General features: G+C 53.3%; 48 protein-coding genes, 3 tRNA genes and 1 riboswitch (2 of these 52 cut by a window edge). Of the genes, 29 read left to right on the forward strand and 22 right to left on the reverse strand.

Annotation, left to right across the window (positions count from 1 at the left end):
* Together NTH01S_RS00220 and NTH01S_RS00225 are read left to right on the forward strand one after the other, a co-directional pair.
* On the forward strand, positions 1–375 hold the final stretch of the coding sequence (locus NTH01S_RS00220) for an efflux transporter outer membrane subunit (protein WP_068167605.1). It extends 1,098 nt beyond the left edge of the window; the window shows 375 of its 1,473 coding nt (coding positions 1,099–1,473); the start codon falls outside the window, past its left edge; the stop codon is at positions 373–375.
* Positions 376–402: 27 nt separating this feature from the next.
* Entirely contained in the window at positions 403–765 is a 363-nt protein-coding gene (locus tag NTH01S_RS00225) for a hypothetical protein (protein ID WP_370664287.1), read from the forward strand.
* A gap of 93 nt (positions 766–858) precedes the next feature.
* On the opposite strand, the gene NTH01S_RS00230 is transcribed toward NTH01S_RS00225, so the two are convergent.
* Positions 859–1,764: a LysR family transcriptional regulator gene (locus NTH01S_RS00230; RefSeq protein WP_068167607.1), complete on the reverse strand. Its 906-nt coding sequence runs from the start codon at positions 1,762–1,764 to the stop codon at positions 859–861.
* A 123-nt stretch (positions 1,765–1,887) separates the two neighbouring features.
* Here NTH01S_RS00230 and NTH01S_RS00235 point away from each other — a divergent pair, with 123 nt between their 5' ends.
* From NTH01S_RS00235 to NTH01S_RS00245, 3 genes are read left to right on the forward strand one after another with little or no spacing between them, the layout of a single operon-like run.
* Positions 1,888–2,283 (forward strand): (R)-mandelonitrile lyase, encoded by a 396-nt coding sequence (locus NTH01S_RS00235; protein ID WP_068167609.1) that lies wholly within the window; start codon positions 1,888–1,890, stop codon positions 2,281–2,283.
* 24 nt (positions 2,284–2,307) lie between these two features.
* Positions 2,308–3,051 (forward strand): SDR family oxidoreductase, encoded by a 744-nt coding sequence (locus tag NTH01S_RS00240; protein ID WP_068167611.1) that lies wholly within the window; start codon positions 2,308–2,310, stop codon positions 3,049–3,051.
* A 15-nt stretch (positions 3,052–3,066) separates the two neighbouring features.
* Positions 3,067–3,294, forward strand: a complete 228-nt coding sequence (locus tag NTH01S_RS00245) for a tautomerase family protein (protein ID WP_068167613.1) — start codon at positions 3,067–3,069, stop codon at positions 3,292–3,294.
* A 40-nt stretch (positions 3,295–3,334) separates the two neighbouring features.
* Here NTH01S_RS00245 and ribH read toward each other — a convergent pair whose 3' ends face one another.
* From ribH to ribD, 4 genes are read right to left on the reverse strand one after another with little or no spacing between them, the layout of a single operon-like run.
* On the reverse strand, positions 3,335–3,814 hold the full coding sequence (gene ribH, locus NTH01S_RS00250; protein WP_068167615.1) for a 6,7-dimethyl-8-ribityllumazine synthase: 480 nt from the start codon (positions 3,812–3,814) through the stop codon (positions 3,335–3,337).
* Entirely contained in the window at positions 3,811–5,064 is a 1,254-nt protein-coding gene (locus tag NTH01S_RS00255) for a bifunctional 3,4-dihydroxy-2-butanone-4-phosphate synthase/GTP cyclohydrolase II (protein WP_068167618.1), read from the reverse strand. The genes ribH and NTH01S_RS00255 overlap by 4 nt, the downstream gene beginning before the upstream one ends.
* Entirely contained in the window at positions 5,061–5,699 is a 639-nt protein-coding gene (locus NTH01S_RS00260) for a riboflavin synthase (protein WP_068167620.1), read from the reverse strand. The genes NTH01S_RS00255 and NTH01S_RS00260 overlap by 4 nt, the downstream gene beginning before the upstream one ends.
* Positions 5,684–6,724: a bifunctional diaminohydroxyphosphoribosylaminopyrimidine deaminase/5-amino-6-(5-phosphoribosylamino)uracil reductase RibD gene (gene ribD / locus NTH01S_RS00265; protein WP_068167622.1), complete on the reverse strand. Its 1,041-nt coding sequence runs from the start codon at positions 6,722–6,724 to the stop codon at positions 5,684–5,686. The genes NTH01S_RS00260 and ribD overlap by 16 nt, the downstream gene beginning before the upstream one ends.
* Before the next feature lie 146 nt (positions 6,725–6,870).
* A riboswitch (FMN riboswitch) is annotated at positions 6,871–7,029 on the reverse strand.
* A gap of 204 nt (positions 7,030–7,233) precedes the next feature.
* Between ribD and NTH01S_RS00270 the strand changes: the two genes are divergently transcribed.
* Positions 7,234–8,679 carry a cryptochrome/photolyase family protein gene (locus NTH01S_RS00270; protein WP_068168100.1) on the forward strand — a complete coding sequence of 482 codons (1,446 nt, stop codon included), beginning with the start codon at positions 7,234–7,236 and terminating at the stop codon, positions 8,677–8,679.
* Positions 8,680–8,890: 211 nt separating this feature from the next.
* On the opposite strand, the gene NTH01S_RS00275 is transcribed toward NTH01S_RS00270, so the two are convergent.
* From NTH01S_RS00275 to NTH01S_RS00285, 3 genes are read right to left on the reverse strand one after another with little or no spacing between them, the layout of a single operon-like run.
* A complete protein-coding gene (locus NTH01S_RS00275; protein WP_068167623.1) occupies positions 8,891–9,076 on the reverse strand; it encodes a Trm112 family protein in 186 nt (61 codons plus the stop codon).
* Between the two features lie 3 nt (positions 9,077–9,079).
* A complete protein-coding gene (locus NTH01S_RS00280) occupies positions 9,080–9,772 on the reverse strand; it encodes an LON peptidase substrate-binding domain-containing protein (protein WP_068167624.1) in 693 nt (230 codons plus the stop codon).
* Positions 9,772–10,713: a tetratricopeptide repeat protein gene (locus NTH01S_RS00285; protein WP_068167626.1), complete on the reverse strand. Its 942-nt coding sequence runs from the start codon at positions 10,711–10,713 to the stop codon at positions 9,772–9,774. Before NTH01S_RS00285 ends, NTH01S_RS00280 begins: the two co-directional genes overlap by 1 nt.
* A gap of 154 nt (positions 10,714–10,867) precedes the next feature.
* Here NTH01S_RS00285 and NTH01S_RS00290 point away from each other — a divergent pair.
* Together NTH01S_RS00290 and NTH01S_RS00295 are read left to right on the forward strand one after the other, a co-directional pair.
* Positions 10,868–10,942 (forward strand) — tRNA-Gly (locus NTH01S_RS00290).
* A gap of 127 nt (positions 10,943–11,069) precedes the next feature.
* Positions 11,070–11,144 (forward strand) — tRNA-Gly (locus NTH01S_RS00295).
* A gap of 101 nt (positions 11,145–11,245) precedes the next feature.
* On the opposite strand, the gene ppa is transcribed toward NTH01S_RS00295, so the two are convergent.
* A complete protein-coding gene (gene ppa, locus NTH01S_RS00300; RefSeq protein WP_068167628.1) occupies positions 11,246–11,767 on the reverse strand; it encodes an inorganic diphosphatase in 522 nt (173 codons plus the stop codon).
* A gap of 168 nt (positions 11,768–11,935) precedes the next feature.
* On the opposite strand from ppa, the gene NTH01S_RS00305 reads away from it, so the two are divergent.
* The 4 genes from NTH01S_RS00305 to NTH01S_RS00320 all read left to right on the forward strand — a co-directional run bounded on the left by NTH01S_RS00305 (position 11,936) and on the right by NTH01S_RS00320 (position 15,260).
* Positions 11,936–12,009: transfer RNA gene (locus NTH01S_RS00305), tRNA-Ile, on the forward strand.
* A gap of 76 nt (positions 12,010–12,085) precedes the next feature.
* Positions 12,086–13,765, forward strand: coding sequence for an energy-dependent translational throttle protein EttA (gene ettA, locus NTH01S_RS00310; RefSeq protein ID WP_068167630.1), 1,680 nt, complete (start codon positions 12,086–12,088; stop codon positions 13,763–13,765).
* A gap of 76 nt (positions 13,766–13,841) precedes the next feature.
* Positions 13,842–14,351: a GNAT family N-acetyltransferase gene (locus tag NTH01S_RS00315; protein WP_068167632.1), complete on the forward strand. Its 510-nt coding sequence runs from the start codon at positions 13,842–13,844 to the stop codon at positions 14,349–14,351.
* Between the two features lie 66 nt (positions 14,352–14,417).
* Positions 14,418–15,260, forward strand: coding sequence for a PhzF family phenazine biosynthesis protein (locus NTH01S_RS00320; RefSeq protein ID WP_068167635.1), 843 nt, complete (start codon positions 14,418–14,420; stop codon positions 15,258–15,260).
* A 49-nt stretch (positions 15,261–15,309) separates the two neighbouring features.
* Here the strand turns inward: NTH01S_RS00320 and NTH01S_RS00325 are convergent, their stop codons facing one another.
* Positions 15,310–15,903, reverse strand: a complete 594-nt coding sequence (locus tag NTH01S_RS00325) for an MlaC/ttg2D family ABC transporter substrate-binding protein (protein WP_068167636.1) — start codon at positions 15,901–15,903, stop codon at positions 15,310–15,312.
* Between the two features lie 36 nt (positions 15,904–15,939).
* On the reverse strand, positions 15,940–16,746 hold the full coding sequence (locus NTH01S_RS00330; protein ID WP_068167638.1) for an MlaA family lipoprotein: 807 nt from the start codon (positions 16,744–16,746) through the stop codon (positions 15,940–15,942).
* A 323-nt stretch (positions 16,747–17,069) separates the two neighbouring features.
* On the opposite strand from NTH01S_RS00330, the gene NTH01S_RS00335 reads away from it, so the two are divergent.
* Positions 17,070–18,230: an aldose epimerase family protein gene (locus NTH01S_RS00335; protein ID WP_068167641.1), complete on the forward strand. Its 1,161-nt coding sequence runs from the start codon at positions 17,070–17,072 to the stop codon at positions 18,228–18,230.
* 62 nt (positions 18,231–18,292) lie between these two features.
* On the opposite strand, the gene NTH01S_RS00340 is transcribed toward NTH01S_RS00335, so the two are convergent.
* The 3 genes from NTH01S_RS00340 to NTH01S_RS00350 all read right to left on the reverse strand — a co-directional run bounded on the left by NTH01S_RS00340 (position 18,293) and on the right by NTH01S_RS00350 (position 20,804).
* Positions 18,293–18,631, reverse strand: coding sequence for a hypothetical protein (locus tag NTH01S_RS00340; RefSeq protein ID WP_068168103.1), 339 nt, complete (start codon positions 18,629–18,631; stop codon positions 18,293–18,295).
* Between the two features lie 206 nt (positions 18,632–18,837).
* Positions 18,838–19,599, reverse strand: a complete 762-nt coding sequence (gene cysE / locus NTH01S_RS00345) for a serine O-acetyltransferase (protein ID WP_068167643.1) — start codon at positions 19,597–19,599, stop codon at positions 18,838–18,840.
* Entirely contained in the window at positions 19,596–20,804 is a 1,209-nt protein-coding gene (locus NTH01S_RS00350; protein WP_068167646.1) for a UbiH/UbiF/VisC/COQ6 family ubiquinone biosynthesis hydroxylase, read from the reverse strand. The genes cysE and NTH01S_RS00350 overlap by 4 nt, the downstream gene beginning before the upstream one ends.
* 367 nt (positions 20,805–21,171) lie before the next feature.
* Between NTH01S_RS00350 and glnK the strand changes: the two genes are divergently transcribed.
* Positions 21,172–21,510 carry a P-II family nitrogen regulator gene (gene glnK / locus NTH01S_RS00355; RefSeq protein ID WP_068167647.1) on the forward strand — a complete coding sequence of 113 codons (339 nt, stop codon included), beginning with the start codon at positions 21,172–21,174 and terminating at the stop codon, positions 21,508–21,510.
* A 35-nt stretch (positions 21,511–21,545) separates the two neighbouring features.
* The gene (locus NTH01S_RS00360; protein ID WP_068167649.1) at positions 21,546–22,151 is read left to right on the forward strand and encodes a hypothetical protein; all 606 of its coding nucleotides are present in this window, start codon (positions 21,546–21,548) and stop codon (positions 22,149–22,151) included.
* A gap of 65 nt (positions 22,152–22,216) precedes the next feature.
* Here NTH01S_RS00360 and NTH01S_RS00365 read toward each other — a convergent pair whose 3' ends face one another.
* Both NTH01S_RS00365 and NTH01S_RS00370 read right to left on the reverse strand, forming a co-directional pair.
* Complete coding sequence (locus NTH01S_RS00365; RefSeq protein WP_068167651.1) at positions 22,217–23,131, reverse strand: retroviral-like aspartic protease family protein; 915 nt, start codon at positions 23,129–23,131, stop codon at positions 22,217–22,219.
* A complete protein-coding gene (locus NTH01S_RS00370; RefSeq protein WP_068167653.1) occupies positions 23,128–24,090 on the reverse strand; it encodes a tyrosine recombinase XerC in 963 nt (320 codons plus the stop codon). Before NTH01S_RS00370 ends, NTH01S_RS00365 begins: the two co-directional genes overlap by 4 nt.
* Positions 24,091–24,131: 41 nt before the next feature.
* Between NTH01S_RS00370 and NTH01S_RS00375 the strand changes: the two genes are divergently transcribed.
* From NTH01S_RS00375 to NTH01S_RS00385, 3 genes are read left to right on the forward strand one after another with little or no spacing between them, the layout of a single operon-like run.
* Positions 24,132–26,372: a primosomal protein N' gene (locus NTH01S_RS00375; protein WP_068167657.1), complete on the forward strand. Its 2,241-nt coding sequence runs from the start codon at positions 24,132–24,134 to the stop codon at positions 26,370–26,372.
* A 59-nt stretch (positions 26,373–26,431) separates the two neighbouring features.
* Positions 26,432–26,962: a hypothetical protein gene (locus tag NTH01S_RS00380; RefSeq protein ID WP_068167660.1), complete on the forward strand. Its 531-nt coding sequence runs from the start codon at positions 26,432–26,434 to the stop codon at positions 26,960–26,962.
* A gap of 48 nt (positions 26,963–27,010) precedes the next feature.
* Positions 27,011–27,736, forward strand: a complete 726-nt coding sequence (locus tag NTH01S_RS00385) for a fascin domain-containing protein (protein WP_068167661.1) — start codon at positions 27,011–27,013, stop codon at positions 27,734–27,736.
* A 19-nt stretch (positions 27,737–27,755) separates the two neighbouring features.
* On the opposite strand, the gene NTH01S_RS00390 is transcribed toward NTH01S_RS00385, so the two are convergent.
* Both NTH01S_RS00390 and NTH01S_RS00395 read right to left on the reverse strand, forming a co-directional pair.
* Positions 27,756–29,444 carry an alginate export family protein gene (locus tag NTH01S_RS00390; RefSeq protein WP_084366784.1) on the reverse strand — a complete coding sequence of 563 codons (1,689 nt, stop codon included), beginning with the start codon at positions 29,442–29,444 and terminating at the stop codon, positions 27,756–27,758.
* A gap of 112 nt (positions 29,445–29,556) precedes the next feature.
* Positions 29,557–30,147 carry an IMPACT family protein gene (locus NTH01S_RS00395; RefSeq protein WP_068167664.1) on the reverse strand — a complete coding sequence of 197 codons (591 nt, stop codon included), beginning with the start codon at positions 30,145–30,147 and terminating at the stop codon, positions 29,557–29,559.
* 86 nt (positions 30,148–30,233) lie between these two features.
* On the opposite strand from NTH01S_RS00395, the gene NTH01S_RS00400 reads away from it, so the two are divergent.
* Both NTH01S_RS00400 and NTH01S_RS00405 read left to right on the forward strand, forming a co-directional pair.
* A complete protein-coding gene (locus NTH01S_RS00400) occupies positions 30,234–32,819 on the forward strand; it encodes an MMPL family transporter (RefSeq protein ID WP_068167666.1) in 2,586 nt (861 codons plus the stop codon).
* A 152-nt stretch (positions 32,820–32,971) separates the two neighbouring features.
* Complete coding sequence (locus NTH01S_RS00405) at positions 32,972–36,256, forward strand: TonB-dependent receptor domain-containing protein (protein WP_245642010.1); 3,285 nt, start codon at positions 32,972–32,974, stop codon at positions 36,254–36,256.
* 67 nt (positions 36,257–36,323) lie between these two features.
* On the opposite strand, the gene NTH01S_RS00410 is transcribed toward NTH01S_RS00405, so the two are convergent.
* Entirely contained in the window at positions 36,324–37,055 is a 732-nt protein-coding gene (locus NTH01S_RS00410) for a Crp/Fnr family transcriptional regulator (RefSeq protein WP_084366786.1), read from the reverse strand.
* 275 nt (positions 37,056–37,330) lie between these two features.
* On the opposite strand from NTH01S_RS00410, the gene NTH01S_RS00420 reads away from it, so the two are divergent.
* The 6 genes from NTH01S_RS00420 (at position 37,331) to NTH01S_RS00445 (ending at position 47,875) form a co-directional block, all read left to right on the forward strand.
* Positions 37,331–38,044: an OmpW/AlkL family protein gene (locus NTH01S_RS00420; protein WP_370664288.1), complete on the forward strand. Its 714-nt coding sequence runs from the start codon at positions 37,331–37,333 to the stop codon at positions 38,042–38,044.
* A gap of 275 nt (positions 38,045–38,319) precedes the next feature.
* Positions 38,320–39,462, forward strand: coding sequence for an efflux RND transporter periplasmic adaptor subunit (locus NTH01S_RS00425; RefSeq protein ID WP_068167673.1), 1,143 nt, complete (start codon positions 38,320–38,322; stop codon positions 39,460–39,462).
* A gap of 18 nt (positions 39,463–39,480) precedes the next feature.
* Entirely contained in the window at positions 39,481–42,594 is a 3,114-nt protein-coding gene (locus NTH01S_RS00430; RefSeq protein ID WP_068167675.1) for an efflux RND transporter permease subunit, read from the forward strand.
* Entirely contained in the window at positions 42,591–44,117 is a 1,527-nt protein-coding gene (locus NTH01S_RS00435; protein WP_245642014.1) for an efflux transporter outer membrane subunit, read from the forward strand. The genes NTH01S_RS00430 and NTH01S_RS00435 overlap by 4 nt, the downstream gene beginning before the upstream one ends.
* A gap of 213 nt (positions 44,118–44,330) precedes the next feature.
* Complete coding sequence (mgtA, locus tag NTH01S_RS00440; protein WP_084366824.1) at positions 44,331–47,117, forward strand: magnesium-translocating P-type ATPase; 2,787 nt, start codon at positions 44,331–44,333, stop codon at positions 47,115–47,117.
* 29 nt (positions 47,118–47,146) lie between these two features.
* Entirely contained in the window at positions 47,147–47,875 is a 729-nt protein-coding gene (locus NTH01S_RS00445) for an MgtC/SapB family protein (protein WP_068167679.1), read from the forward strand.
* Here the strand turns inward: NTH01S_RS00445 and NTH01S_RS00450 are convergent.
* Positions 47,858–48,763, reverse strand: coding sequence for a diacylglycerol/lipid kinase family protein (locus tag NTH01S_RS00450; protein ID WP_068167681.1), 906 nt, complete (start codon positions 48,761–48,763; stop codon positions 47,858–47,860). The genes NTH01S_RS00445 and NTH01S_RS00450 overlap by 18 nt on opposite strands.
* Before the next feature lie 182 nt (positions 48,764–48,945).
* On the opposite strand from NTH01S_RS00450, the gene NTH01S_RS00455 reads away from it, so the two are divergent.
* From NTH01S_RS00455 to NTH01S_RS00465, 3 genes are all read left to right on the forward strand, one after another.
* On the forward strand, positions 48,946–49,854 hold the full coding sequence (locus NTH01S_RS00455) for a UDP-2,3-diacylglucosamine diphosphatase (protein ID WP_068167683.1): 909 nt from the start codon (positions 48,946–48,948) through the stop codon (positions 49,852–49,854).
* Positions 49,851–50,897 (forward strand): glycosyltransferase family 4 protein, encoded by a 1,047-nt coding sequence (locus NTH01S_RS00460; RefSeq protein ID WP_267288019.1) that lies wholly within the window; start codon positions 49,851–49,853, stop codon positions 50,895–50,897. Before NTH01S_RS00455 ends, NTH01S_RS00460 begins: the two co-directional genes overlap by 4 nt.
* 123 nt (positions 50,898–51,020) lie before the next feature.
* Entirely contained in the window at positions 51,021–51,605 is a 585-nt protein-coding gene (locus NTH01S_RS00465; protein WP_157070806.1) for a CPBP family glutamic-type intramembrane protease, read from the forward strand.
* Positions 51,606–51,644: 39 nt separating this feature from the next.
* Here NTH01S_RS00465 and NTH01S_RS00470 read toward each other — a convergent pair whose 3' ends face one another.
* Together NTH01S_RS00470 and NTH01S_RS00475 are read right to left on the reverse strand one after the other, a co-directional pair.
* A complete protein-coding gene (locus NTH01S_RS00470; RefSeq protein ID WP_068167687.1) occupies positions 51,645–53,975 on the reverse strand; it encodes a DUF3772 domain-containing protein in 2,331 nt (776 codons plus the stop codon).
* Positions 53,976–53,992: 17 nt separating this feature from the next.
* A protein-coding gene (locus NTH01S_RS00475; protein WP_068167690.1) for an ATP-dependent DNA helicase crosses the window boundary here: on the reverse strand, positions 53,993–56,897 show its 3' portion. 38 nt of this gene lie beyond the right edge of the window; only the last 2,905 of its 2,943 coding nucleotides appear in the window; its start codon lies beyond the right edge, outside the window — the gene reads right to left on this strand; it ends in the stop codon at positions 53,993–53,995.

Here is a 56,897-nt window from a genome sequence, read left to right on the forward strand (position 1 = left end):
GCTAAGGCGCGCGCCTTGCAGTCTGCGGCGCAGTATCAGAAGGCGGTACAATCGGCCTTCCGTGAAGTGTCTGATGCATTAACAGCACGCGAGACTTATACGGCGCAAGAAAAGCATTTGGCAGGTTTGGTTCAGCAGTCTCAAACAGCATATGACTTGGCTATGATGCGCTATCATGCTGGGATTGATAGCTATTTGACGGCTTTGGAGCAGCAACGGACCTTGTACCAAGCGCAGCAAAATCATATTGCGGTGCAGGCTGCACGGTTTGCGAATTTGGTAACGGTTTACCGCGCTCTAGGGGGTGGCTGGAGTGCGAAAACGGTTTCGCCTAAGGTAGCCTCATCTGCTCAGGCGGAGAAGGCAGGGCGCTGAGCCTGCATCTGATGATTGGAGAACCCTTTGCGTAGAGTCACTTTTCTTCCTTTAGTTGCTGTTACGGGCTTTTGTGCTGTTGCGGCGTGTGGTGTGGCTCATGCGCAAAGTGCTGATGATGACGGGCCGAGTAAGCCGAGCATGCATGACGTGTATCGGAGTTCATCATTACCGAAGAACCACGCGGATTTCAGCCGTTTCACGTATCGTCCTCCCGGCGATAAAGTGATTGAACAGCCAGACGCTTTTCGTCTTTTGTTTCGTACGAAAGATGGCAAGCCAGATGGTTGGGCAGAGCGCCGTGGTGATTCGGTGATTTATTATGATCAGAGCGGCAAGGTCATTCGGGTACAGGCTTTGCCTGTGCAGATTGTGCCTTCGAACGAGTAATCATGATGGCGTGATACAGGGGCGTTTTCGACACTTGTATCACGCGTTGGTGAGATATTGTCATCTCTTAGAGATGGGGCGGGGGGTACGCTGTCAGGCGCTTTCGTCCGTCCAGCGCATGGCTTGAAGAAAGGCAGCGAATGCGGGGGAGTGCTGCTTGCGGCTAGGGTAGTAGAGATAGTACCCATCATATTCAGGACACCATTCGGCAAGGACTTCCACAAGTTGACCGCTTTTTAAATAGGGCTCAGCAATGGTGCGAGGAACATATCCAAGGCCGAGATCGTCAAGAGCGCCTGATAAGACCAAAAATGTTGTATTGAAGGTGGCTTGTCCGTTCACTTTTAAAGAAAAATCTCGCCCTTGGGGTGTTTGAAACTCCCATCGGAAATGTCCACCTGCAGTTTTCATATGCATATTGATGCATTTATGGTCACTGAGGTCATGTGGGGTGGAGGGAATACCGTGTTTCTCAAAATAGGCCGGGGTACCAACGACGCAAAAGCGCCATTTTGGGCTGATGCATGTGGCGATCATATCTTTTTCTAAGGACGCGCCAATACGTACCCCAGCGTCAAAACGTTCAGCGACGATATCAACCAGTGCATAATCCATGCTGAATTCGACGTTGATTTCAGGGTATTTTGTTAAAAATGCGCGGAGTTTTGGGCGGAAAACGGTTTCAATAGCGGCATCGACACATGTGATGCGAATAGAGCCAGACGGTGTTTTGCTGAGGGATGTAATGGCCTCGATCTCTGTATTGACCTGCTCAAATAAGGGAGAGAGGCGGCGTTGTAGCTGCTCACCAGCTTCTGTGGGAGCGACGGCGCGTGTCGTGCGGGATAATAGCCGGAGTTGGAGGCGTTCTTCCAGTGCGCGTATTGTATGGCTCAGTGCCGATGGGGTGACACCGAGTTCTGCCGCAGCTTTGGTGAAACTGCGCTTGTGGGCCACCATGAGAAATGCTGTGATGTCATGAAGGGGTGTGCGTGCCATTGATGAATATATTTCACAAATTCATGTATTTTATAAGCGCTAATCTTTTGCCTATGGCGTGTTTACAGTCTTGCTAGGACACGACTCAGCGTATCGCTGAAGTACCATAGCAGGAATAATCTCATGGATATTTTTAGAGCAGGACATAAGCCTTCCATGCGTGGGCCGGCAGAGTGGTTTACCGGCACCGTGCGTGTGGACCCATTATTCAATCCAACTGCGCCAGAGCGTGTTCAAGGCGCTAATGTGACGTTTGAGCCCGGGGCACGGACGGCGTGGCATACGCATCCACTGGGGCAAACACTGGTCGTGACGTCAGGTGTTGGGCGCGTGCAGCGTTGGGGTGGTCCTGTTGAGGAAATACGCCCGGGAGATGTGGTGTGGTTCGCGCCGGGAGAAAAACATTGGCACGGCGCGGCACAGGAAACAGCGATGACGCATCTTGCGATTCAGGAAGTGGAGAATGGCAAGGTTGTGGATTGGTTAGAGCATGTCTCAGACCAACAATATGCAGGTTAATGTTAGGGCGAGTGGGGTAGTATTATGATTAAAGATAAAGTGGTCATTATCACCGGTGCGTCTTCTGGTATTGGCGAAGCGACGGCACTTTTGCTGGCACAGCAAGGTGCGAAGGTTGTGCTTGGCGCACGTAGAGAAGAGCGCTTGGAGAAGATTGCGGAGCAGATTTGGCAAGGTGGTGGAGAGGTCGTGTATACCGGGTTAGATGTGGTTAATCCGGCAGATAATGCGGCCATTGTGGAACTGGCGAAAAAGACTTTTGGCCGGGTGGACGTGATCTTTTTGAACGCCGGTGTGATGCCGACGGCACCTGTCTCTGCTTTGAAGGTGGAGGAATGGAATAACGCCGTGGATGTGAATATCAAAGGCGTTCTGAATGGTGTGGCGGCAGTCATGCCCGTTTTTGCTGAGCAGAAATCGGGTCAGATTATCGCGACGTCTTCTGTTGCAGGGCTGAAAGCGTATCCGGGTGCTGCCATTTATGGCGGTACGAAATGGTTCGTTCGTAATTTTATGGAAGTGTTGCGGATGGAATCCGCGGCAGAAGGGACGAATATTCGTACGTCCACGATCTATCCGGCTGCAATTAGCACCGAGCTTCTAGGCGGTATTACGCATGAGAAGGCGGCGGAGGCTATGCAGGGTTTGTATAAGCAATATGCCATTACGCCGGATCGCATTGCGCGCGTTGTCTCGGTTGCGATTGATACGCCAGAAGATACAACGATTAATGAATTTACGGTTGGGCCTGCGTCTCAGCCTTGGTGATAGCGAGGAGCCTGTATGCCGCATATTGTTGTAAAGTTATGGCCGGGGAAATCAGAGCAGCAAAAGCAGGAATTGGCTGATGCGTTGTCTCAGGATGTAGTGCGTATTTTAGGCAGTAGTGAAGGGTCTGTTTCGGTTGGGATTGAGGAAGTCTCGCCGGATGATTGGCGTGATCAGGTTTATGGCCCGGAGATCGACGCGAAGCAGGCGACGCTATACAAAAAGCCCGGTTATTCTATGTGATACGAGTGGCAGGCTTAGAATGAGCCTGCCATTTTTGTGTTTAGGCGGATGCAGGGATATTGCGCAGGAAGGCTACGCTTTCGACGCAGGCTGCCGCGGCTTCACGCCCTTTATTCTCAGCATCTTTGCGTGAGCGGGCGATGGCTTGTTCTTCGGTGTAGGTGGTGAGGATACCGAAGGCGATAGGGGTTTCGGTGTTGAGTTGCGCTTGCATGATGCCCATGGTTGCGCCGAGGGAAATAAACTCGAAATGTGCGGTATCGCCCTTAATCACGCAGCCGAGGCAGATGACGCCTTCATAGCGGCCTGATTTCGCAAGGCGCTGTGCTAGAAGGGGGAGTTCGAAGGCGCCTGGTGCGTCATAGACATCGACATCGGTGATGTCGCGTTCACCAAGCCATTCGAGTGCACCATTTTTCAGGCCACCGGTAATATCGGTGTTGAAACGGCTAACGACCAGAGCGAGACGTGGTGCCGGTGTGAGCTTCAGGTCTGGGGCAACGGGGATGGACTTGCTCATGATGTTTGTTCCTGAAGAAAATGCCCCATACGGGTGCGTTTGGTGGAGAGATAGGCGCGGTTAAACGGGTTTGACGCGATTTCGAGCCGTTCCCGTGCGACGACGTTGAAGCCGAAGCGCATAAGGTTGGATTCTTTATCCGGGTTATTGGTCAGGAGGCGCAGTTTCTCCACACCGAGATGCCGTAGAATATCGGCGGCGGCGTCCCACTCACGAGCATCAGCAGGGAGGCCGAGAGCTTCGTTCGCGTCCACTGTGTCCATGCCTTGGTCCTGCAAAGCATAAGCACGGATTTTGTTGGCGAGGCCAATGCCGCGCCCTTCATGGCCACGCAGATAGAGCAATACGCCGGATTCTGAGGCGGAAATACGCTCGAGTGCTTCGCGAAGTTGTGCGCCACAGTCGCAGCGTAAGGAGCCGAGGGCATCGCCGGTCACGCATTCGGAGTGCAAGCGGACGAGCGGTGTGCCTTGGGTAGGGTCCCCTTTGACGAGGGCAACATGCTCAACGCCATCCACGGCGCGGAAGGCATGAATGCGCAGATCATGTCCACCAAAGAGGCTGGGCAGCGCTGAGGATGCGATGGCTTCTGCTGGTGGTGGAATGGGGGTTGTGATGGGCGTTGTGTCAGAGACGGCATCGCGCCCGTTGACCCGGCACCAGTCTTGTAGTTCGGCAATGCTGATGAGGGGCAGGCCGTGTTTTGCGGCATAGCGGCGGAGTTCTGGCAGGCGCATCATGCTGCCGTCATCGGCCATGATTTCGCAGATTACCCCGGCAGGGTGCAGTCCCGCTAAGCGCGCGAGGTCAATAGAGCCTTCGGTATGGCCATTCCGTGCGATGACCCCTTGGGGGTGGGCGCGGAGGGGGAAGATATGACCGGGGGAGATGAGATCTGCTGCCACGGCATCTGGATGCGCGGCAACCACGATGGTTCGGGCGCGGTCTGCGGCGGAAATGCCTGTGGTGACGCCGGTGGCTGCTTCGATGGAGACGGTGAAGGCCGTGCCGCGTGGGTCACGGTTCTTCTCAACCATAGGGGGCAGGTTCAGGCGGTCTGCGTGCTCTGTTTCCAGTGGGAGGCAGATGAGGCCGCGTGCTTCCTTGACCATGAAGTTAATGGCTTCAGGTGTGGCGAACTGGGCGGCCATGACGAGGTCACCCTCATTCTCCCGGTTTTCATCATCCACCATGACGACCATACCGCCGCGGCGATAGGCTTCAATGGCGGCTTTGAGGTGTGGGGTCATGACTGTGTTCCTCCGGCATGTGGGGAGAAGCGCACGAGGTTTTCAACGTATTTGGCCAGCACATCGACCTCAACATTCATCTTCGCATTGGGGGAGAGGCTTGAGAGGTTCGTATGTTCCCATGTGTGCGGGATGATGGTGAGGCTGATTTCAAAGCCGCTTTGCTCGTTATGGGTGATGCCATCATATAGGGCGTTAACGGTGAGGCTGATGCCATCAAAGGTGATAGAACCTTTTTCCACGACATAACGGCGCAGATCTTGCGGAACGAAGACGCGCAGGACGTGAGAATCTCCGGCATGGGAATGGCTTGTGAGTGTGGCGACGCCGTCCACATGGCCTTGCACGATATGACCAGAGAGGCGGGTGCTGGCCGCGACGGCACGTTCCAGATTGACCCGTGCGCCGACGGTGAGTGCGCCAAGAGGGGTACGGGAGAGGGTCTCACCGCTGAGGTGGAAGGAGGCAATACCCGCATGATCGAAGGATTGAACGGTCAAACAGACGCCGTTGACGGCAATGCTTTCCCCTAATTCGAGGTCTGTGATGTGGGTTTCCACAGTGAGATCCATGGCGGAATCACGGAGGGAGACGGCACGGACAGTGCCCAGACGTTCGATTATTCCGGAGAACATGTTTTTTCCCTCAACAGGCGCAGGGGGCTTAGGCCGTGGGGGCCGTGCTGCGTTGTTATGTCGATACGGTCAGCCGTATTGGTTTTGTGAATGGTGAGCCAGTCATCCCAAAGATTGAGCTCTGAGACGGCTTTCAAGAGGGCTGGGCCACCTTCTACCATAGCCCAATTGACGCCATGTTCTGCCAAAAGAGCAGGAACATTGGCGAGGTTGTCGCTCACGAGAACGGTAAAGCCTGCTTCGGCCATGCGTGCACGCCATAAAGTAGGCATACGGCCAAAGGGACCGCCGCTACGGTCACAAACAACGATAATGCGTGGGCCTCGCCCCATATGGTCGGGGACGTGCCGCACGGTGAAAGAGGGGTCATCCGTCAAGACTGTGCCGATGCCTGTAATGATGGCATCCGTTGCGCGGCGCAGGCGGTGTGCGAGGGTGAGTGATGCTGCGGATGTGAAGGTCTTTTGCCCTTTTGGGGGAACCATCGAGCCAGCGTCATTCAGAGCTTGCTTGATGCTGATCCATGGGCGCTGATTCAGGACGCGTTGTTGAAACGGTATGATGAGCGCGGCGCAGTCTTCTGCGAGGTCAGCCAGTTCCGCATGGTTAGATAAGAAGGTGACGTTGCGGTTGCCGGGGGCTTCGCGCAGGCGTGAGGCACCGCCGGATGCTTTGGGGTTGGGGTCTGCCGCGCCAATCCAGATGTCTTGAACGGATGTGTTGAGGAGCGCTTCACTGCATGGCGGTGTGCGCCCGGTATGGTTACACGGTTCAAGTGTGACGAGCGCCGTATGGACTTGATCGAGGACGCCTTTTTGATGAGCCTCGTTGATAGCCATGATTTCTGCGTGTGGAGCGCCGACTTTGGGGTGTGTGCCAGTGGCGAGGACCGCACCGTTTTTATCGAGCAATGCGCAGCCGACGGAAGGGTTCGGAGCGGTTGCTCCAAGGGTGTCCGTGGCTTGTGTAATCAGCGCATGGAACACTGGCCGGATATGCGCCGGTGACAGCGTTAGAGCAGACATGTTGGTCGCATTGGTCAAGGCGTGTCACTTACATCCCGGTTGGGTATTCCAGATCGGAACACTCCCAAGGCACACGCCGCACAGAGCCGGGGTGTGACGTTTGGACACAGGACGACTGTGTAAACGTCTGACCACCGGGGCCGTTACTGCGTTCTCTCTCATCCGGACTATGACCGTCGGCTCCGGAGTCACACCGGATCTGCTGGACCCCCAACCGTTGATGGGCCGGGGCGCTCGCGGGCTTTGTGGTGCCGAAGCCTCACATTACCGCCGGTGGGGAGTTACACCCCGCCCTGAGAACGTTTGTTCAATACGATATTTATGGGGAGAGAAATTGGTTTTTGCAAGAGGTAATCGTGGGTGGTAAGCATGTTTTGCGTTTTATTTGTGTTTAATTTTTTTATCACTAAATATAAATTTGTTATTATTAGAAATAACAAATTAAAATAGTAATTTTTAGCCCTTTTAAATCATAAGATAAAAGCGGTTGATCATCTATGGGAGATAAAATGTCTGCACGTTGTGGAGGGGTGAATCCTGTCATTGTGTGGTTTCGGCATGATGTGCGTCTGGATGATCATCCTGCTTTGATGGCGGCTGTGGCCACGGGTTGCCCAGTGCTGTGTGTGTATATTTTAGATCAAACATTGGACCATGTTGCAGCGAGAGGAGCGGCATATCGTTGGTGGCTCCAAGGTGCTTTAGCGTCTTTACGTGCGCAGTTGCAGCGTTATGGCGGTACATTGCTGACTTTGGTGGGTGATGCGCAGGATGTGTTGCCGCGTCTGGTGTCTGATGTGGGGGCTGTCAGTGTTTTTGCGCATCATCGCATTTTAGAAGCGGAACAGGCGCAGGATCAGCACTTGGTTGATGGTTTGGCGCGTCGTGGCGTTGGGTTTCAGTTGGAATGGGGAAGTGTTTTGCGGCACCCCCATGATATTTTGACAAAAGAGCGCCGAGCGTATCGGGTTTATACGGCGTTTTGGAAGGTTCTTCAGGCGATAGGGGCAGAAACACCGCTTGCTGTGCCTCAAAACATAACCTTTGCACCGGTGCCGGATGATCTTCTCGCAGGGAAACGTTTGGATGAGGCGTCGTTGCGGTCTGTTGCGCCGGATTGGGCTGCGGGGTTCCGTGCAAGCTGGCGTGTTGATTTGGATGCCGGGCAGCAGGCTCTGGAACTGTTTTTGGATGATCTTTGTGGGGCGTATGACGCATCACGGGATTACATGGCGGAGGAGGGGACGTCACGCCTGTCGCCTTATCTAGCGAGCGGCATGCTTTCGCCTAGGCGTTTGTGGGATGTTGTGATGCGCCGTGGTGAGGGTAGCAAGGGCGCGCAGGTTTTTCTGTCTGAATTAGGGTGGCGTGAATTTGCGCAGTACACGCTCTTTCATACGCCGTCCCTACCGTATGAGAATGTAAACCAAAAATTCCACGCTATGCCCTGGCGGAACGCTGTGCAGGATTTAAAGGCATGGCAGATGGGGCAAACGGGTGTGCCGATTGTGGACGCGGCGATGAGGCAGCTCTGGCACACGGGCTGGATGCATAATCGGGCGCGTATGATTGTGGGGTCATTTTTGACCAAGCATTTGCTGATGGATTGGCGCGAAGGTGAGGCGTGGTTCCGCGATACGTTGGTGGATTATGATCCGGCGAGTAATGCGATGAACTGGCAGTGGGTCGCGGGTACGGGCATTGATGCTGCGCCGTTTTTTCGGATTTTCAATCCGACGCTTCAGGCGGAGAAGTTTGACTCCGAGGGGGTTTATATTCGGCGTTGGGTGCCAGAATTAGGGGCATTATCAGGCAAGGCTTTGCGGGAACCGTGGAATGCTTCAGCAACGGTATTACGGTCTGCGGGAGTGGAGTTGGGGCGGACTTACCCTCGGCCGATCGTGGGTTTGCCTGAGGGGCGGGACAGGGCTTTGGGAGCGTTGAAAGCCTTGTAATGCGGTTATGGTGATTGGGTGCAGTGATATTGCGTGGGCGTTGTTTTTTGAGTGGCTGTGATGTCGTGTGTGGCTTGGGGGAAGATATTGCTGCTTTGTCGTATGGTCGTATGACCATACGCAAGGAAGGCGTTTCAAGGCGATTATGAGCGAAGAAGGAGGTTGTCTCTGCTTTGCTCTGGTTGTTGCATTGTGGTGGCGGAGTCAGACTTTACGGTGTGTCCTCTAACGGTCGCGCTTCATCGGGCAGCATGATGGGGATGCCGTCTTTGATGGGGTAGGCGCAGCGTGCCTTGGGGCTGATCAATTCTTGCGCGGCGCTGTCATAGATGAGTTGTCCCTTTGTGAGGGGGCAAACAAGGACGGATAGAAGGCGTGGGTCAAGTTCAGATGTCATGGGTTATTCCATGCCCTGTCGTAGCAGGGTCAGCAAGAGTTCAGCGCGATCTGCGGGGCGTGTGGCTTCAAGGAGAAGCTGTTTTTCATCGTCCTCAAAGGGAATGAGCATGGGCAGTACGATGAGAAGAGAATGATCGTCTAATTCATCGAGTAAGGTCCAGTCTGTGCGTAGGTCCCGTGCGGCGAGGTAGCTTTTTAATGTTGTGAGAAGTTTTTCCCGGCTGACGGCGGCGATTGGGGCATCCATCATGTCTTCAACATAGGCCGAGACGTCGATGGAGCCTTCACGCCAGCATTGTTCTGTCAGTGTATCGCGCAGTAATCGAAAGCGGGCGACGCCGTGTAATACGATCATGAATGTGCCGTCTGGTTGTTCGGCAAATTCCATGACGCGCCCTACGGCTCCTACCTTGTGTAGGGGCGGGTGATCTAAGAGGGCATCGTCTTCATCGTCATCCAAAGGTTGGATGATGCCGATGAGACGATTTTTGGCCAATGCGTCTTCAAGCATGGCGATGTAGCGTGGCTCAAAGACTTGTAGAGGTAAGCGGCCGCCGGGGAGGAGGACTGCACCGGGCAGGACGAACAGCCCCAAACGTGGGGGCATGTCCGCCAAGGTGAGTTCATTCAGCGGTGTTACGCGCCGCGGAATCTCAGGGAGTGTGATGAGGTTATTGAAATCGCGTGGTGTCATTAGGAAAACAGCACTGCGGAAAGCTTGCGGCGTGCGGCGAGGGTGTCTGGGTCTGTGTGTCCCCATGCTTCAAAAAACCGGAGGAGTTCTGCGCGTGCGGCACCATCGTTCCAGTCACGATCTGTGCGGATGATGGAGAGTAGCGTCTCGGCGGCATCCGCGCGGTGACCAGCAGCATTGAGGGCTGCGGCTAATTCCATGCGAAGGTTGAAATCTTCAGGGGCGGTGATTGCTTTTTGGCGGAGTTCATCAAGCTGTGGTGCTGCTTGAGCGCCTTCTTTATGGAGGGCTAAGGCAGAGCGTGCGCCTGTGATTTCTGGGTGTGTGTCCAGTTTTGATGGGATTTGGCTAGAGGCGTCTTCGGCGGCTTCGGTTTCGCCTAAGGCAATGAGGGCGCGAATCATCCCGCCCCATGCGTCTGGGTTTTCGGATTCGGTTTCGAGTACGGCGCCAAAAAGGCCAGCAGCTTCGGCGGGGAGGTTTTCTAACAGTGCTTTCTTGCCAGCAGACAGCATTTCAGCAGCAGGCATTGCGCCGCCGCTTTCTTTTAAAACAGTTTCGACAAAGCGTCGGACGGCTGTTTCAGATTGTGCGCCTTGTACCGCGTCCAACACTTGGCCTTTCCAAAAGGCAACAACCAGTGGGATGGATTGGAGGGGAAGACCCATTTGGCTTAATTGTGCGGCGAGGCTTTGATTGGCTTCAATGTCGAGTTTGACGAGGCGGACGCGCCCTTGTGCTGCTTGCACGACCTTTTCGAGGACTGGCGTAAACTGCCGGCAAGGTCCGCACCAGGGTGCCCAGAAATCGACGAGGATGGGGAGTTCATTACTGGCTTCAATGACGTCTGCCATGAAGTTTTTCTGGTCTGTGTCGATAATGATTTTGGCGGCAGCGTTTGCGGTGGCTTGGCCGATGAGGGGTTCATTGAAGTTGCTCATGGTCGGTCTTTCTATGGTGTCGCTGTGGTTTTGTCTTTCAGAAGAAGATCGGACGATGCTGCGTGATACGCAAGAGGGTAAGAAAAACGGAGGTGGGTGTATTTTTCCTCTTGCGGGGGAGGGTGAAATGCTTCATAAGCCTGTCCAACGGAGTGCGGGTGTAGCTCAGGGGTAGAGCACAACCTTGCCAAGGTTGGGGTCGTGGGTTCGAATCCCATCACCCGCTCCAGTTATGAAAAAGGCGCCATCAGGCGCCTTTTTTCGTTTCTAGCGCATAAATTCAAAAATATCATGAAGAGTTCATTTTTCCTCTTGCGGGGGAGGGTGAAATGCTTCATAAGCCCGTCCAACGGAGTGCGGGTGTAGCTCAGGGGTAGAGCACAACCTTGCCAAGGTTGGGGTCGTGGGTTCGAATCCCATCACCCGCTCCAGTTATGAAAGAGGCGCCACTAGGCGCCTTTTTTCGTTTCTACGCTATGAGCAGAAACAGTTTTCCTGCCCGGAAGCATTCCCGAGCAGGAAAGAAAGCGTTTTACTTCGCAGCTGCGATTGCGCTTTCGATAGAAGTGTAGGCTTCTTCCTTTGTTGCCCAACCGGTTACTTTAACCCACTTGCCGGGTTCAAGATCTTTGTAGCGTTCAAAGAAATGCGTGATGGCCTGACGGGTGATTTCTGGCAGATCGTCGATGGATGTGACGTCTTTGTACTGTGTATGCACCTTGTCGTGCGGAACGCAGATGATTTTTTCATCAACGCCGCTTTCATCTTCCATCTTCAACATGCCGATGGGGCGTGCACGGATGACCGCGCCCGGAACGATAGCGGCTGGTGCGAGGACCAATGCGTCAGACGGGTCGCCATCGGCGGCGAGCGTGCCGGGGATGAAGCCATAAGCAGCAGGGTACGCCATTGGCGTGAAGATAATACGATCTACGATCAATGCACCGCTGTCTTTATCGACTTCGTATTTGACCTGAGAGCCCTGCGGAATCTCGATAACCACGTTGATGTCACGTGGTGCGTCTTTACCGGTTGGGATCTTGCTGATGTCCATGAAAGGCACCTTGTCAGTCTGTGAATGGAACCGAGTGTGATCTTACTGGGCTGTTTTCACTCTGCCCACCCCCTCTCTTCTCTTTGCTTAGAAGAATAAATGTGTGGTTTTTCTCGACTAAGCACTTGCAAAAAAGTTTCAGGTGCGCGATTTGCTTGAACCAACCGCGCGCCTGTAGCTCAATTGGTTAGAGCCGTCCGCTCATAACGGATTGGTTGGGGGTTCAAGTCCCTCCGGGCGCACGGTGTTTCTTTTGACGCGCATCTACCATGCGCTGCTCAGCTTCTCACTCCACCTTCTCGATTTGGGAGACCTGCCATGGCCGCCTACCAATATGTCTACGTCATGAAGGATCTGACCAAGGCCTATCCCGGTGGCCGAGAGGTCTTCAAGGGCATTACGCTCTCCTTCCTTCCGGGTGTAAAAATCGGCGTTCTCGGTGTGAACGGTGCCGGTAAGTCGACCCTGTTGAAGGTTATCGCAGGTATTGAAAAAGAATTCGGTGGTGAAGCTTGGGCCGCTGAGGGCGTTAAGATCGGTTACTTGGAGCAAGAGCCGAAGCTTGATGAAAGCCTGACAGTTGGTGAAAACGTTGCTCTGGGCTTTGGTGAACTGAAGCAAGCTGTTGATCGCTTTAACGCGATTTCAATGCAGTTTGCTGAGCCAATGTCTGATGATGAGATGACGGCGCTGCTGGCTGAGCAAGCTGAGTTGCAAGAAAAGATTGATGCGGGTGATGGCTGGGAGCTGGACCGCAAGCTAGAGATCGCGCTGGACGCGCTGCGCTGCCCGCCGGCTGATAGCTCTGTGGAGAAGTTGTCGGGTGGTGAGCGCCGCCGTGTTGCGCTGTGCCGTCTGCTGCTTGAAAAGCCAGACATGCTGCTGCTTGACGAACCGACCAACCATTTGGACGCAGAGAGTGTGTCTTGGCTGGAAAAGACGCTGCGTGATTATCAAGGCACCGTGATGGTCATTACCCATGATCGTTACTTCCTTGATAACGTGACGAACTGGATTCTTGAGCTGGAACGTGGTCGTGGCTATCCGTTTGAGGGTAACTATTCTTCTTGGTTGGAGCAAAAGCAGAAGCGTCTGGCCCAGGAAGAGAAGGAAGAAAGTGCCCGCCAGCGCGCTCTTATTGCGGAGCGTGAGTGGATTTCGGCTTCTCCGAAGGCACGTCAGGCGAAGAGCAAGGCGCGTATTACCCGTTATGAAGACATGCTGGCGGCAAATGCTGAGCGTGCAGGTGGTACGGCAGACATCGTGATTACGCCGGGTCCGCGTTTGGGTGGTACAGTTATTGAAGCTGAGAACCTGCGTAAGGGCTTTGGTGATCGTCTCCTGATTGATGGCTTGAACTTTAAGCTGCCGCCGGGCGGTATTGTTGGTGTGATTGGTCCGAACGGTGCAGGTAAATCCACGCTGTTTAAGATGATTACGGGTCAAGATCAGGCCGATGAAGGCTCTTTGAAAGTCGGTGAAACCGTAAAGCTCGGTTATGTCGATCAGTCCCGTGATACGTTGGATGACAATAAGACCGTATGGGAAGAAATTTCTGGCGGCACGGATGTGATTCATCTGGGCAAGCGTACGGTGCCGTCACGTGCGTATGTGGGTGCGTTTAACTTCAAGGGTTCAGATCAACAAAAGCGTGTTGGTGTGTTGTCCGGTGGTGAGCGTAACCGCGTGCATCTGGCTAAGATGCTCAAGCAAGACAGCAATGTCATTCTGCTTGACGAACCGACCAACGATCTTGACGTAGATACGCTGCGTGCACTTGAAGATGCACTGGCGGAATTTGCAGGTTGCGCTGTGGTCATCTCCCATGATCGTTGGTTCCTTGACCGTTTGGCAACGCATATTCTGGCTTTTGAGGGTGACAGCCACGTTGAGTGGTTTGAAGGTAACTTCCAAGCATATGAAGAAGATAAGCGACGCCGTCTGGGCGCTGACGCGACGGAGCCTAGCCGTATTAAGTACCGACCAGTTGCACGCTAAGTGGTTTAGGTGATTTGATAGCCGGTGGGGTTTCTCCACCGGCTTTTTTTTGGCCTATTGTGTTGAGGGCAGCGCGTTGCTTGGTCGTGAAATACGGACCATACGCCTCGTACTGACGCCGATTACGTGGCGTGATCTTGAGGATATGGTTGATCTGAAAGGGAATGCAGGCGCGTTTGGGCGGATGCTGGGCGGCGTGCGGGACCGTCTTCAGGCAGAGCGGGAAATGGCAGAGGATATTACGCTCTGGGCGCGCCGTGGTGTCGGGATTTTTGCGATCCGTGAAGAGGGGCGCTTTGTTGGCATCACGGGGGTACATGAGCGGCCTGATGGGCGTGGTCTTGGTTTGCGTTTTGCGCTGTATCCGTGGGCGGGGGGCCGTGGGTTAGGGCGAGAGGCGGCGGGTGCTGCGCTGCGGTTCGTGCTGGATGTTGGTGAGACGCATGTTGTGGCGGTCGCGCGCGAGGATAATTGGCCCTCCCGCGTGGTGTTGGGCAGTATTGGTATGCATCATGTTGAGACGTTTGAACGTGATGGTTATACGATGCTGCTGTATGAGGTGAGGGTGCCGTCCTCACACGAGTGAGGCACTTGTTTCGTTGCGAATTCATAATACTATGAATGGGTATATTTGAAGTCGTGGGCGATCATAATGGAACTGACATTCTTACAAGTTGATGTTTTTGCGGGGGCTGCATTCAAGGGAAATCCCTTGGCGGTAGTCGTCGGTGCGGATGCGCTGTCTGACGCGGAGATGGCGCAGATTGCGAATTGGACAAATTTGAGTGAGACAACATTTTTGCTCAAGCCGATCAGCGCGGATGCTGATTACCGTGTACGGATTTTCACACCGGATAGAGAGTTGCCTTTTGCGGGGCATCCGACATTAGGCACGGCGCATGTTTGGCGTGCTTTAGGCGGCGTTCCTAAGGGTGAGATGGTGGTGCAGGAATGCGGTGTTGGTTTGGTAACGCTGCGTGAAGTGGAGGGGAAGTTTTCTTTCGCCGCGCCGCCATGCCAGCGTACGGGGCCTGTTGATGCTGAAGACCTCGCGCGGGTTGTGCGTGCTTTGAAGATTACGGAAAACGATATTGTGGCGGCGCAATGGACGGATAATGGTCCGGGCTGGCTGTCGGTTTTGTTGCGGGATCGGGCTTCTGTGCTGGCGTTACGTCCTGATTGGAGTGTGTGGGGTGATTTGAAGGTTGGCGTGGTTGGGCCTTGGGATGCGCAGCAGGATGGATCGGATGCTCAATTTGAGGTGCGTGCATTTTTCAGCAGTGGCGATTTTTGTGTTGAAGACCCCGTGACGGGAAGTCTGAATGCAGGCTTGGCGCAGTGGTTGATTGGTAGTGGAATTGCGCCAGCAACATATGTTGCGCGTCAAGGGACGGCTTTGAACCGTGTGGGCTGTGTGTCTGTGGAACAGTGTGGAGACAACACATGGATTGGCGGTGAGGTTGTGACACGCATTCGCGGGGTGATCACGGTATAAGAGGTATAAAAAAGGCCCCAGTTTTTACTGGGGCCTTTTGTGGTGCACCTTAATGGTGATGTGCCAGTTGATGCTCAAGAGCAGTATTTAGGGCATCAACATCGCCGCCGTGGCGGGAAAGGTAGGAGCTGTAATCGCCGCGTTGGTTCATGCGGAGGCTGGCGCCTTCACCGAACATGTCCACCACCTTGGGTGGGTTGCCGGAGATGATCAATTGCATGTTCACCTCTGGCTGCCCCGGACGGTCAATGAGAGCTCGGACACGCTCCCCATCTGGCGTGGAGGTCGAGCCTACGATGTGGAAGCTTACGCCCTGATAATTACCGACCTGATCTGTGATAGTATTCACCAGAACTTGGTCAAACAGAGAGATATATTTTTGCTGCTGTGCTGGCGTTGCAGTGTGCCAGTAGCGGCCCAAGCAGTAGCGGCCAATGCCCTCAATATCGAGGTTTTGCTGCAAAAGAGGCAGGACTTGCTGTTTTTTTGCATCAAGGGACTGACCGGAATTGACGATTCCGACCAGTTTTGTGCCAAAATTATTCACAAAATCCGTTGCCGGGCTTGCAGATGCAGCGCCCGTGCTCAGTGCTGTAGCAGCAACGAGACCCAGAAGAGTGCGGCGTGAAAACGTGTTTAACATAGTGATTATCCTCGGTTTTTGGGTCAGAGAGGTCAATCAATGGTACCAGTCGGGCGTGGTGGCGCGGTGATCCGCGTTCAGCGTGTCCACTTGGCTTTGGCGGTTTTGTTGCCATGCGCTGCGGATATAAGAATAGGGGTCTAAGCTGTCTTGTTCAACATGATCTATTTGATCCGTACTCTCTGCCAGTCCATCCATTGTGCCAAGAATATTGTACGCCCAGTTAAAGGTTAAAAGGCCATAACCTCTGGGGACGTAATTAATTGGGGAGAGACCTTGGCTGATGGCGTAACCGCCAGCATCACGGAAGCTGGATGGACCGACCAGTGGGATAAAGAGATACGGACCACTTGAGACGCCCCAATTGGCTAACGTCATGCCAGGGTCGGTCTCATGCTGAGGGTAGCCCACGAGGCTTGCGACATCAAAAAGCCCAGCAACGCCAGCGCTCATATTGATGGCAAAACGCATGAAAGAGTCGCCTGCGCGGCGGGGTTTGCCGGCGCCGACATCTGAGAAGAACACGGCAGGTTCGCGCCATGTTTGATTCAGATTGTCGATGCTGTGACGGACGGGGGCAGGCACGGCCCAGATCCATGCTTTGCTCACGGGGCGAAGGGCTTTGTGATAGGCCCACATCTGAGCATCATACATTTTGCGGTTTACGGGTTCGTAAGGGTCATTGGCCGCTTTATAATCTGCAAGGTCATCCGGATCGGTTGGAGGCGGATTGCGCAGGGAGCTACAGGCTGTCAGAGAGAGCAAAGCCAGCGTTCCTACCGCCCACCGTTTGGTGGTGGAGAATGAAGGCTTCCCGACAAACCGAAACCGTCGAATGTTCATAAACCAATCCTCGAATACCTTGCTGCAGCGGTGCTCACAAAGACTTTACCGCATGGCGGGAGGCAATGTGTGGCGCCTGAAAGACGCCCGGAATATCCAGCGAGAACGATGCGCAGACAATCTTTAATTCCGCAGTTAACTGCGGATAAAAGCTCTTTTAGAGTATCTGACATGATTCTGCACCCCTCCGCGTTTTCTTGATTTTTAATGCGCAAGCGCCGCATGGTTAGCGGTTCATCGCGGAAAAAGATGCGTTTCGGGCTTTGACGCGATGGAGAATTTTAGAGCACTGTTGCGTGAACTCAACACGGGGGATAGCGTTTATGCCCGCTTTCAATTTGCGCAAGGTGTCTCTTTTGGCTTCAGCCGGTTTGTTCGCCGTATGTGCCGGACAAGCTGTCGCAGCGCCGACGGTGACATCTGCTCCATGGGGTACGACACCCAATGGAAAAGCTGTTAAGATATTCACACTGAAAAATGACCATAATGTGACGGTGCGGGTCATTACGTATGGTGGTATTATTCAGTCAGTTGAGACGCCAGACCGCAATGGTCATGTGCAGGATGTGGTGCTCGGCTTTGGGACGCTAAAAGGCTACACTGTTGATAGTGCTAAGGGTGGCCTGTTCTTTGGTGCAGTGATTGGTCGTTATGCGAACCGTTTGGCCAAGGGTAACTTTCCTGTTGAAGGCAAAGAGTACCATACGGATGTGACGGCACCACCCAATGCGCTGCATGGTGGTAAGCGCGGTTTTGACAAGCAAGTTTGGACATTCGAAAAAAGTGGTGTGAATGCGGACGGTGCGTATGTCACGTTGAAGCTGGTGAGCCCGAATGGGGATCAGGGCTTCCCGGGTACGCTGACCACGCATCTGACCTATACGTTAAGCAATGATGATGCGTTAAGCCTGCATTATGTTGCGACGACGGATGCACCAACGGTTCTGAACCTGACCAACCATTCTTACTGGAATTTGAATGGTGAAGGCAGTGGCAGCATTGAGCCGGAAGTACTTCAGATTAATGCGGATTCTTTCACACCGACCGATGCAACGTCGATTCCGACTGGTCAGGTAGCGCCTGTTGTGGGAACGCCATTCGACTTTACGAAGCCGACTGTTATTGGTGATCGTTTGCGGAGCAATGACCCGCAGATGATGTATGCGCGTGGCTATGACATTAACTGGGTCGTGAATGGTGCATATGGTCAGGCACCACGTTTGGCTGGTAAAGTGTATGATCCACGTTCAGGCCGCAGCATGGAAGTCTTGACCAGCCAGCCGGGTCTGCAAGTGTATACGTCGAACTCACTGGATGGCGGATATGCAGGTATTTCTGGGCATGCTTACCGTCAGGGTGATGCGGTAGCGTTTGAAGCTGAGCACTATCCAGATAGCCCAAACCACCCTTCTTTCCCGACGACAGAGCTGAAGCCGGGTCAGACATTTGACTACACGACGACGTTTAAGTTCTCGAACAAGTAACATATGAAAAGAGCGGCTTTTATTAAACCGCTCTTTTTTATTTTATGTTTGTTGAATATAGATTAGCGAATGCGTCGGCCTTCTTGTACGCCGTAGAAAATGAAGTGCATAAATAAATCGCCTTCATAAGCAGCGAGGTCAGGGTTTGCTGCACGATAAGCGTTCGGGTTAAAAAAGCGATTGGGTGACCGCAGTTCACGGTGGCCAGTTTCACGGTAATGCGTTGCTGCATCAATGCCAGAAGCGGCAACATCGGGGTACTCACGTTCATACCATACGCGGTCAAACACGCAGGCCATATCAAGAACGAATGGACCTTTTTCTGATGCTGGCGGCGCCGCGACGGGGGCTTCAGTAGGCTCCGAAATAAGAGAGGCCTCGTTCTTTTTTTCGTCTGACATAACCTGCTTTGTCTCCGGTTCGGTTTTTTTATTCCGTTGCCGCTGCCGAGAAGCGGATTTCTTGGGTAAAGGTTGTGTCATGTCGGCTCGTGCTATTAGGTTTTAACTGTGAAGACCTTTTTAAAACATTGACGATTTTTAGGGGGGTTGTCCAGAAAGCTTTGTTTATATTGTGTGTCGAAGTGATGGTTTATAGGATATTTTTATTAAACATTTTTGTTCGGGTTAGAATTTGGCTGAATAATACGAGCAGGATTACCAACGGCGGTGGTGTTTTCTGGGACATCACTCAGTACAACGGAGGCCGCTCCGATACGTGCGCGGGATCCAATGGTAATGCGCCCCAGTATTTTGGCTCCAGCTCCGATCAGCGCCCCTTCGCGGATGATGGGGTGTCTGTTGCCACTGAGTTTTCCAGTGCCACCGAGGGTGACATCCTGGAAGAGGGCGACATCGTTTTCAATGATGCATGTTTCACCTATGACAATGCCGGTGCCGTGATCAAGGCTGAGGCGCTGTCCGATCCGTGCGGCTGGATGTATGTCGATGGCGAAGAGTTCGTTGCAGCGGCTTTGTAGGTGATAGGCAAGGTGCCGACGGTTATGGTGCCATAAATAATGTGCGACACGGTGCGCTTGCAGGGCTTGCCATCCTTTGAAGAAGAGAAAAGGGGTGACGAGGTCCGTGCAGGCGGGGTCGCGTTCTTGAATGGCGAGAATGTCAGCAGCCGCAGCTTCGGCGATGGTTGGGGCGTCGGTGAAGATGCTGCTAATGAGGCGTGTGATGGACGTGGCTGGGATGGCGCGGTCTGCCAGCTTTGTGCCGAGGAGTGAGGCAAGAGCAGAGGGGAAGCTTGGGTGATCCCCTATATTCGTGGCGTAGACGTCTTGGATCAGGGGATCATGGCAGCTGCAGGCTTGTGCCTGCATAGTGTGCCAGAGTGTGGTGAGATTTGGCTGCTGTATCATAGGCCCATCGCTCGTCGGACGAAAGCTTTGCGTAAGGAAGGCACGCGGTGTACGCCGGCAATGCCGATGTCACGAACGCGGCGGAGGAGCGGGTTATCGTTGCTAAAGAGGCGCTCTAACACATCCGTTGCGGCAAACATGGCCATATTCGCAGGGCGTGTTCTGCGTTGATAGTGCTGGAGAAGTGTGCGTTTACCAAGGTCTTGTTGATTTTGATGCGCAGTGATCAATAGATCGGCTAAGGCGATGACGTCTTTGAAGCCGATATTGAGGCCCTGTCCGGCTATGGGGTGGATGCCGTGTGCGGCATCGCCCGCGAGAGCGAGGCGGTGGCTGATATAGGTCCGTGCGTATTGTGCGCTGAGTGGATACAGCCAGCGGCGCCCGATCGGAGTAATCGTGCCGAGATCTTCATCGCCCATGCGTGCTTTGATTTCACGTGCGAAGACATCATCTGGCAGGGCGTGGCATCGTTGAGCGCGGCCTTCCCCTTCAGCCCATACGATGGCGGAACGGTGGGGGTGTTCTGCTGTGCCGGGCATGGGTAAGCGTGCGAACGGTCCTTGGGGTAAGAAATGTTCGAGGGCAACGCCATGGTGAGGTTGCTCATGTGCGATTGTCGCGACGATACCGTATTGGTGGTAAGGGACTTTGGTGACGCCAATGCGGGCTTGCTCTCTTAGAGGGGAGCGGCGGCCCTCTGCTGCGACGACCAATTGTGCGCGTACGGTTTTTCCTGTGGCGAGGCGGATTTCGGCATGATCGGGATGGAAAGTGAATGTGCCAGTATTGGGCGCTTCGACGGTTACACCTTCAGATCGTGCGAGGGTATGGTTAATGGCAAGGCGTAGGTCTCGGGCTTCAGCCATCCAGCCGAAAGGTTGATCTGAGGGGGCGTCTTCTACGCCAAAATGCAGAAAGAGAGGGGACGCACTTTCATAAGGGCGGCCGTCTGACACGCGGATTTCACGAATGGGTTGTGATGTGCCGGGAAGATTGCCCCAAATGCCAGCATCTTCCAAAAGGCGGCGTGGCCCTTCGGCGATGGCATAAGCGCGGCCATCGAGAGAAGGGTCTTCAAGGCCGGGAAGTGCTGCGCGGTCTATGAGGAGGACTTTAAGGCCAGCGGCGGAAAGGCGACAGGCTAGGGTGGCGCCGACGGGGCCAGCCCCGTTGATGCAGACGTCATAGCATGTATCCGCCATTGTTCTATGTCCCTTCGCGTATGCGTATTGAGCCGCGCTATAGCGGTTATGTTCTGATTTTAGTCCTACTCCTCAGTGCCGTGAAGAGAAAGAGGGGTCTGTGCATGGGAGGGGTGCGAGTGATGGTTTATGTTTTTAAGGCTGTATTGTAGGGGGGTATTCTGGCTTGGTATTGTGAGCTTTTTCTTGTCGTGAGTGTTGTGAGGAAGAAGTAACAGATTTGTAAGAATATACTCTTGTCGAAAACGTTATGTTAGTGGCACGATCACGCCCATAAAGGTCTTTGCTGCACGTATTTGGAATATGTGCAGTGGGAAAATGAAGAACCCGGCGCTGATGCCGGGAACAGATTGAGGACAGCCCCGCCGTGAAGCTTGTTACTGCGATCATCAAGCCATTTAAGCTCGACGATATTCGTGAAGCCCTGACGCCGCTTGGTATTCAAGGGCTTACGGTTACGGAAGTGAAAGGTTTTGGCCGTCAGAAAGGTCAAACAGAAATCTACCGTGGCGCAGAATATCACGTCAGCTTCTTGCCGAAGTTAAAAATTGAGATCGTTGTTTCAGACAACGTGGTGCAGGAAGTGGTGGATATTATCCGTGATGCTGCGCATACGGGTAAAATTGGTGACGGTAAGATCTTTGTGTCTCCGGTTGATGAAATTATTCGTATCCGTACCGGTGAGACGGGTGAAGCGGCTCTATAAAAGGTTGAAGAAAGCCTTTTATAGGGAACGTTTTCATGGGTAGAGTGCTTGTGGCTTTTGAAGAAAAAGGAAAGTCCACCATGGCACTGTATCGTTTAGTTTCCCGTTTTGCGTTTGTCGCACTTCCTGCTGCGATTGTGTGTGTTGGTGCGGCCCCTGCTGCATCAGCTGCTGCGACCAGTGGTCGTGACTGTCATGCGGCGTTCCAGTCTGCGAAGACGAGTGGTACGTTGCAGGGGCAAAACTACCTCGCTTTTAAAGCAGCGCATTGTGCCTCTGGTACGGTAGCGGGTGCGACACCTTCTGTTGCTGCGCCGGCCGTACCGGCAACTCCGGCGGCACCTTCTGTGCCTTCGGCACCGGCTGTTACGAAGCCTGCTGTTCCTTCAGCGCCGACAAGCGCTTCTGTTAAGCCGAGCGCAACGGCGCTGCCGACAGGTTCTGTTCAAACTGGTGGTAAGGCTGTGTTTCCATCGGCGATTTCGCCTGAATTTGCGAAGTTATCCGCTGGAAAAGCACGTTTAAAAACCTGTGCAGCACAATATCAGGCGAATAAGGCCAATGGCGGTAATGCTGGGCTGACGTGGATTTCTAATGGCGGTGGGTACTGGTCTGCTTGTAACGCGCATCTTAAGGGTTAAGAGCGTTTCGTCAGATTTGGTAAACGGCCGGGTATAGCCCGGCCGTTTTGCTATGTATTCTGTATTTAACGAATGAAGACGTGCTGGTGAGTGTATGAGATCCACACAGTATGTTGTGCGAACCAGTCACTGCCCAAGAGCATATCAACGTTATCATAGAGGGGAGCGACGGTCAGTGTTGGGTGGTCCCATTGTGTTGGGCCAAGTGTGAATTGTTTGAAGTGGTGCCAGTAATAGCGGTGTGGATGTAAATCCACGCCAGCAGCAATGCCGCCCGGATCTCGGGCAAGTTCGTCGTCTGTCAGGCCTAATTTATGGGCAAAATCGAGGCTGACGATATGTGAGCGTGCGCCACTATCGAGTAAGGCGGTGCCGGTGAGGCCATCCAGCGTAAAAGTGAGTGTTACGCGCCCTGATGTAAGATGTGCGGGGATATTGCGGGTTTCTTCTTGTGGTGTACGGCATCCTTGCAAGGGGTCTGCGCGCCAGAGCGTGAGCTGATGGTGCGGAACATCAAATTCAAGATCAAAGCTTGATAGGACATCTGCGCCGATGAGTCCTTCGACCGGGGGATGTAGTAACGGAATGCCTGGTAGTTCACCGACGGCTATGAGGCCACTGCCAAGTTTGAGTGAGCTGAGTTGGAACGTTGTGATGCGTGTGTCTGGAACGGTGGCACCTACACCGCCAGCGCCGGAGAGAGCGGTGCGCAAAGAAGTATCCGTTGGGAGTTTCATACGCTTTACGGCGGAAGGTATAATGAGACTTCCTTGTGAGCCGGTATCGACAATCATGGAAATGGCATGGCCATTGATAGTGGCCGGGACGCTAAGATAGCCGCCGTCATCCCGTAGAGGGAGTGTGATGATGTGTGTGGGTGGAACGCAGCGCGGCGCTGCTAGGTTGGTTGCTGCGTGTGCATAAAGCGGTGATGTCAGGGCCGTTATGCTGACAATGGCTGCGGTGAGGGCTTTGCTCATGATGATTCTGCTCTGGGGTGGGCTTTGCGCCACACATCAAGAAGGTGCTTTTCGTCGGCTAATGTATAGGCTTGCGTCGTAGAAAGGCTGGCATGCCCCATGAGTTCCTGAATGGCGCGTAGGTCTGCGCCGCCTTCAAGGAGGTGTGTTGCGAAGGAATGGCGTAGGGCGTGCGGCGTTGCGGAATCGGGTAGACCTTCTGCTTTGCGCCATTCGCGCATGGAGCGCTGGGCCACGCCGGGGTTGAGTCGTCCGCCGCGTGTGCCACAGAAAAGAGGGGCATCAGGGGAAGGTGAAGGGTGTGCGGCGCGCCATGTGTTTAAGGCTGTTTGAACGGCAGGGAGGAGGGGAACGAGGCGTTCTTTACCACCCTTGCCGCGGACCATGAGAGTATCATGGCCGGTACGCCCAAGATCACTGATATTGAGGGCGAGGGCTTCGCTGATACGTAGTCCTGTGCCGTAAAGCAGGGTGAAGAGTGCTTGGTCCCTGAGGGCAGCTTGGTGGGTGGTGGCATCATCGGCAATAGCGGTTGTTGCGGTGAGCGCTTGTTCTTGCCCTAAGGGGCGGGGGAGTCTTTTTTTGCGTCGAGGTGTCGCAAGGAGGCTGGAATTGGGGTTGGTGATGCCGTGGCGTAGGTTAAGATAGCGGAAGAATGAGCGTAGGGCAGAGACGCGGCGCGCACGGGAGCGGGCACGGCCATCGGCATTGCTGGCGCGGCGGGTGGGTTTTTCGCTGCGTTCGGTTTCGTAAGCGAGCCATGCGCGTAGGTCAGCGAGGGAAAGTGTATTGAGGTGGTGGAGGGTGACGTCACCGCCGAGATGTTGTGCCAAAAAGGCGAGTGCTAAAGTCATGTCATGGCGATAAGCTTCTACAGTACGCAGGCTGGCGCGGCGTTCATGCGTGAGCCATTCAAGCCAATCAGACAGGGCGTAGTCGGCGGGGCGGTGGGCAGTCATCTCTCATAGCCTTTCAGAGAGAAGCAGGTTACACAAACATTATGGCATCAAAGAGCCTAGCGAAGCATGACCTGTCACGAAAGTCCTACGCTGTGGGGGAGCGGGTGCCTGTTTTGGTGCCTTTGCCCTTTGCAGGGGCTTTTGAATATCGCAGTGACATTCCTTTGGCGGCGGGTGATCTGGTGGCGGTTCCGCTGGGGCGACGTGAGATCATAGGTTGTGTGTGGGAGCAAGAGAGTACGGTGCCGCCGGATTTAGCGCCGCCGCCTGTACCATCTGTTGCGGAGCAGAAGCTTAAGGCTGTGATACGGCGTGTGGATGTACAGCCTTTGCCGCAGCAATTACGACATTTTATTGACTGGGTGGCGGCTTATACGCTCAGCCCACCGGGCATGGTTTTGGCGACGCCTTTGCGTTTGCATACACAAAAGCAACCCAAGCCAAGTTTGGGCTGGGTGCGGACGCAGTTGCCGGTTGAAGGGGTGCGTTTAACGCCTTCTCGTCGGGCTGTGCTGGAGGTGGTGGACGAAAATCCGCAGAGCACAGCGGATATTGCTGAGAGTAGTGGGGTGAGTGCGGCGGTCGTACGAGGGTTGGCGAGTACGGGCCTTATTCAAGAAGCGGTGGTGGCTGTGGCTGCGCCTTTTGGTACACCAGATGCTGACTATGCGCGGCCTGTTCTATCGGATGAACAAGAAGAGGCCGCGAATGCTTTAAGGGCGTTAGTGACGGCGGAGCGGTTCTCTGTGGCCTTGCTGGAAGGTGTGACGGGGTCCGGTAAAACGGAAGTGTATTTTGAAGCGATTGCCGCGTGTTTAGCATTGGGCCAGCAGGTTTTAGTGTTGCTTCCGGAAATTGCGCTTTCTGCACAATGGATGGAGCGTTTTGCACGGCGCTTTGGCGTGGAGTCAGCGCTTTGGCATTCTGACTTAGGGCAAAAGAGCCGCCGGGATACATGGTTTGCGATTGCGGCTGGTACGGCGAAAGTTGTAGTCGGGGCGCGTTCTGCGCTGTTTTTACCGTTTGAAACGCTGGGCCTCATTATTGTGGATGAGGAGCATGAAACGTCCTTCAAGCAAGAAGAGGGCGTGACGTATCATGGCCGCGATATGGCTGTGGTGCGCGGGCGTTTGGCGAAAGCGCCGGTGTTGTTAGTGTCTGCTACGCCGTCATTGGAGACATTGGCGAATGTGGAGAGCGGGCGGTATCAGCATTATCTTCTGACATCACGCCATGGCGGAGCGCATTTGCCGGATGTGTCTCTGGTGGATTTGCGGGAAAATGGCCCAGAGCGTGGGCAATTCTTGGCACCGCTTTTGTGTGAAGCGATTGATGAAACGCTTGCTGCGGAAGAGCAGGCGATGTTGTTTCTCAATCGTCGTGGGTATGCGCCGTTGACGTTGTGCCGCACGTGTGGCCATCGGATGCAGTGCCCGAATTGTACGACATGGCTGGTGGAGCACCGGAACCGCGGTATTTTGACCTGCCATCATTGTGGGCATACGGAGGGTATTCCGAAGGCATGCCCAGAATGTGATCATGAAGAAACATTGGTGCCGATTGGCCCTGGTATCGAGCGGGTGACGGAAGAGGCGCAGCAGCGCTTTCCGAATGCGCGGATATTGGTGATGTCGTCTGATACACTGGGTTCAGCGGCGGCTACGGCGGAGGCTGTGCGGCAGATTACGGATGGTGAAGTTGATCTCATCATTGGTACGCAGATTGTGGCGAAGGGCTGGCATTTTCCGAAGCTGACTCTGGTGGGCGTGGTGGATTCAGACCTTGGGTTAGGCGGGGGGGATTTGCGTGCGGCGGAACGTACAGTGCAGCTTTTGCATCAAGTGGCAGGGCGTGCAGGCCGTGCGGAGCGGCCCGGCCGGGTGATGTTACAAAGTTATGTGACGGAGCATCCGGTGATGGAAGCGTTGGTTTCCAATGATTTTGATACATTCATTGCACAGGAGACGGCGCAGCGTCGTCCTGGTTTCTGGCCGCCTTATGGGCGTTTAGCTGCGGTTATTGTGAGTGCGGATGGCGCGGATGAGGCAGATGCTTTGGCGCGGGACATTGCGCGCTGCGCGCCGGAAGGCGAAGGCATACAGGTTCTTGGCCCTGCGCCCGCACCGCTTGCTATTTTGCGCGGGCGGCATCGTAGGCGTTTGCTGTTAAGGACAGTACGGGGACGTGCTGTGCAACCTATTATTCGGCAATGGTTGGCTGATGTACGTGCGAAAGGAAGTGCGCGTATTGATGTTGACGTAGATCCGATATCGTTTTTGTAAGAAAGATAGTATTATTATAGTGTTTATATTGTGTGTTGTTTTTTTGAGGGTTTTGTCTGGTGGAAAGTAATAAAAGCATCTTATATGAAGATGATCGTATTTTGGTTGTGTGGTCTTCTGAGGGATACTTTTCAGATACTGTTTTTATTACTTTTGGGGACCTTTTGTTGAAGCCAGATGGAAAGCGTTTTTTTGCTGAAAAACCATTGAACAAAATTGGTATTTCGTCGGTTGGAATCGTGTCTAAAGACAATGGGTGGTATCAAGGTGATAGTCTTTTAAAGGCGTATAATGTTGTAGAAAGTATTTTGAAAAATTTTAGTAATCGTATTCTTTATGGTGGCTCCATGGGGGGATATGCTGCGATAAAATTTTCTCGTTTATTTTCAGCGACGCATGTTTTGTCTTTATGCCCTCAGTGGTCTTTGGACCCGGATGAGTGGGGCAGGGGTGGTTTTGGTTTTGAAGAGCATTTTAATGATTCTATGCGCGGTATGGGCATTAAAAAAGAAGATGTTTCTGGCGCAGTATATGTCTTTACAGATAGGTTTGATCGTAATGATTTTGACCATTTTTTAAAAATAAAATAACATATAAAGGATGTTCATTATATTAATGTTCCTTTTGTTGGTCATAATGTGACCACTGCCTTTGCAGGGACATCGCGCCTTTTGGATATTGTGAATTCTTTTAGGTCTGGTGATAATAATTCTTTAATTCAAATTAGCAGGCATGCTCGTAAAAGTTTTACATATTATGCTGAAAAATTAGAGAATATAGCGATTGCAAAATATCCTCATTTAGCCGCCAAAAAACTGATACAAAAACATGTATTGCCTGGTTACATTCGGCTTGTTCCTGTTGTTGTGTCTGTATTGAAGAAAGAAAATAGATTAGAAGATGCACGATGTTTTTTGAATAAATTATTCGAAAAAACATCAATAAATTCACGCGACATCGATACGTTATTTTCTTCTGCGTTCATGCTTGGAAAAAATATTGTCATTATGACGGCGCACGGAAAGATATTGTCCGTCGATGTTATGTCTATGGTATTGGCGCAGTGTGATGTCTCGCATAGAGAGTGGGAGTTCCCCATATTGGTAGATCCATATAATAAAACACATTTAATGACTGAGATTAATTCTTCATATTTTTCTGTCTATGACATAAATGGAGAAAAAATTTCTCTTTCAAGAGGGGTTTATGATGTGTCTGCGGAGGTGAATTTATTGCCGTCAGGTGGTAATAAATTTTATATGAAATACAATGACTTGTATTTATGTGCAGAGCCATCGGGGGCAGTTGGGTTTAATCGTACGCACCCTATGGCATGGGAGGAGTTTTATTTTAAGATTTTATAAGTCTATTTCGCATTAATCGTTAAAATCTAAAGACTAAATTGGATTGGAAAAAGCTACCGGACTGGCCTCCCGCTTTATGGAGTCCGTTGGACGTGATGAAGCGTGCACCAATGAGCTGCCATGTGAGGTGGCGTTGTAGTTGGATTAGCAAGAAGGCTTGTGGTTCAACTCCAACAAAGCGGCCGTGATAGGGGTGTGTAAACGTAAAGGGGCCAGAAGAACTCCAAATAGCGCCGTTCATATTTTCACGCCACAAGACAGGTGCTTTTAAGCGGAGGGATGCATAGCCTTTGAAGGGGGTAATACTGATGACGGGTGAGAGGGAGATAAGGTTAGACGGCTGTAGATAGGTCGTTGGGTCTGAGTAGGTCGTTTGTGGGTTATAGGGGCTTATATAGGTGTGTAGCGTTGGGGAGTGTCCGTCTTTCCCGCCAGAATAAAGATCAAACTGTGCGCCGATAAAAGGATGTAGTGGGGATGGGGTATGGCGGTATCCGGCTATAGTATTAATGGCCCATGCGGAGACTGTACTGGTGGGCATATGATTAGTGTATTGAAAAGTTCCATTTTGATATAATCCACCAAAAGAGAACTCGAAATCCCGTGCAGTACCGTACCAGCGTGCGCCAATATTGCCACGAGATGATGTGCCGGTGAGGGTTCTTTGACCGCTAGGAACGGCGGAGAGGCTCGAGGCATAGCGATAGCGCAGGTAAAAGACGTCAAAAAATGAGTGAATGTGGTTTGAGCCGATCGTGAAAGTGGGTATGACGGCTGTACCATCGGTGCCGTATAAGCGCGTGCCCCAGTCAATAGTATCATGGAACATTTTAGTTGGGTTGGTGTTGGTTTGCGCGAAGTCGAACGTATCCAAACGAAACTTAGGCCAAAAGGCGTAAAAACGGGTGCCATTCCATGACAGGGGCACGTTCGGCGTTTCACGATTGTAGAGAATGTAGGAAGGCGCATCGAGAAATTGCTGTCGACCGACAAGCAATCCGGTGCGCGCCCCTGCAAGCTGGCCTTTGAGTTCAATAAAGGCTTGTTGTGCGTCCAAGCGCTTACGGAAAGTTTGATTATATCCGAAGCCCTTCCAGCCTGCGGCATCACCATTGACCAGTTGGCCAAAGAGACGCACGTGTTCACCGAGGTGCAGATCCGCCCCGAGCAGATTGCGCATCGTGAAGCGGCCTGAATTGGGGTTGCCGCGTCTGCCTAAAAAGGGTGCTTCTTCCGCCCAGTTGCGGAGGCGGGTTTCACCCGAAAGGGTCAGCCAGATGGTTTTGTGTGTGTTTAAAGCGATGAATTTGAGTGGGTCGAGCGCATCATCCGACTTTTGGGGGTTGCGGAGGTCGCTCCAATCTTCGGCCCATGGTGCAATGCCGTAACGGCCGACAGGGCCAAAGCCGGCGGCCTCGCCAGTGCCATAATTAAAGGCACCCCACGGCCCTTGATGTCCTTGTGTTGGGCGGTTCAGGTTGGGGGGGATGCGGCGTGGTTGGCCTACGAAGCCCGCATGTGGGTAATCTTGTACCGGGGGGCGGTTATGCGGTGCCCCGGGGAGCCATGATGGCGGTTGGGGTGTGCCGTCTGTTGTCTGTATGGCCGCTTGTGCTGGTGTAGGGGGGGTGATCGTTGTGATGGAAAGCAGGCACGCACTGAAAAGAAAGGTGTGAGAGGGCTTCTTCAGTACATGCAGGCGGGGCATAGAATCGCTTTCATATTTCGGTATATAAAAAATTATATCTCATTATACGATTAAGTGATGTGGTTAATTAATCAATATAAAAATATATCGTGTGAATAACTAAATATAAAAGTTATTCATCGTTGTATTGAATGTGAATTTGCCCGCGTGTCATGTCGCGGAGTTCTGCTATGACGTCTTCTAAAATGGTAAGAGGCACGGCAAGGGCGAGTTGAACGCCATCAGCATCGAATTGAGTGTCTGTTTTTTGCGCTCCCCATGTGGCGCAGCGTGCTTCTAGGCGGGCAAAGAGGGAGAAGGGGCAGTGGAAGCGGAGCGTGCCGGTTTCGATCCGCTCGGATTTGGGTGCCTCACGCAAACAAGCTGCTGCGGCTCCGCCATAAGCGCGCACAAGGCCACCCGCTCCGAGTTTGACGCCACCAAACCAACGGATCACCACGACCATCACATTATCAAAGTTCTGTCCGTCAATTGCGGCAAGGATGGGGCGTCCAGCCGTGCCGGAGGGTTCGCCATCATCACTTGAGCGAAAACGTTGGCCGGTGCGAAATGCCCAACAATTATGGGTGGCGTCTGGGATGGCCACTTTTTGCAGAAAGGCCATGGCTTCGGCTTCATCATTCACGGGGGCCGCATGGGTATGAAAAACGCTATTGCGCACCACGGAATGGTGTTCGGTAGGGGCATCAAGGGTCCAGATCATCGAGGGATTGTGCCTGATCCGCAGCGCGATGTCAGGGGGGGAGGAACGGGGGTAGGGAGATTGGTAGGAATCTGCTATGAAGGGGCATGTTTTCCGATCTGATTGGGCGGCTTAATGCTGCCTGCGCCCGCCATGCCGTAAAGGTCGTTGCTCTGTTTGTACTGCTGATTGCTGGCAGTATTGGGCTGAGTGCTCTACGTTTGAGTGTGACGACGGATACGGGGAAAATGTTCGCGGACTCGCTGCCATGGAAGCAGCGTGTGACAGAGATGGATCATCTGTTCCCGCAAGATGCCGATCAGCTTGTAGCGATTTTGGATAGTCGTACGCCTGAAGCAGGGCGTGAAGCGGCGCGGCAACTCGGTCAGATTCTGAGCAAGGACCATGTGCATTTTCGTACCGTGACGTTGCCGGATGATAATGCGTTTTATCGTCAGAACGGCTTGCTTTTTCTGGACCGAAAAGACCTAGAGCCTTTGTTGGATTCTATTGTTTCAGCTCAGCCTTTTTTAGGAACATTGGCGGCAGATCCTTCAGCGCGTGGTTTGTTTGGTGCGCTCGGATTGGTGGGAGAAGGTCTGCGCTCTGGGCAAGGTGTTCCGGCGGGCTTTAATGGTGCGCTGAATGGCTTTGCAACGGCTTTGGAGCATGCTGTGCAGGGGCACCCGGTAGACCTGTCATGGCAAAATCTGTTGCTTGGACAGCTCTCAAGCATGGGGACGGGGCATGAGTTTGTCGTAACGCAGCCTGTGCTGGATTATAATGACTTTGAGCCCGGAGCTGCCGCGACGCAGGCCATGCGTCAGGCCATTGACAGCTTGCCTTTGGTGAAATCGGGGCAGGTGAGTGGTCTGATTACGGGTGAAGTGAAGCTGGGGGATGAGGAGTTCTCCACGGTTGCGCATGGGATGATTACTGGGCTGATCATCTCGTTGGTGCTGGTGGCTTTGTGGCTGGTTCTGGCTGTGCGTTCTCCGAGATATATCGCCGCGATTTTGCTGACGTTGATTACGGGCTTGCTGATGACGACGGGGCTTGCGGCTCTGGCGGTTGGTGAGTTGAACATGATTTCCGTTGCGTTTGCGGTACTGTTCGTTGGGATCGCTGTGGATTTCGCAATCCAATACAGTGTGCGTTTGCGCGGGCAGCGTGATGCGGCGGGAAAAGCTCTTCCATTATTAGACGCTATTACGCTGACGGGGCGTGAAAGTGGTGCGCAGATTCTTGTTGCGGCCCTCGCTACGGCCGCAGGGTTTCTGGCCTTCACCCCGACGCGCTTTATTGGTGTGGCGCAGTTGGGTTTAATTGCCGGAATTGGCATGGTGATTGCCTTTATTTGCACCATGACGCTACTCCCGGCGTTGTTGAGTGTGTTTCGTGCGCGTTTAGGGGATGGTGAGCCGGGGATTGTCTCTCTGCGTTCGGCAGATGCTTTTTTGCGGCATAAACGTACTCGTGTGATTCGTGTTTTTGGTCTTCTGGGTGTTGTCGGCGTGGCGTTAATGCCATTGCTGAAGTTTGATGCTGACCCTTTGCATACAAAAAACCCGAATACGGAAGGGATGCGCGCTCTTCACGTCCTAGAAGCGAACCCACTGACCACGCCTTATAGTGCACAGACATTAGCGCCCAATATGGCGCAGGCGGCTCATATGGCTGAGGTGTTTTCGAAGTTACCAAGTGTGCATGATGTGTTGTGGCTCGGGGCTTTGGTGCCGGAAGATCAGGATGCAAAGCGTGCAATGATTGAGGATACAGCCTCGATTGTGCTGCCGACTTTGGAGGTGACACCCGCATCTGCACCTGATGCTACGGCTCTGCGTGATGCGGCAGGAAAAGCGGCGGCTCAGTTAGATGCTGTGCAGGGACAGCTTTCCCCAGCTTTGGAGCGAATTCGGCAGGCATTGCGGGTTTTGTCAAAAGCACCGGATGATGTTCTGTTGCGGACGAGCCAAGCGCTTACGCGTTTTTTGCCAGATCAATTGAGCACATTAAAGACGGTCTTGCGTCCTTCTGTTGTGACATTGACCTCAATTCCGGAGGATATTCGGCGTGACTATACATTGCCTGATGGTCGTACGCGTCTGACGATTCATCCGAACGGGCATATGTCTGAGACGCCAGTGCTCCATCGTTTCGTAGCGCAGTTAGAGACGGTAACGCCGAATTTAGCGGGTCCTGCGATTGCGATTATGGGGAGTGCTCAGACAATTGTAACGGCCTTTATTATTGCGGCAGTGTCTGCGCTTGTGATGATCGCGGCAATTTTGCTCGTGGTGTTGCGGCGTATGGTGGATACGGCCTTGGTGATGGCACCTTTGTTGATGTCGGCTTTGTTGACGGTCATTGTGATTGTTACTGTGCCGGAGACATTGAATTACGCGAATATCATCGCCTTGCCTTTGCTGTTGGGTGTGGGTGTGTCGTTCAATATTTATTTTGTGATGAACTGGCGACAGGGGTTGAAGCGGCCTTTATCCTCGCCAACAGCACGTGCTGTTTTGTTCTCTGCACTGACAACGGCTACGGCTTTTGGATCTTTGGCGGCATCTGCACATCCTGGCACCGCGAGTATGGGGCGATTATTGCTGATGTCACTGGGCTGTACATTGGCGTGTACATTGGTGCTTGTGCCAGCCTTGCTGCCCAAACGCCCAGAGGACACGGTGTGAGGAAATATTACAGACTAAATTAAATGTGACAATTAAGACACAATATAAAATACAGTTTTATAATGTGTTGTAATTTATATTGCGCAATCGACATAAAGATCCTCACTCTTTGAATCGGATTTTAAATCTTGGTTACAAAGTGAGGAATTTTTGTGGAAAGAGTATCGTTTTCGGTAGGTGTTGGAACAACGTTGCGACCGTTGATGATGTCGCGCTCTCTTTTGAAGGTACTGCTTTTTGCTGGAATCTCCTCAGCAAGTTTTGTGGCGTGTGAAGCGCAGGCTCAAGCTGCTCCGGCAGTGGTGAAAGCATCCAAAACACATCATAAAGTGCTGCATAAGGCTGCACGTGTTGCTCCTCAACAAAAGCAGGCTTCAACAACGACACCTGTTGCGACGATACAGCCCCGTGCAGTGCCGAATGTAGCACCGCGTGGTGTTGCAACCGTTGCGCCGGTTGCGGCCCAATCCGCTGTGATTGCGCCTGCACAGTCACAAGAATTTGTGAGCGTTACGGGCACACGCTTGGCCAAGAACCGCTTAAACAACGTTATGGCCGGTACGACGGTGGATGGCGCGCAGTTGCGTGCACGTGGCTATACGGATTTGTCTCTTGCCATGCTGCGTGAGAACACCGCGTTCTCTTTGGGTGATGCGTCCCCAATCGGTGGGCAAAACTCCTTTGGGGCGGGGCAGAGCTTCTCCTCGCTCTTGGGGTTGGGGTCTCAGCGTACGCTGACTCTGATCAACGGTATGCGCATGGTCGGTGGTGAAACGGCATCGCTGTATGGCGGTGGGTCTGGTTCACAGGTCGATGTGGCAACAATTCCGACGTCTTTGGTGAAGCGTGTTGAAACCAAATTGGGCGGCGCAGGTGCCGCGTATGGTGCGGATGCCGTTGCCGGTGTGATCAATTACGAGTTGGATGATCATTTTAAGGGTGTTGACCTGACAGCGCAGGGCAACTGGTCCCAAAAGCTGGATGCGCCACAAGAAAAAATTACATTCAAAGCCGGTACGTCTTTTGATCATGATAAAGGCGGCGTGGTCTTTGATTTAGAGTACCGCGGTGCAGGCGGTATGCTCGCGAATGACCGGCCTTATTTGACGGGCTCGCAAGCAACGACTTATGCGCGTCCCGCTTATGGTGTCACGACACCTTATGCGCGTGTTTTGACACCACAAGTACGCTTCTTACAGAATTCCGTTACGGGTATGCCGATGCTTCAGGCACCGGGTGGTTCATTGCCGGTGAGCCGTGGTTTGGCGAGTTCCTACGGTGTGGGCAATGCCGCTGGTCAGGCATTAATGTTCAGTGCTGACGGTAAATCTTTAGTGCCTTTGACCACAAACTCAGCGCTCCGTGATGGTTTGCGTGGCAGTGGTGGCAATGGTTTGGCGCTGCAAAATTACAGCCAGCTTTATGCACCATCAAGCAAGCTGAACCTGACGACGCTTGGACACTACGATATTACCGACCATCTGCATGCAACGTGGCAAGGTTGGTACGCTCAGGGTAGCGCGTCTCAGCTTGTTGGGCAGGGGACGTGGAATACGCCGCAATTTGCAGATCCGTTGAGCTTGCAGAGCTATCAGCAAGACGGCGTTGTGAATGGTGCGTATCAGTTGAGCACGAATAATCCGTTCCTGACATCTGCGGAACGCACGACGATTAAGAATGCACTTGGTAAAGCGGGTTTGCCGACTGATACATTCTACCTGACGCGTTTGAATCAAGATTTGGATGCTGGTTTGTATCAAACAAACTTGACGATGTTCCGCTTCCAAGGTGGGTTGAATGGTGATTTCAACGCACTTGGGCGTAATTTTGGCTGGTCTGTTAAGGGTGAATACAGCAAGTACATCAATGATACGGTACAGCCTTCTATCGTTACGCAAAATTTGACGAATGCGTTGAATGCAACGACGGATGCGTCTGGAAATATTGTCTGCGCACCGTACACGAATTCGACGGCTGTAACGCGTAGCTCTACCTGTGCACCGTTGAATCCGTTTGGTTTCAATCAGTTGACGCCAGCGGCACGTGACTATGTGATTTCGGATGCACATACTAAGAATCACAACGTACAGCGTGATATTCAAGCTGAAATTCACAGCACGATTGTTCGTCTCCCAGCGGGTGATGTTGCGTGGGATCTTGGGTATGAGCATCGCCGTGAGGGCTATGACTTTAACCCGGGTGCGTTCTTTGCTGGCGAAAAGCAGGCTGACGGCACGTATAAGCAGTATGGTAATGCCACGGCGTTGCCTCCCACGGGTGGTGCGTATCATACGCATGAAGCATTTGGTGAGTTGGATGTGCCATTGGTGTCACCCAATATGCATGTGCCCGGTATTTATAACCTTTCAGCAACGACGAATGGTCGTTTCACCAATAACAGCATGACCGGTAATTATTGGACGTATATGTTCGGTGGCGCATGGTGGCCGACACGGGATTTCGGTTTCTCAGGAAATTACAGCCAATCCGTACGTAACCCGTCTGTGACGGAATTGTTTTCTCCGCAAAGCACGTCGTATGAGTCCGCATCGGATCCGTGCTCTATTGAATATATCAATAGTGGGCCGAACCCTGCTATTCGTGCGGCAAACTGCAAAAGCCAAGGTATTCCAGCAGGCGGTTTCTCATCCAATATCAATTACTACACCATTCCGGGTAAATCGGGTGGTAATCCGCACCTTCAGAATGAAACGTCAAAGAGCTATACGGGTACTTTGGACATTCATCCGCACTTCATGCGTGGCTTTGATATGACGGCATCTTTTGTTGATATTAAGGTCAATAACGAGATTACGTCTCTTAGCGCTGGGGATTTGATGAATGCTTGCTATGATTCAAGTTCATTCCCGAATTCTTATTGCAGTAGCTTTTCGCGTGATTCGAACCATCAGGTTACCGGCTTTACGGATGGGTACTTCAATATTGCCAACCAGCATCTTCAGGCGATGCAGGCGCATTTGAGCTACTATCTGCCGCTTACGCGTCTTGGTTTGAGTGAGTCGTTTGGCGATGTTGAATTGACGGGTGATTACACGCACTACATCAAGAACAACACGACGTATCTGGGTTCAACCTATCAAGGTGTTGGTACGACATCGAGCCCGAAAGATTTGGCAACGCTCAACCTGAATTATTATCGTGGTCCATTCTTCATGCAGTGGCAGACGATTTATTATGGTGCGTCACAATATGCTGTGCAGGTTGCTAGCACGACGTATGAACATAATAAGCGGCCGGACTTTGCGTATTTTAATACGACGTTCGGTTACCAGATCACAAAGAATTTCGATGCGAACTTCATGATCAACAACATCACGGGTGCTTTGCCAAAGTATCCGGGAACGGTGAGCATGACGCGTTATTATGATGCGATTATTGGACGTTCGTTCCAGTTGAACATCGGCGCGCATTTCTAAGGCTAACATCGTCTGTGCCAATGATAAAAAAGGGAGGCTTTGGCCTCCCTTTTTTTAGTGGCGTAGCTTAGATGCTGCCTTCTGCAATGCGTAGGAGGCGTTCAGGGCGTAGAACGTCGATATGTGTGATGCCGTGAATGTTGATCAGCCCTTCGCGTTTGAACAGGCTGAAGGCACGGCTGACGGTTTCAATTGTCAGGCCGAGGTAATCGGCAATATCGCTGCGGGGCATGGGGAGCGTCAGCGAGAGATCGGTGGTGTTGTCAGATCCGGTGACGCGGTGGTGGCAGCCGATGCGCTCAATAATGAAGCTCGCAAGGCGTTCTTGCGCGCTTTTGCGGCCTAGGAGTGTCATGCGTGCCTGGCTGCGGGCGAGTTCACGAGAGGCTTCACGGCGGAGGCGGTTTTCTAAGTGCGGAAAACGTTCTGTCAGACGTTCCATCGCGACATGGGGAAAGCGGCACAGATGCGTGGGGGTGAGGGCTTCTGCGCCAAAAGCATATCGATCTTCAGCCGCGAGGCCGAGGAAAGAGCCGCGTTCAGCAAAGCCAGTGACCTGACGGCGTCCATCGGGGAGTAAAGTAAATAACCGGATTGTACCGTCTGTCACGACAAAAAAGTCTCGCGCCGGGTTCCCCTCTTCAATGAAACCGCGCCCTGCGGGGACGGTCATTTTTGATGATTCGCGTGAGAGAATGCTGAGATCGGCTTCGTCAATGGCGTCACAAATACTGAACTGTCGGCCTGCGCAATGGATGCAACGGTCTGAGGGTTCTTCGTGAGTGGAGGGTATGGGCATGGGCGCGCAAAGTCCTTCTGTAGCGCAATGAGCCCCTGCGGATATGCTTTTGGCATTTGTGGGTAAGGTGCACAGCAAAGCCATAATATGTGTTATCCGAGCATCTGTTGTTCAGAGGCCTATGAGGTATGTCTACAAAACTTATTGGACTTGATCTAGGTCAAGGTCTGGTGATGTTGAGAGGAGTTTTGTGAGCGCATCAAAGAGTTATTGGAATGTGCCTCATGAAAATCTCGTCAATGTTTCTCCGTATGTTAGGTGTTTCGACCGCCCTGATGGTTGTGGCTCCGGTTGTGGCTTCTGCGCAGTCAACGGTTTACACGACAGCGCCGACGGTTACGTTGAATGCGCCGCGTGTGCAGGAGCAGTGTGGCCTTTTCGAAACATGCGCGAATACTAAGCAGGGGCTTGGTAAAGGTGATTTCTTGGTGCGTGTCTCGGCCTTGGGGGTTTTGCCTGAGAATACATATTCACGCGTGGGCGTGATTGGTGGGCATGTTTCTGCGACGAATCAGGTTATGCCGGAACTCACGTTTGAGTATTTTCTGACGGACCATATTTCAGTGGATTTGATTGCTGCGAGCACGCGCCATGAATTGGCTGTTCAGAATTCGGCACTTGGCAAAGTGGATCTAGGCAGCACATGGGTTTTGCCACCTACGATTACGGCTGCATGGCATTTCCGTCCGCACCGTCGCTTTAACCCCTATATCGGGGTAGGTATGACGCTCGCTTTTTTCTACAATATGAACCCGGCGGGGGGGGCTGTGCAGAAGCTGGATTTACGCACTACGGTTGGTCCTGCGGCTGATGTTGGGTTTGACTACCAAGTGGCAGGAAATTGGTTTGTCAATGTTGATGCTAAGCAAATGTTCTTGAGTGTACCTGCGTATATTAATGAGCGGGGAGGGGGTGTCGGGCCCTTTATTCACGCGCGTGATAGTTTGAATCCGACGACAGTGGCGGCCGGTATTGAATACCGTTTTTAATTCTGAGGTTTAAGGTGCGTGATGGAAAGCTTTCCTTGCATATGCGGGGGAGGCTTTTTTCATAGCGTGTCTGGTAGATGAATTTTTTGCAACATGTAACATCAATGTCTTGCCAAGCTGCCCCCATATGCGCCAGTCACGAAGCACATGAAGCGGGCAGCTCACAGGGTTTGTCCGAATTGAAGGTACGATGTGCCGAAGGTGCTTTGCACTGACATTTAGGGGCCGTGTTATCTGAATGCGGGCCACACTCTGGGCGGGGGTTATCTGTAAATATGCGCGGTTCACGCGCCAGCACATTGGCTAAGGTCTTTTTGTGCGTGGCTCTTTTGATTGTTGGTTACTTTATTGGTCATCGTTCGGTTGCACCGAGTTATAAGACAGATATCGAACCGGCTATGTTTACGGTTGACCATGGCGCCTTAGTTGTGCGCTCGCAAAGTCCTCTGCGCAAACGGTTGGTGGTGACGTCTGTTGCGCAGGGTGATGGCGCCTCTCATTTGCTGGTGCCGGGGCAAGTCATGGCTCCACCTGACCGGCAGGTCAATGTTCTCTCGCCTGCAACGGGTCTGATCACACAGGTTCAGGTGCAGTTGGGGCAGCACGTGACGCGTGGCCAAGTGTTGGCAACGATTGCGGCGGGTGACCTTGCGCAGGCATGGGCCGATGACCGCCGTGCGAAAGCGGCTTTGGATTTTACTCGGCGTGCTTATGATCGTGCGCGTGGTGTGCAAGCCGTTGGCGGCAATGCCGTAAAGGATATGCAGTCTGCACGAAATGATTTGGAGCAGGCGGAAGCCGAAGCGGAGCGTGCTTCGCAGCGTTTACAGACAATGACCAGCCGCCCGGATTATGCGGCTAAAGGTCTGATGGCGCTCGTCGCCCCTGTTGATGGTTTTATTGCATCGACCAAAATGGCACCGGGTCAAAACGTGACGGATGCCACCGCTGTGCAGATGACTTTGGTCGATCTCTCCACGGTGTGGGTTGCAGCATCTGCGCCGGAAGATCACCTAAACGCCTTGTCGGCCGGTGTGCATGTGGCCGCAGATTTCCCAGCTCTGCCAGGGCGCCACTGTGATGGTGAAGTGCTGACGCGTGATCCGGCACTGATGCCAGATACACGGCGTTTGAACTTGTATGTTGCTTGTTCTAACGCAGACGGTCTGTTGCGTCCGGGTATGTTTGCCAATGCGCAGATTGCGGTGCAGGAAGCGGGGGCATTGATGGTCCCAAAGACAGCATTGCTGATGAATAATGATCAGGTGTCTGTTTTCGTAGAAACAGCTCCTGATACGTTCCGCCGTCGCTATTTAGATATCGCTTATGATGAGGGCGATAACGTGCGGGTTCTTTCTGGTCTCTCTGCTGGCGAACGTATTGTAAGCAGTGGTGCCATTCTTCTGAACGACGACTGATCGGATAGTTTCAAGACTATGATTGAACGTTTCATCGGTTGGTGTTTCGGGCACCGAAGTGTTGTTTTCACCGTTGCTGTGCTGTTGGCGATTGCGGGTGGAATTGCGTATCAGGTTCTGCCTGTTGAGGCGTACCCAGATTTGGGTGCGGTTAACGTTGTTGTCACGACGCAGCAGCCGGGCTTGGCTGCTGAAGAAATGGAACAGCAGGTGACCATCCCTCTGGAGCGGACGCTTGCGAGCGTTCCCCGGGTGACGGATAGCCGTTCGACCAGCACGTTTGGCCTCTCTCTGATTACGTTGATTTTCAAAGAAGGGACGGATGTTTATTGGGCGCGGCAGCAGGTTGCGACGGTTATTGCGAACAACCCTCTTGCGAATGGTGCTCAGCCGACACTAGGGCCGATCTCTGGCACGACGGGTGAGATTTATCGCTATACGCTGGAGTCTGATGACAAAAACCTGATGGAATTGTCAGATCTTCAACGTTGGGTGGTTATTCCGGCGTTGATGCACATTCCAGGTGTTGTGAATGTTGATAACTTCGGTGGCTTCACGAAAGAGTACCAACTGGTTCTGAACCCTGCGGCGCTGATGCGTTATGGCATTGCGCTAGGGGATGTTGAGAGCGCAATCCGTAACAATAACGCCAATGCGGGTGGCGGTCGTATTACGCGTGGTGAGCAGTCTTATATTGTCCGTGGTGTGGGGATGATCCACTCCTTGGAGGATATGGGGAACATCGTTGTTACGCAGCGTAATGGCCTTCCGATTTTTGTGCATGATTTGGGCACGGTGCAGTTCGGCCATCAGGTGCGTGAAGGTATCTTGGGTAAAGACCATAACCCGGATACGATTGAGGGCGTTGTGGATATGTTGACGGGTGAGAACCCGTCTTTAGTTCTGCAAAATCTGCACGCGCAAGTGGATGCATTACAAAAGCGTTTGGCCCCACAGCACGTACGCATTGTGCCTTATATTGACCGTGACAATTTGGTTCAGGCGACGACACATAAAGTCACTGAAACCATGATTGAGGGGATCTTGCTGGTTGGGGTTATTTTGACCCTCTTCCTTGGTAGCCCGCGCAGTGCAATCGTGACGGCTGTGACGATTCCTATGGCTTTGGCTGTGGTCTTCGGCCTGATGCATCTTCTGGGGATGTCGGCCAATCTCTTCTCGCTTGGGGCAATTGACTTCGGTGTGATTGTGGATGGTGCGATTGTTGTTACGGAGACGATTTTGCGTCTGCGTGAAGACAAGCCCAATGAGCGCCTGAGCAGTTCGGATGTGTTGGTTGTGGCGAAGCGTGCAGGGCATGCAATCTTCTCGGCAACGCTGGTGATTATTTTGGCGTATAGCCCGCTTTTTGCGTTTGAAGGCAGTGAGGGAAAACTGTTCCGCCCCATGGCCTATACGGTGAGTTTTGCGCTCATTGGTGCGTTGTTATGTGCGCTGACATTGATCCCGTCTCTCAGCTATCTGGCACTGCGTAAGCCGAGCAAAATTTGGCATAACCGTCCTTTGGAATGGCTGCATGAGCGTTATACGCGCACGTTGGGTCACTTCATTGATAAGCCGTTTGTAGCGTTTGCCGGCGGTGCTGCGGCGTTGGTGGCTGTATTGGTGCTGGGCGTCTCGATCGGGCGTGAGTTCTTGCCGGACCTCGATGAAGGCGCGCTCTGGCTTCAGGTGCAGATGCCGACTGCTATTTCCATGGAAAAAGGCGAGCAATATGCGAATGAAATTCGTAATGTTATTCGTGAATTTCCGGAAACGTCTTACGCGATTACCCAAATGGGTCGTTCGGATGATGGTACAGATCCGTGGACGCCGTCGCATATTGAGATGCCAGTTGGCTTGAAGCCATATGATCAGTGGCCCGCAGGTGAAACGAAGGCGCAGTTTATTGCACGTCTGCGCTCACGTTTATCCCGTTTGCCGGGGATTGATTTTGGTATTAGCCAGCCAATTCAGGATCAGATGAGTGATCTGGTGGGCGGTGCGCATAGTCCGTTGGTGTTGCGTATTTATGGTGATGATTTCCAAGAATTGCGCCGTATTGGGCAGCAGGTCGTGGATATTTTGCATCAGGTGCCGGGCACCGCAGAAGCGTCGATCTTCCAAGAGCCGCGTATCCCGCAAATTGCTGTGCAGGCGGACCGTCTAGCGGCGGCGCGTTATGGGATTAATGTTTCTGATATTGCGGATATGGTTTCTGGCGCGATTGGTGATGCACCACTCACGACGGTGTATAGTAACGCACGTTTTTATAATGCGACGTTGCATGTGCCGCATGATCAAACGCATGACTTGGAATATCTCAAGCAGTTACCTCTGCTGGATGGTTCGGGTGCGTATGTGCCGCTTGCACAGGTGGCATCGGTTGGCTTGCATATGGGGGAAAGTAACATTGCCCATGAGATGAGCCACCGCCAGATTACCATTCGTGTGGATAATGGCGATCGTCCGCTGTCTCAGTATTTGGCTGATGCGCAAGCGCGGATTGATCAGGCTGTGCGTTATGATCCGAAGCAGTATTCGCTTGAATGGGCAGGGTCTTTCCAGCAGCAACAACGGGCGCAAAAGCGTCTGACGGTTGCGTTAGCTGTGATGTTCGCGGCGATGTTGGTGCTGTTGTACATTGGCTTTGGTCAGTTGCGTCATGCACTGCTGATTTTGAGTGTGGTGCCTTTGGCAACGTTGGGTGGTTTGATCGCGCTGCATCTGCGTGGAGAGACGCTGAACATTGCAACGGCTGTTGGGTTTATCGCTCTCTTCGGTGTGGCGGTGCAAAACGGGATCATCATGATTTCCAGCATTAACCGACACCGTGCGGAGGGGATGTCTGTGCGTGATGCGACCATCGCAGGGGCGGGGGAACGTTTCCGGCCGGTGCTGATGACGGCGACGGTGGCGAGTGCGGGGATGCTACCTGCCGCGATGGCGACGGGTATTGGCACGGACGTGCAGCGTGGCCTTGCAACGGTTGTTGTTGGTGGTTTGGGTATTGCGACGTTGCTGACATTGTTCGTGCTGCCGGTTTATTTCAGTGAGCTTGAGATCTGGATTGAAAACCGTGCAGCACGCCGCCCGCAACGTCAGGATGATGAAGGCGAGGTACGCTCATGAGACACGTAGTGATGAAGCGGGCTTTTCGTCTGACATCCGTATTATGTGCGACGGTGTGCGTGGCCGCTTGTGCGGTGGGGCCGGATTCTAAACCGCCGATTATGGCGGATAAGATTGGTTACCAAGCGCAGTCGGTCAAAGATACGGTCGGGGCGGCGGGCAGTGGTTTTAACGCGGCGCAGCACTTTGCTCAGGGCAGTGATGTGTCGGGCACGTGGTGGGAAATCTTTGGCAATGCTCAGCTGAATGCACTGGTGTTGCAAGCGCTGGATAATAACCAGACGCTGCACGGCATGCAGGATGCGCTTAAAGCGGCTTGGGAGCAGCGTCGGGTTGAAGGGGCATCACTGTATCCGTCTGTCTCTGGGCAGTTGATGGTGACCCGTAATAAGACGTCTTATGCGCTGTCTAACGTGCCGTTTGCCAATGAATGGTTGTATAATCTGCATACGCTGCAATTGAATATTGGGTATGTGCCGGATCTTTGGGGTGGTAACCGTCGGGCCATTCAGGCCTCTGGCGCGGATGCGGATGTACAGCGGTTCCAAGTGGAAGCAACAGCGCTGACCATGATCACCAATTTGGTGGAGTCCGCTTTGCAGGAAGCGTCCTTGCGGGCGCAGATTGATGCGACGACCATTCAGATTGAGACGCAGCGTCATACGCTGAGGATCATCTCAGCGCAAAATCGCCTTGGTGATATGTCGCAACAGGATATTGCGGCTCAGACAGCTTCTGTTGCGCAGTTGGAAGCAAGTTTGCCACCATTGCAGCAGCAATTGGAGCAGACGCGCCATCAGATTGCTGTTTTGGTCGGGCAATCACCAGATGCGCCGTTACCAGTGTTTACGTTGGATAAGTTTACGTTACCGGCGCAGCTACCGCTGACTGTGCCGTCTGACCTGTTAAATCAGCGCCCGGATATTCGAGCGGCACAAGCGCAGATTGATGGTGCGGCGGCGCGTGTCGGTGTGGCGATTGCGAACCGCCTGCCGAACGTGCAGTTAAGTGCCTTGCCCGGGCAGGTCGTGGGTAAGTTTACGGAGTTCTTTACACCGAGCTTTAGTAACTGGTTTATCGGTGCGACGTTGACGCAGCCAATTTTCCAAGGTGGTTCATTGCTGCATGCGGAGCGTGAAGCGCGGGATAATCTGTTGCAGGCGAATGAGTTGTACAAGGCAACCGTGTTGAGCGCTGTGCAGAATGTAGCGGATACGCTCTCGGCCCTTCAGGCGGATGCGGCCGCATTACAGGCGAACCAAAAGAACTTTGATGCGGCGACAAAGAGTTTGAAGATTGCCCAAGCACAGTTGCGCTTGGGGGATGTTAGCGTATCGACCCTTCTTCAGGCACAGCAAGCGCAGGCGCAAGCGCGCGTGGCCTTGGTGCAGGCGCAAGGTGCACGATTCTCGGATAGTGTTGCGTTGTTCCAATCTTTGGGTGGTGGTTGGTGGCACCGCAATGACTTGGGCATGACACCGAAAGAGCAGAAAAAACTGGGTAAATCACTCGTTCCGTGGTGATGTGTGGCGGGAGATATACTTTAGTATATCTCCCGTAAACTTTAAGTATTCTCATATATATTCATAATGGATTGCTCTGTTGTGGGAGGGTGTGCACATTGCCCCCGCAACTGAGGAGGGTGTTGTTTTGAGAACAGAGCCAGCCTCGCTCCATGCTGCGTTTGTCGGTATTTCTCCTGCATAGGGGCCGGTTTTTGAAAGCCGGGAATGTTTATGAGCCAATTTGATCGTGTGTTTCAGGCCTTGTTTGGTGTGTTTTTTACGCGCCACAAGACGGCTCGGCATTTACGGCGAAGAGCGATTTTGGAGACGTTTCGTTCTTCTGCGAACCCTAAGCATGACCGAGCTTTTCGGTATGTATCCCGGGCGATGCGGCGTGTGGCGCAAGATGATGTGCTGGAAGCCATTGCGCGTTTGTCTTCGCATGAAGAGGGTTTGACGGAGCTGGAGGTTGAAAAATACCGCAAGCGTTTTGGCCCGAATACGGTTGATTATGAAGCTGCTATGCCGTGGTGGCGGCATTTATGGCAGTGCTACCGGAACCCGTTTAATGTTCTCTTGAGTGTTTTGGCTCTGTTGTCAGGGCTGACGCATGATCTGCGGGCCACCATTGTTATTGGCACAATGGTGCTGCTGAGCACGCTTATTCGGTTTGTGCAGGAGGGGCGGTCCAACCAAGCGGCTGAACGCTTGAAAAATATGGTGAGCACCACAGCATCCGTGCTGCGCCGTCCGTCTATGAATGATGAAATTGTCGGGATTGGGCGCAAATATTTTGGCGTGAACCTGCATTTGGATAGTGATACTCGGCATATTGAAGTACCGATCAGTGAGTTGGTGCCGGGTGACCATGTGGTTCTCTCGGCCGGGGATATGATCCCGGCGGATTGCCGTTTGCTAACGGCTAAAGATTTGTTTGTTTCCCAAGCCGCCATGACGGGGGAAGCACTGCCCGTTGAAAAGTTTTCGGCATTGGATCAGCCGTTTGAGACGGTGTTTGATGCAGCGAATTTGGTGTTCATGGGCACGAATGTTGTTTCGGGCTCCGCTGTCGCGCTGGTGGTGGCGACGGGGCGTCAGACGTATTTTGGGACATTGTCTGAGCGCTTAGGTATGCAGGACCGAAACCCAACGGCATTTCAGGCTGGGGTGAACGGTGTGAGTTGGCTCTTGATCCGTTTTGCTTTGATCATGGCGCCGGTTGTGCTGTTGATTAATGGGTTCACGAAAGGCAGTTGGGTTGAGGCTGCAGTTTTTGCGTTATCTGTCGCTGTTGGGCTTACGCCTGAAATGTTGCCGATGATTGTGACATCGACCTTGGCAAAAGGGGCGGTGGCGCTTTCTCGGAAAAAGGTCATCGTCAAGCATCTGGACGCGATTCAAAATTTTGGTGCGATGGATGTTTTATGCACCGATAAGACCGGGACATTAACGCAGGACCGTATCGCGCTGGAGCGCCATACGGATGTGCTGGGTCAGTCTTCTGATGATGTGTTGCGTTATGCGTATTTGAATAGTGCGTATCAGACGGGGCTGAAAAATCTTCTGGATCATGCGGTGTTGCAGCATGTGGAGTTGCAGCATGAGTTGGTGAATGCGCAGGGCTATACCAAGGTTGATGAGGTTCCGTTTGATTTTGAGCGCAAGCGTATGTCGGTCATCGTGGAAGGCGGGAGTGGTGAACGGACGCTGATTTGTAAGGGCGCGCTTGAGGAAATTCTGTCGGCCTGTACGCATCTGCGTTTGAGCAAGCAGGCTGAAAGTACGGCTCTTGACCAAGAAATGTTGGAGCGCGTTCGGTCCGTCGCCGCAGATTTGAATCGGCAGGGATTGCGCGTGGTTGCTGTGGCCATTCGTGAGGATTTGGGAGAGCAATCGGTCTTTGGTGTGGCGGATGAAGCTGGGCTGACGCTGCTGGGTTATATGGCCTTTTTGGATCCGCCGAAGGAGAGCACGGCCCCAGCGTTGAAGGCGTTGGCATCGCATGGTGTGGCGGTAAAGGTTCTGACCGGTGATACGGAGCTTGTGGCTTTGCAGGTCTGCCGCCAAGTGGGGCTGGAGCATTGCCGTTATTTGCTGGGTGTTCAGATTGAGAAAATGAATGATGAAACGCTGGCGCATGCGGTTGAGCGGCATCAGTTGTTTGCGCGTCTGACCCCGGCGCATAAAGACCGGATTGTGGGTGCTTTGCGTGCGAATGGGCATGTGGTGGGCTTCATGGGGGATGGGATTAATGACGCCCCGGCTCTGCGTGCTGCGGATGTTGGTATCTCGGTTGATACGGGGGTCGATATCGCGAAGGAAGCGGCGGATATTATCTTGCTCGAAAAGAGTTTGATGGTGTTGGAGCAGGGCGTTTTGGAAGGCCGGCGGACCTTTGTGAACATGCTCAAATATATCCGTATGACGGCGAGTTCTAATTTCGGGAATGTGTTCTCGGTATTGATCGGTAGTGCGTTTTTGCCCTTTCTGCCGATGTTGCCTTTGCAGCTTTTGGTGCAGAATCTACTGTACGATATTTCCCAAATTGCGCTGCCTTTTGATAATGTTGACCGTGATTTGGTGGCAAAACCTTTGAAGTGGGACCCGAAAGATGTGGGGCGCTTCATGCTGTTTTTCGGCCCGTTAAGCTCTATTTTTGATATCGCGACCTATGTGTTGTTGTGGTGGGTTTTTGGAGCGAATGATAGTGCGCATCAGGCATTGTTTCAGTCGGGCTGGTTTGTTGAAGGCCTTTTGACCCAGACGTTGATTGTGCACATGATCCGGTCTCCGAAATTGCCGTTCTTGCAAAGCACAGCCTCACTGCCGTTGATTGTGACCACGGCCGTTATTATTGCGGTGGCGTTGTTCCTACCGATGAGTCCTCTGGCGGGGTATTTTGGGTTTGAAGCATTGCCCGGTACGTTTTACCCGTGGCTTATCGTGATTGTGCTGGGTTATGCTGTGCTGACGACAGTCATGAAGAGATTTTATGCGCGCCGCTTCGGGTGGGTATGAGTGTACGATCAGACAGATAAAGAGGCTTCATGAGCGGCTGGCATTTTGCGACCTTAAGTGAAACGGGTGAAACTCTGGTGAATCTGCTCTGCGCGTTTGTGCTGGGCGGGATCATCGGCATTGAACGGCAGGTGCGGCAGCGTACGGCAGGGTTGCGTACGAATACGCTGGTTGCTGTTGGGGCTGCGATTTTTGTGTCTCTGGGGACGCGTCTGCATGAGTTGCAGGGTGGCTCTCAGACGGCGATTACGATTGTAGCTTATGTCGTATCGGGTATCGGCTTTTTGGGTGCCGGCGCGATTATGAAAGAAGGGGCCAGTGTGTCTGGCCTGAACACTGCGGCGACTGTGTGGGGCTCTGGTGCAGTAGGGGCCTGTGCTGGTGCGGGCATTTTGGACGAGGCGTTTTTAGCGGCGTTTTTCGTTTTGGCATCAAATACGCTGCTGCGGCCTCTCGTTAATCACATTAACCGTTTGCCGTTCCGTGAGGAAAGTGGCGAGGCCACTTATGTGGTTTATGTGATTTGTGAGCGTTGGGTACGGTCTGATCTGCGTGATGCGGTTGCGGAGATTTTGGAGCTGGCTAGCTATCCCGTCCGGCAGATTGAGGATCATCCATTCGGTGATGATGAGGTGGAATTGTCCTTCACGCTCTATGCAACAGCCGTTCAAGTGGAAGAGTTGGATATTGCGATGGAGCGTGTTGAAGATATGGAAGGTGTTCGGCAGGCGTTTTGGAACTCAGGTGAAGAGTCGTGAGTCGATAAAAGGGTTTTGGGCAGGTGTAGCGAGTTGCACCGGTTGGGCTGCATCTTTGAGGGTAACTGCCGTATGACCGGCGGCGTCTCCATCGGCTTGGAGGGGGACGCCATCGGGGTGAGTTATTGTTACATGTGCGCCTTTGAGGGATATGACGCCTGGCAGGCGGCTCATGCGGCTTTGTGGGAGTGCCATCCCTGCGCGTAGGGCGGAAAAGACACCGCCATGGCGGAATAAGGTAATGGAGAAGCCCGGGCGATCTGGGCGCGCGGTGGGGTCTAGTGTGTATGGACCGCCATAGAGGCGGCCTTTGCTGATAATGGCGTTGGCTGCGGTGTAGGTGCTGCCATCGACGGTGACGGTGAGGTCTGGGAAGGGGTATTTGGGCAGTTCTGTCAGTGTTTGAATGATATAGGCATTCCGTCCGACAGCGCGTTTGAGGTGTAGATTGATGGCATGCACGACATGGGCGTCAAAACCGGCACCAACCATTTGAACAAAGAGTTTGGTTTGATGATTGGTTTGCATCATCCCCGGCCAGAGATGGGTGCTGTGGGGGGATGTCAGTGTGGCGGCGAGGTCTTTGGTGTGGAAGGGGATGCCATATTCATGGGCCAGAACATTGGCTGTGCCGAGCGGAATAATTCCGAGGCGGGCTGAACTGCCGATCATACCGGAGACGGTTTCAGCAATGGTGCCATCGCCTCCTGCGGCAATGATGATGCGGGCACCAGCCTCAGCCGCTTCACGAGCGAGGCTTGAGGCGTGTCCGCCGTAACGGGTTTCCATGATTTTAACGGAAATGCCATGCGCGAGCAGGCAGTCCAGAACGGCCCAGAGCTTGCGTGTATTGCGGCGGCCCGCCGTGGGGTTGTGGATCACGTACATGGCGCCGTCTCCTGTCGAAACCGTATAATAAGGTTAAGCCTTGATGGAGTGATTTGAACGCTATTCTTGGGGTTCTGACCATCGGCACGGAAGCGAAATCATGAAACTGTCACGTGGCAAGGAGAAGGAATCGTTTAAAACAGAGCATGTCCTAGGACTGTAATAGCGAGGGGGCGGGTCCCATGCGTTTCACAGTGGAAAGTTCCGAGCCGACGTCTTATCGATCGGTTTTTATTTCGGACATTCATATGGGTACACGAGGAAGTCGTGTTGCTCTGACAACTGACTTCTTACGTACTATTACGTGTGAGCGCCTTTACCTTGTTGGTGATATTATTGACGGGTGGAGACTTCGACGTGCGTGGTATTGGGATGAGGCGCATGATGAATTTCTTCGTCTGATCTTGCGGTTGGCACGTAATGGCACCGAAGTCATTTATATCCCCGGAAACCATGACGAGATGCTCCGCAATTGGCTCTCGATGGAATTAAAAATTGCTTCTATCCGCTTGGTGCCAAAGGCTGAGCATATTGCTGCGGATGGGCGTAAATATCTGGTCATTCATGGCGATGAGTTTGATAGCATTGTCCGGTGTTATCCGCTTTTGGCGGTGTTGGGCGATCATGCTTATACGGCGGCTCTGTTCCTTAATCGTTGGATTAATGTCGCACGTCGTAAGTTGGGTTTGCCGTATCGCTCATTCTCTGCATGGGCTAAAAAGCGCGTGAAAAGTGCGGTTAAAGCGATTGATCGTTTTGAAATGGCGCTGGCACGTGAAGCGAAGCAAATTGGTGCAGATGGTGTAATCTGTGGGCATATTCATACGGCTGAAATCCGCGATATTGGCGGTGTGACGTATATGAACACTGGGGATTGGGTAGAAAGCTGCACCGCTCTGGTGGAAAAATGGGATGGCCAGTTTGAGCTCGTTGACTGGACCGCGCGGATGCATGAGGCGTGGAAGACCACGCTGTCTGAGATTAATAAGCCTGCTGGTGCGCTTGGGGATGATTTGAAACCTGTGCTGGCGCAGATGATGCAGCAGGGTATGTCCTCCGACACCACAATGGAAGCAAAGCAAACAGCGTGACAGAGACACCTCGCGTTTTACGACGTATTTTGATTGCTACGGATGCGTGGCACCCTCAGGTCAATGGCGTTGTGCGCACAATGTCCATCGTGGTGGAAGAACTGCGTAAGCGCGGCCATGAGGTACGCGTTGTGGGGCCAGATCAGTTCCACACCGTGCCGTGCCCGACTTATCCGGAAATTCGCTTGGCAACACGGCCGGGTGGGAAGTTTGCGCAGATTATGCGGGAATTTCGGCCTGAGGTGCTGCATATCGTTACAGAGGGTCCCATCGGTTGGGCTGCTTGGCGCTGGGCGCGCAAGAAGGGTGTGCCGTTTACGACCTCCTATCACACGCGTTTCCCGGAATATGTGCAGGCGCGGATTAAGTTTGGTCTGAACCTCTCTTATCGTCTGTTGCGGCACTTTCACAATGCGGCCTCGGCGACGTTAGTGGCCACGGCGAGCTTGCGGGAAGATTTGGAATGGCGTGGCTTTACGCGTTTAAGCCCGTGGACGCGTGGGGTTAATCTGGAGCGTTTTGCGCCGGAGCCGCGTTGTGACTGGAAAGCACGACTGGGCGTATCAGGCCCGATCTTTATTTATGTTGGGCGCGTTGCGGTTGAGAAGAATATCGAGGCGTTTTTGTCGCTAGATCTTCCCGGTACGAAAGTGGTTGTGGGGGATGGGCCGCAGCGTCCGGCTTTGGAACAAAAATTCCCTCAGGCGTTTTTTACAGGGCGTTTGGATGAGGGGGAGCTATCAGCCGCTTATGCTGGGGGCGATGTTTTCGTGTTCCCAAGTGTGACGGATACGTTTGGTCTTGTGCTGTTGGAGGCATTGGCCAGTGGCACGCCGTGTGCTGCATATGATGTGACGGGGCCGCGCGATATTCTTGCAGGGACGAATGGGCGCATTGGTTCTGTTGGGTCCGATTTGAAAGCAGCGTGTTTGGCTGCGTTGAAGGCTGATCGGGCGGAATGTCGGAAACATGCTGAGCGCTTTACCTGGGAAGCGTGTACGGATTTGTTTGAGGGCGTGTTGCAGCCGTTTTTTGAGGGCTAGTTGTTGAGATCTTGTGGTTGTTGGACGAGTTATCCTGAAGATTGCGTGTGGGCACCGAGGTAGTTTTGTTTGGCACATGCCTAGGGAACGGATATTAACATTTCTAGATCATTATGATTATAGTTGGCGCATTTTTATGGGACTAGGGCCATTCAAGTGCGTGTAAAAAAATATATTAATGTCTTACGTCAGTACAAGAATTCGGTTGATGCTCGTGTGACGGCGTTGAGTTTTTGGCACTTCATTCTTGTTTTTTCTGTCATGACGGAGGTTGTTAAAGTTATAGTTGGTGCTGTGGCGTCAATATTATTATCTGACCCTGTGGAAAGAGTACCGTGGTCCAATACATTTAATGTTGAAGATTACATTAGGTTGATTTTTCTTGCTGTATGTATCGGACCTCTTCTTGAGACGTTATTTTTTCAGAGTTTTATTCTGTTTATAATGAAAAAATTTTTCAAAAATTCTCCGCTTTTTCCAATCATCATATCAGGAATAATATTTGGCATAAATCATTATTATAGTTCGGTATATGTGGTATTCATGATGTTTGTCGGTTTTTTGTGGGCATATGGATATGAAAATAGAATAAAATCACAGAATAACCCTTTCTTCTCGATTTTTTTAGTTCATTCAATTACGAATTCGTTTTCTATTTTGGCTTTATTTTTAATGCAGCATCATTCTTTTCACTGGAGAAGCATGTAATGGTGCCTCTCCAGTGAGTGATTTGGGGTAATATAAATATTAAACCGTCGTTAGTTTAACATATTCCTCACGGAAACGGCGGAAGATGCCGAAGAGTACGGCATCTTGAACCTTACTGGCGTCTTTGGGGGTGCTGAGGCGTACGGTCATGACCATGGTGACGGTGGCATCGCCCAAAGCATTGATGCGGACAGTTGGTGCGGGATCAGCGAGGACTTCGTCACGTTCAGCCGCAATCTCGATGAGTTTGGCGCGTACGGCATCAAGGTCACAGGATGTTGGGACATTGAAGGTCATGGATAATGCGCTGGTGGCGCCGGAGAAGGTGGCGTTTTTTACGCTGGACGTGATGAATTGTGAGTTCGGCACGATCACCGTTGAGCCGTCGCTCAGGTTGAGTTCTGTGGCGCGAATGCTGATGCGTTTGACATCGCCACGATTGCCCGAAATTTCGACCACGTCACCAATACGTACCGGGCGCTCTGCGAGGAGAATAATGCCGGAGACGAAGTTCTGGACAATAGATTGAAGGCCAAAACCGATACCGACTGAGAGGGCACTGACCACCCATGTCAGGTTTTGAACAGACAGGCCAGCGAGGCTGAGTTCAAACAACCCAACCAAGATCCATGAGCAATAGGTGAAAATGGAGGTGATGGAATTACGTGCGCCGATATCGAGGCGTGTTGTGGGGAGAAAACGATCTCGGATCCACTGGCGGACTTGTTGGATTAGGTAAGAGGCCGCGAAGAAAATGAGGATAATGGTGAGGATTGTGCCGAGGGAGACATGTACGCCACCAATGGTATTGCCGATAAAGAGTAAGCGCAGACGTTCACCGACATCTCCGGGGTTGGCGCTGCCACTGCTTTGAGCGGTGGAGACGAGGAGGAAAAAGAGAAACAGATTGCCTAGCCCAGAGAGTAGGACCGTCAGTTGTTGGAGGCGGCGTTCTGGTAGGCCAAGTCCGCTGAGATGTCGGCCAATGCGGCCTTCTGGGTCAAGCAACTGCTCAAGCGCGTGACGCCAGAAGAGAGCGAGTAGTCCGGTGGTGAGGAGGGCCGTGCCGAGCGTGAGCAGCCAGCCGATGAGGAAAAATGCGGTTGGTGTATGGCGTAGAAGAATAGCGGCGCTGCTGAGGATGAAGGTGAGCACCACGAGGCCGAGCAATGAGGGGGCGAAGCTGTTCGTGCCTTCGATGGAGCGGAGTTTACGGAAGATCAGGATCGCGGTGATATTGACGCTTAATACGAACAGAATTTCGAGGACAATGAGCAGCGTTGGCCCAAAGACATCTTGTTCAAGAGCTGTGCGCAGGATGTTGAGCGTCACGATTGCGATGGCGAGTGCACCATCGATTTTACGCAGGAGTGCGGCAAGGTCCGAGTGGTGGTGGGCGAGGGGGCTATGACGCCCGGTCAGTGCGTGGCCTGTGCCGATAATGAAGCCGCAGAAAGGCAGGGTCTGCGCGAGTGTGAGTGCGAAGATATTACCATCAAGAGCGGGGCCACCGGGGAGAAGCGCTATGAGTATAGCCCAGAGGAGGCCCGCAACGATGGCGCCGACCAATCCGCCCAGGAAGGTTACGAAGATACCACCGCGGAGGGAGGTCCCAATCGTTGGGGTTTCTTCGTCTTCCGAGATGGCTGGTGTGCGTAGGGCGACCCGCAAGATAGCGGGGATAATGAGCGGGGTGATGAGGAGTGTGGCGAGGAGGCTGCCCAGTAGTGTTCCCCAATACTCTAATGTGCCGCCTTTATGGAAAGAGCCGTGATTTTCAGCGTTTTCTGAGGCAAGGCTGGACCAGAAATGAGGGCTGAGTGGAGACGGAACAGGCTCCCACAATGTGGCGTGGTGCAGGCGCATACGGCGGGCATTGAGGGTTGTGATGAGCTGTTGGGCTTGGAGTGCGTACAGCTTGGCGCGCATCAGAGATGTTTGCACGGCTTGGGCGTTGCTGAGGAGGGCGGCGCGCTGGGTTGTTATGGCGCTATCTTCATGGTCTGCGGCTTTAGGGCCGAGGATTTTAAGATAAGATTGGGTGATGTCATCAAAGGCTTGAAGCTGATCGATCGTGCCGCGCATGGCTTGTTGTGTCGTTTGCGCTTGGTGGATCAGCGTATCTAATGTGCTGTTGTCAGGGTTGGTGCTCGCTTGGTCTAGGCTCGTATTGATATTTTGGAGGTCGTGAGCGCTATCATCAAGGCTATGCCCAATTGTCGTTGAGATGTTGCGCCAGTCTTGCCCGACAATGGTGAGGTTGGGTGCGGCTTTTATGGACGAAATGGATGCGCAGAGCGTGATGAAGGCGAGGATGCACAACTGTAATGCGCGTCTGTAGCGGTGTGTGTGGTGGGAAAGAGGCGACATTAGGCGTGTGTCCTGCGTTAAGATGCGTCGGGTGTTGGCGTGAAGAAGGTCTGAATATCCGTCAGTGTATCGGCAAGGCTGAAGCGATGCACGGTCACACCTGCGGGAAAAGCCGTTAAGAGGCGTGACGGCATGCGTCGGTCTAAGATCACGAAGACACCACGATCGGTGCCGTGTCGGATTAAGCGTCCGAAGGCTTGGCGAAGTTTCATGCGGGTTAGGCGGTCATCATAATCACTTGGGTGTCCATCGGCCAGAACACGGCGGCGTTCGCGGTGGAGAATATCGGGGCGAGGCCATGGGGTTTTCTCGAACACGACCATACGCAGTGCTTCACCGGGAACATCGACGCCATCGCGCATGGCATCTGTGCCGAGCAGGCAGGAATGGATTTCCGTACGGAAAATATCGACTAAGGTGGCGTTGTCCATTGCATCCACATGCTGCGCGTAGAGCGGTATTCCTTGTTCTTCGAGGTGCTCATGAATGCGCTGGTGGACATCACGCAGGCGTTTGATCGCGGTGAACAGGCCAAGTGCGCCGCCGCCTGATGCTTCGAACAAGGCTTGAAAGGCCCATGCGAGAGATGCCGGTTCGGTGGAGACATCGGTTACGACATAGGCGCGGGTTTGGTTCGCGTAATCAAACGGACTGAGGACGGAGGCGCGGATGGGGGGCTTGATGAAATGCGTGGCCCCAAGGCGCAGCTCTGCCGCTTGCCAATCACGCGTGCCGTCTTGATCAAAGGCAGTGCCGCTTTGATCCCGCAGTGTAGCGGAGGTGAGGAGCAGGCCATGTGCGGCTGTTTGTATGGCTGAGGCGAAAGGGATGGTCGGGTCCAGCCAGTGTCTGTGCAGCCCGACATCATGTGTGCCGCCGCCGGAGCGGTTGCGCGGTAAGGGTTCGGTGCGGATGAAGTCCACATATTGGGGGGCGTGTGTGTTGGGTTCTGGTGGGTGGCAGACGGCATCGAGCATGCCGATCCATCCGCTGACGCGCAGTGTGGCGCGACGGTAGAGGCTGCGGATCATCGCTTCAATGCGTTGGCGCGTGCCGGAATCCATCTCGGGGTCATCGTCTAGCTGGGCGGCGAGTTGATTGCTGAGATGTTGGAGGGGGCGTTTGAGGGTGTGGAATGCGGCAGAGAGGGTCTGCGCGGTGTCGAGAATGCCGGGTTCTGCGGGGAATAGGTCACATTCTGAGGGCGGGTAAGGGTTGTTGACGCGTTCTTGTGTCTGGCGGCGGTTGCGGAGTTGTGCGTTGAGGGCGCGGAGGAAGGCTTCAGACGGATTATTCTCATGCGGGGTGGCGGGCAGGATGCCGCTGAGAAGATCATCTTGTTCGGGATCAGCGGGAGGTTCGGTCGCGCTGGAAGGATTTAGGCGTTCGCTCCATCCCGGCGCGGGCAGGGCGTGTGCGGCTGCGAGAACAGCATGCACGGGGCCATCAAGGGTGGGGACGCGCTCTAATAAATCTTCAATACGGCGCAATAATCCGCGCGCGCGGGAGCGGCTGCCTTCAGCGCCGAGGAGCCAGCGGCGGAGTTCAGCGGCTTCAAGGCCGCAGAGGACCGTTGAAAAGGCACTATCGGCGGCATCTGGGACGTGATGCCCTTCGTCAAAGACATAGCGTGATGGGGTGCTGTCTTCATCCGGGATGCCTTCTGGGGTGGCGGCGTTCCATGAGGCTTGCGCCATGATGAGGGCATGGTTGGCGACGACAAGGTCTGCGTGTTTTGCGCGGCGGATGCCATGTTCGACAAAGCACGTTTGGTAATGCGGGCATGAGGCGTGGATGCACTCACCGCGCCGGTCTGCGATGCTGTGCAGGATGCCTTGCCCGAAGACTTCCCCGAACCATCCGGGCAGGTCCCCGCCCATAAGGTCCCCGTCTTGGCTGGCTTCAGCCCAACGGGCGATGAGGGCAAGGGGGAGGAGGTTCTTGCCGCCATCGGGGGATGAGGCGGCGCGTGCTGTGGTGGCGTTGAGCATATCCTCCATATTCAGCAAGCAGAGGTAGTTTTCGCGTCCTTTACGCACCACGACTTTGCTTCGGCGTGTGGCTTTGTCCGGGTAGAGGCGGTGGAGTTCTTTCTCCAACTGCTTTTGAAGGTGCCGGGTATAGGTGCTGAGCCAGACGGCGCCGTCATTTCGTTCGGCCCAGAGGCTAGCGGGGGCAATATAGCCAAGGGTTTTTCCGGTGCCTGTTCCTGCTTCAGCAAGAACGACATTGGGCGTGCCAACGGCTTCTCGTGGTTCAAAGGCGGCGGTGGCAACGGAGGAGAAGTCGGCTTGTCCGGGCCGGATCTCGGCTTGTGCGCCTAGGATGTCACGGAGGCGTTCACGCGCGGCGAGGGGGTCAACGGGGTGAGCGCTGGGTGGTGGGCGTTGAGCCTCATCTTCCCATTTGGGGAGGCGGCGCCAAATACGAATCGCGTCATGAGGGTGGCCGGACGTATGATTGGCGGCGCCAAGAACATGGCTGACCTCATGGCTCCAGACCCAGCCTGAGCGTGTGAGCGGTGTGAGGAGGGCGCGTAATGTGTGGCCCTCTTGTGTTTGGGCTTTTGCGTGGAGCTGGTCGAGCAAGATTTCGCATAGGCGCGGTAAGAAATCGGCCCCGATGGTGGCGGGGGGCTCAATCTCTAACGCGAGGGCCATGCCGCGTGGCGTTGGGGCGACCGTGCGTGCGGGGTGCACGAATAGAAAGAGTTCCAGCAGGTCAAACCATGGGACGGGCTGTGTATGCGGCGGCAAGCCGAGGGCGCGCATGGCGCTGGGGCCGTGGATGAGTAGTGGTGGTGAGAGGCTGAGGAGGTGGGCGCGTGTCTCGGTAACGGTGAGGGAGAGGAGTTCTCCATCTGGGGTGAGCAGCGAAGAATGGCCACGTCGTGCGATGAGGGCAGGGGCATCGAACGGTGAA

The sequence above is a fragment of the Neokomagataea thailandica NBRC 106555 genome (assembly GCF_001598495.1).
Classification (GTDB): domain Bacteria; phylum Pseudomonadota; class Alphaproteobacteria; order Acetobacterales; family Acetobacteraceae; genus Gluconobacter; species Gluconobacter thailandicus_A.

What these genes read in the sequence shown, in the direction of transcription:
- NTH01S_RS00230 (WP_068167607.1), bottom strand. Translation starts at nt 1,764, where the DNA reads ATGGCACGCACACCCCTTCATGACATCACAGCATTTCTCATGGTGGCC.
- NTH01S_RS00235 (WP_068167609.1), top strand. Translation starts at nt 1,888, where the DNA reads ATGGATATTTTTAGAGCAGGACATAAGCCTTCCATGCGTGGGCCGGCA.
- NTH01S_RS00240 (WP_068167611.1), top strand. Translation starts at nt 2,308, where the DNA reads ATGATTAAAGATAAAGTGGTCATTATCACCGGTGCGTCTTCTGGTATT.
- NTH01S_RS00245 (WP_068167613.1), top strand. Translation starts at nt 3,067, where the DNA reads ATGCCGCATATTGTTGTAAAGTTATGGCCGGGGAAATCAGAGCAGCAA.
- ribH (WP_068167615.1), bottom strand. Translation starts at nt 3,814, where the DNA reads ATGAGCAAGTCCATCCCCGTTGCCCCAGACCTGAAGCTCACACCGGCA.
- NTH01S_RS00255 (WP_068167618.1), bottom strand. Translation starts at nt 5,064, where the DNA reads ATGACCCCACACCTCAAAGCCGCCATTGAAGCCTATCGCCGCGGCGGT.
- NTH01S_RS00260 (WP_068167620.1), bottom strand. Translation starts at nt 5,699, where the DNA reads ATGTTCTCCGGAATAATCGAACGTCTGGGCACTGTCCGTGCCGTCTCC.
- ribD (WP_068167622.1), bottom strand. Translation starts at nt 6,724, where the DNA reads ATGTCTGCTCTAACGCTGTCACCGGCGCATATCCGGCCAGTGTTCCAT.
- NTH01S_RS00270 (WP_068168100.1), top strand. Translation starts at nt 7,234, where the DNA reads ATGTCTGCACGTTGTGGAGGGGTGAATCCTGTCATTGTGTGGTTTCGG.
- NTH01S_RS00275 (WP_068167623.1), bottom strand. Translation starts at nt 9,076, where the DNA reads ATGACATCTGAACTTGACCCACGCCTTCTATCCGTCCTTGTTTGCCCC.
- NTH01S_RS00280 (WP_068167624.1), bottom strand. Translation starts at nt 9,772, where the DNA reads ATGACACCACGCGATTTCAATAACCTCATCACACTCCCTGAGATTCCG.
- NTH01S_RS00285 (WP_068167626.1), bottom strand. Translation starts at nt 10,713, where the DNA reads ATGAGCAACTTCAATGAACCCCTCATCGGCCAAGCCACCGCAAACGCT.
- ppa (WP_068167628.1), bottom strand. Translation starts at nt 11,767, where the DNA reads ATGGACATCAGCAAGATCCCAACCGGTAAAGACGCACCACGTGACATC.
- ettA (WP_068167630.1), top strand. Translation starts at nt 12,086, where the DNA reads ATGGCCGCCTACCAATATGTCTACGTCATGAAGGATCTGACCAAGGCC.
- NTH01S_RS00320 (WP_068167635.1), top strand. Translation starts at nt 14,418, where the DNA reads ATGGAACTGACATTCTTACAAGTTGATGTTTTTGCGGGGGCTGCATTC.
- NTH01S_RS00325 (WP_068167636.1), bottom strand. Translation starts at nt 15,903, where the DNA reads ATGTTAAACACGTTTTCACGCCGCACTCTTCTGGGTCTCGTTGCTGCT.
- NTH01S_RS00330 (WP_068167638.1), bottom strand. Translation starts at nt 16,746, where the DNA reads ATGAACATTCGACGGTTTCGGTTTGTCGGGAAGCCTTCATTCTCCACC.
- NTH01S_RS00335 (WP_068167641.1), top strand. Translation starts at nt 17,070, where the DNA reads ATGCCCGCTTTCAATTTGCGCAAGGTGTCTCTTTTGGCTTCAGCCGGT.
- NTH01S_RS00340 (WP_068168103.1), bottom strand. Translation starts at nt 18,631, where the DNA reads ATGTCAGACGAAAAAAAGAACGAGGCCTCTCTTATTTCGGAGCCTACT.
- cysE (WP_068167643.1), bottom strand. Translation starts at nt 19,599, where the DNA reads ATGATACAGCAGCCAAATCTCACCACACTCTGGCACACTATGCAGGCA.
- NTH01S_RS00350 (WP_068167646.1), bottom strand. Translation starts at nt 20,804, where the DNA reads ATGGCGGATACATGCTATGACGTCTGCATCAACGGGGCTGGCCCCGTC.
- NTH01S_RS00360 (WP_068167649.1), top strand. Translation starts at nt 21,546, where the DNA reads ATGGGTAGAGTGCTTGTGGCTTTTGAAGAAAAAGGAAAGTCCACCATG.
- NTH01S_RS00365 (WP_068167651.1), bottom strand. Translation starts at nt 23,131, where the DNA reads ATGAGCAAAGCCCTCACCGCAGCCATTGTCAGCATAACGGCCCTGACA.
- NTH01S_RS00370 (WP_068167653.1), bottom strand. Translation starts at nt 24,090, where the DNA reads ATGACTGCCCACCGCCCCGCCGACTACGCCCTGTCTGATTGGCTTGAA.
- NTH01S_RS00375 (WP_068167657.1), top strand. Translation starts at nt 24,132, where the DNA reads ATGGCATCAAAGAGCCTAGCGAAGCATGACCTGTCACGAAAGTCCTAC.
- NTH01S_RS00390 (WP_084366784.1), bottom strand. Translation starts at nt 29,444, where the DNA reads ATGCCCCGCCTGCATGTACTGAAGAAGCCCTCTCACACCTTTCTTTTC.
- NTH01S_RS00395 (WP_068167664.1), bottom strand. Translation starts at nt 30,147, where the DNA reads ATGATCTGGACCCTTGATGCCCCTACCGAACACCATTCCGTGGTGCGC.
- NTH01S_RS00400 (WP_068167666.1), top strand. Translation starts at nt 30,234, where the DNA reads ATGTTTTCCGATCTGATTGGGCGGCTTAATGCTGCCTGCGCCCGCCAT.
- NTH01S_RS00410 (WP_084366786.1), bottom strand. Translation starts at nt 37,055, where the DNA reads ATGCCCATACCCTCCACTCACGAAGAACCCTCAGACCGTTGCATCCAT.
- NTH01S_RS00420 (WP_370664288.1), top strand. Translation starts at nt 37,331, where the DNA reads ATGGTTGTGGCTCCGGTTGTGGCTTCTGCGCAGTCAACGGTTTACACG.
- NTH01S_RS00425 (WP_068167673.1), top strand. Translation starts at nt 38,320, where the DNA reads ATGCGCGGTTCACGCGCCAGCACATTGGCTAAGGTCTTTTTGTGCGTG.
- NTH01S_RS00430 (WP_068167675.1), top strand. Translation starts at nt 39,481, where the DNA reads ATGATTGAACGTTTCATCGGTTGGTGTTTCGGGCACCGAAGTGTTGTT.
- NTH01S_RS00435 (WP_245642014.1), top strand. Translation starts at nt 42,591, where the DNA reads ATGAGACACGTAGTGATGAAGCGGGCTTTTCGTCTGACATCCGTATTA.
- mgtA (WP_084366824.1), top strand. Translation starts at nt 44,331, where the DNA reads ATGAGCCAATTTGATCGTGTGTTTCAGGCCTTGTTTGGTGTGTTTTTT.
- NTH01S_RS00445 (WP_068167679.1), top strand. Translation starts at nt 47,147, where the DNA reads ATGAGCGGCTGGCATTTTGCGACCTTAAGTGAAACGGGTGAAACTCTG.
- NTH01S_RS00450 (WP_068167681.1), bottom strand. Translation starts at nt 48,763, where the DNA reads ATGTACGTGATCCACAACCCCACGGCGGGCCGCCGCAATACACGCAAG.
- NTH01S_RS00455 (WP_068167683.1), top strand. Translation starts at nt 48,946, where the DNA reads ATGCGTTTCACAGTGGAAAGTTCCGAGCCGACGTCTTATCGATCGGTT.
- NTH01S_RS00470 (WP_068167687.1), bottom strand. Translation starts at nt 53,975, where the DNA reads ATGTCGCCTCTTTCCCACCACACACACCGCTACAGACGCGCATTACAG.